General features: G+C 72.7%; 53 protein-coding genes, 1 pseudogene and 1 riboswitch (1 of these 55 cut by a window edge). Of the genes and pseudogenes, 34 read left to right on the top strand and 20 right to left on the bottom strand.

Annotated elements, in window-relative coordinates:
• On the top strand, nt 1-1,463 hold the 3' portion of the coding sequence (locus BUE44_RS16855) for a threonine/serine exporter family protein (RefSeq protein WP_073499138.1). It extends 91 nt beyond the left edge of the window; only the last 1,463 of its 1,554 coding nucleotides appear in the window; its start codon lies off the left edge, out of view; the stop codon is at nt 1,461-1,463.
• Between the two features lie 286 nt (nt 1,464-1,749).
• On the opposite strand, the gene dacB is transcribed toward BUE44_RS16855, so the two are convergent.
• The gene (dacB, locus tag BUE44_RS16850) at nt 1,750-3,132 is read right to left on the bottom strand and encodes a D-alanyl-D-alanine carboxypeptidase/D-alanyl-D-alanine endopeptidase (RefSeq protein ID WP_073499136.1); all 1,383 of its coding nucleotides are present in this window, start codon (nt 3,130-3,132) and stop codon (nt 1,750-1,752) included.
• Nucleotides 3,133-3,219: 87 nt separating this feature from the next.
• Between dacB and BUE44_RS16845 the strand changes: the two genes are divergently transcribed.
• The 6 genes from BUE44_RS16845 (at nt 3,220) to folE (ending at nt 10,040) form a co-directional block, all read left to right on the top strand.
• Nucleotides 3,220-3,714, top strand: coding sequence for an inorganic diphosphatase (locus BUE44_RS16845; protein ID WP_073499134.1), 495 nt, complete (start codon nt 3,220-3,222; stop codon nt 3,712-3,714).
• Nucleotides 3,715-3,840: 126 nt separating this feature from the next.
• Complete coding sequence (locus BUE44_RS16840; protein WP_073499132.1) at nt 3,841-5,019, top strand: zinc-dependent metalloprotease; 1,179 nt, start codon at nt 3,841-3,843, stop codon at nt 5,017-5,019.
• Between the two features lie 384 nt (nt 5,020-5,403).
• On the top strand, nt 5,404-6,399 hold the full coding sequence (gene tilS / locus BUE44_RS16835; RefSeq protein ID WP_073499130.1) for a tRNA lysidine(34) synthetase TilS: 996 nt from the start codon (nt 5,404-5,406) through the stop codon (nt 6,397-6,399).
• Nucleotides 6,400-6,442: 43 nt separating this feature from the next.
• Complete coding sequence (gene hpt / locus BUE44_RS16830; protein ID WP_322940214.1) at nt 6,443-6,997, top strand: hypoxanthine phosphoribosyltransferase; 555 nt, start codon at nt 6,443-6,445, stop codon at nt 6,995-6,997.
• A 265-nt stretch (nt 6,998-7,262) separates the two neighbouring features.
• Nucleotides 7,263-9,311: an ATP-dependent zinc metalloprotease FtsH gene (gene ftsH, locus BUE44_RS16825; protein ID WP_073499128.1), complete on the top strand. Its 2,049-nt coding sequence runs from the start codon at nt 7,263-7,265 to the stop codon at nt 9,309-9,311.
• Nucleotides 9,312-9,434: 123 nt separating this feature from the next.
• Nucleotides 9,435-10,040, top strand: a complete 606-nt coding sequence (gene folE / locus BUE44_RS16820; RefSeq protein WP_073499126.1) for a GTP cyclohydrolase I FolE — start codon at nt 9,435-9,437, stop codon at nt 10,038-10,040.
• Between the two features lie 13 nt (nt 10,041-10,053).
• Here folE and BUE44_RS16815 read toward each other — a convergent pair whose 3' ends face one another.
• On the bottom strand, nt 10,054-11,169 hold the full coding sequence (locus BUE44_RS16815; RefSeq protein WP_073499124.1) for an alpha/beta hydrolase: 1,116 nt from the start codon (nt 11,167-11,169) through the stop codon (nt 10,054-10,056).
• A 213-nt stretch (nt 11,170-11,382) separates the two neighbouring features.
• On the opposite strand from BUE44_RS16815, the gene BUE44_RS16810 reads away from it, so the two are divergent.
• From BUE44_RS16810 to BUE44_RS16770, 9 genes are all read left to right on the top strand, one after another.
• Complete coding sequence (locus BUE44_RS16810; RefSeq protein ID WP_073499121.1) at nt 11,383-13,251, top strand: phosphatidylglycerol lysyltransferase domain-containing protein; 1,869 nt, start codon at nt 11,383-11,385, stop codon at nt 13,249-13,251.
• Between the two features lie 23 nt (nt 13,252-13,274).
• Nucleotides 13,275-14,162 carry a dihydropteroate synthase gene (gene folP, locus BUE44_RS16805; RefSeq protein WP_073499119.1) on the top strand — a complete coding sequence of 296 codons (888 nt, stop codon included), beginning with the start codon at nt 13,275-13,277 and terminating at the stop codon, nt 14,160-14,162.
• On the top strand, nt 14,159-14,626 hold the full coding sequence (locus BUE44_RS16800; protein ID WP_073499117.1) for a nuclear transport factor 2 family protein: 468 nt from the start codon (nt 14,159-14,161) through the stop codon (nt 14,624-14,626). Before folP ends, BUE44_RS16800 begins: the two co-directional genes overlap by 4 nt.
• A 2-nt stretch (nt 14,627-14,628) precedes the next feature.
• Nucleotides 14,629-14,988 carry a dihydroneopterin aldolase gene (folB, locus tag BUE44_RS16795; protein WP_073499114.1) on the top strand — a complete coding sequence of 120 codons (360 nt, stop codon included), beginning with the start codon at nt 14,629-14,631 and terminating at the stop codon, nt 14,986-14,988.
• Entirely contained in the window at nt 14,985-15,596 is a 612-nt protein-coding gene (folK, locus tag BUE44_RS16790) for a 2-amino-4-hydroxy-6-hydroxymethyldihydropteridine diphosphokinase (protein WP_073499112.1), read from the top strand. The genes folB and folK overlap by 4 nt, the downstream gene beginning before the upstream one ends.
• Nucleotides 15,597-15,651: 55 nt before the next feature.
• Entirely contained in the window at nt 15,652-16,149 is a 498-nt protein-coding gene (locus BUE44_RS16785; protein ID WP_073499109.1) for a DUF3180 domain-containing protein, read from the top strand.
• Between the two features lie 200 nt (nt 16,150-16,349).
• Nucleotides 16,350-16,853 carry a cupin domain-containing protein gene (locus BUE44_RS16780; protein WP_073499107.1) on the top strand — a complete coding sequence of 168 codons (504 nt, stop codon included), beginning with the start codon at nt 16,350-16,352 and terminating at the stop codon, nt 16,851-16,853.
• Complete coding sequence (locus BUE44_RS16775; RefSeq protein WP_073499105.1) at nt 16,853-17,272, top strand: rhodanese-like domain-containing protein; 420 nt, start codon at nt 16,853-16,855, stop codon at nt 17,270-17,272. Before BUE44_RS16780 ends, BUE44_RS16775 begins: the two co-directional genes overlap by 1 nt.
• Before the next feature lie 343 nt (nt 17,273-17,615).
• The gene (locus BUE44_RS16770) at nt 17,616-18,575 is read left to right on the top strand and encodes a hypothetical protein (protein WP_073499103.1); all 960 of its coding nucleotides are present in this window, start codon (nt 17,616-17,618) and stop codon (nt 18,573-18,575) included.
• A gap of 30 nt (nt 18,576-18,605) precedes the next feature.
• Here the strand turns inward: BUE44_RS16770 and BUE44_RS16765 are convergent, their stop codons facing one another.
• Nucleotides 18,606-19,451, bottom strand: a complete 846-nt coding sequence (locus tag BUE44_RS16765; RefSeq protein WP_073499101.1) for a sigma-70 family RNA polymerase sigma factor — start codon at nt 19,449-19,451, stop codon at nt 18,606-18,608.
• 73 nt (nt 19,452-19,524) lie between these two features.
• The gene (locus BUE44_RS16760) at nt 19,525-20,667 is read right to left on the bottom strand and encodes an NADH-quinone oxidoreductase subunit D (RefSeq protein ID WP_073499099.1); all 1,143 of its coding nucleotides are present in this window, start codon (nt 20,665-20,667) and stop codon (nt 19,525-19,527) included.
• Between the two features lie 107 nt (nt 20,668-20,774).
• Here BUE44_RS16760 and BUE44_RS16755 point away from each other — a divergent pair, with 107 nt between their 5' ends.
• A complete protein-coding gene (locus tag BUE44_RS16755) occupies nt 20,775-21,749 on the top strand; it encodes an NAD-dependent epimerase/dehydratase family protein (RefSeq protein WP_073499097.1) in 975 nt (324 codons plus the stop codon).
• A 27-nt stretch (nt 21,750-21,776) separates the two neighbouring features.
• Here the strand turns inward: BUE44_RS16755 and BUE44_RS16750 are convergent, their stop codons facing one another.
• On the bottom strand, nt 21,777-22,010 hold the full coding sequence (locus BUE44_RS16750; protein WP_073499095.1) for a DUF3263 domain-containing protein: 234 nt from the start codon (nt 22,008-22,010) through the stop codon (nt 21,777-21,779).
• A gap of 7 nt (nt 22,011-22,017) precedes the next feature.
• Nucleotides 22,018-23,298, bottom strand: a complete 1,281-nt coding sequence (locus BUE44_RS16745) for an extracellular solute-binding protein (protein ID WP_200804442.1) — start codon at nt 23,296-23,298, stop codon at nt 22,018-22,020.
• Between the two features lie 202 nt (nt 23,299-23,500).
• On the opposite strand from BUE44_RS16745, the gene BUE44_RS16740 reads away from it, so the two are divergent.
• The 3 genes from BUE44_RS16740 to BUE44_RS16730 all read left to right on the top strand — a co-directional run bounded on the left by BUE44_RS16740 (nt 23,501) and on the right by BUE44_RS16730 (nt 26,826).
• On the top strand, nt 23,501-24,433 hold the full coding sequence (locus tag BUE44_RS16740; RefSeq protein ID WP_073499093.1) for an ROK family protein: 933 nt from the start codon (nt 23,501-23,503) through the stop codon (nt 24,431-24,433).
• The gene (gene nagA, locus BUE44_RS16735; protein ID WP_073499091.1) at nt 24,433-25,593 is read left to right on the top strand and encodes an N-acetylglucosamine-6-phosphate deacetylase; all 1,161 of its coding nucleotides are present in this window, start codon (nt 24,433-24,435) and stop codon (nt 25,591-25,593) included. The genes BUE44_RS16740 and nagA overlap by 1 nt, the downstream gene beginning before the upstream one ends.
• Before the next feature lie 297 nt (nt 25,594-25,890).
• The gene (locus BUE44_RS16730) at nt 25,891-26,826 is read left to right on the top strand and encodes a 1-phosphofructokinase family hexose kinase (protein ID WP_073499089.1); all 936 of its coding nucleotides are present in this window, start codon (nt 25,891-25,893) and stop codon (nt 26,824-26,826) included.
• Here the strand turns inward: BUE44_RS16730 and BUE44_RS16725 are convergent.
• Nucleotides 26,816-27,793, bottom strand: coding sequence for a carbohydrate-binding protein (locus BUE44_RS16725; protein WP_073499087.1), 978 nt, complete (start codon nt 27,791-27,793; stop codon nt 26,816-26,818). The two genes, BUE44_RS16730 and BUE44_RS16725, sit on opposite strands and share 11 nt — an antisense overlap.
• 167 nt (nt 27,794-27,960) lie before the next feature.
• On the opposite strand from BUE44_RS16725, the gene BUE44_RS16720 reads away from it, so the two are divergent.
• Both BUE44_RS16720 and otsB read left to right on the top strand, forming a co-directional pair.
• Nucleotides 27,961-28,905, top strand: a complete 945-nt coding sequence (locus tag BUE44_RS16720; RefSeq protein ID WP_073499430.1) for an SAM-dependent methyltransferase — start codon at nt 27,961-27,963, stop codon at nt 28,903-28,905.
• A 205-nt stretch (nt 28,906-29,110) separates the two neighbouring features.
• Nucleotides 29,111-29,977, top strand: a complete 867-nt coding sequence (otsB, locus tag BUE44_RS16715; protein WP_073499085.1) for a trehalose-phosphatase — start codon at nt 29,111-29,113, stop codon at nt 29,975-29,977.
• On the opposite strand, the gene BUE44_RS16710 is transcribed toward otsB, so the two are convergent.
• A complete protein-coding gene (locus BUE44_RS16710; RefSeq protein WP_073499083.1) occupies nt 29,974-31,398 on the bottom strand; it encodes an alpha,alpha-trehalose-phosphate synthase (UDP-forming) in 1,425 nt (474 codons plus the stop codon). The genes otsB and BUE44_RS16710 overlap by 4 nt on opposite strands.
• A 357-nt stretch (nt 31,399-31,755) precedes the next feature.
• Complete coding sequence (locus tag BUE44_RS16705) at nt 31,756-32,721, bottom strand: glucosyl-3-phosphoglycerate synthase (protein ID WP_073499081.1); 966 nt, start codon at nt 32,719-32,721, stop codon at nt 31,756-31,758.
• Nucleotides 32,722-32,835: 114 nt separating this feature from the next.
• Nucleotides 32,836-32,962, top strand: a riboswitch (SAM riboswitch).
• Here BUE44_RS16705 and thrC point away from each other — a divergent pair.
• From thrC to groL, 4 genes are all read left to right on the top strand, one after another.
• Nucleotides 32,956-34,293, top strand: coding sequence for a threonine synthase (gene thrC / locus BUE44_RS16700; protein ID WP_073499079.1), 1,338 nt, complete (start codon nt 32,956-32,958; stop codon nt 34,291-34,293). (Overlaps the previous riboswitch by 7 nt.)
• Nucleotides 34,290-34,565: a MoaD/ThiS family protein gene (locus BUE44_RS16695; protein WP_073499076.1), complete on the top strand. Its 276-nt coding sequence runs from the start codon at nt 34,290-34,292 to the stop codon at nt 34,563-34,565. The genes thrC and BUE44_RS16695 overlap by 4 nt, the downstream gene beginning before the upstream one ends.
• Before the next feature lie 445 nt (nt 34,566-35,010).
• Complete coding sequence (locus tag BUE44_RS16690) at nt 35,011-35,214, top strand: cold-shock protein (RefSeq protein WP_009339379.1); 204 nt, start codon at nt 35,011-35,013, stop codon at nt 35,212-35,214.
• 329 nt (nt 35,215-35,543) lie between these two features.
• Nucleotides 35,544-37,166, top strand: a complete 1,623-nt coding sequence (gene groL, locus BUE44_RS16685; protein ID WP_073499074.1) for a chaperonin GroEL — start codon at nt 35,544-35,546, stop codon at nt 37,164-37,166.
• 113 nt (nt 37,167-37,279) lie between these two features.
• Here the strand turns inward: groL and BUE44_RS16680 are convergent, their stop codons facing one another.
• The 3 genes from BUE44_RS16680 to BUE44_RS16670 all read right to left on the bottom strand — a co-directional run bounded on the left by BUE44_RS16680 (nt 37,280) and on the right by BUE44_RS16670 (nt 39,809).
• Nucleotides 37,280-37,648 (bottom strand): DUF6281 family protein, encoded by a 369-nt coding sequence (locus BUE44_RS16680; protein WP_143172519.1) that lies wholly within the window; start codon nt 37,646-37,648, stop codon nt 37,280-37,282.
• 111 nt (nt 37,649-37,759) lie between these two features.
• Nucleotides 37,760-38,689 carry an N-acetylmuramic acid 6-phosphate etherase gene (murQ, locus tag BUE44_RS16675; RefSeq protein WP_107415750.1) on the bottom strand — a complete coding sequence of 310 codons (930 nt, stop codon included), beginning with the start codon at nt 38,687-38,689 and terminating at the stop codon, nt 37,760-37,762.
• A 151-nt stretch (nt 38,690-38,840) separates the two neighbouring features.
• A complete protein-coding gene (locus BUE44_RS16670) occupies nt 38,841-39,809 on the bottom strand; it encodes a MurR/RpiR family transcriptional regulator (RefSeq protein WP_407640031.1) in 969 nt (322 codons plus the stop codon).
• Between the two features lie 181 nt (nt 39,810-39,990).
• Here BUE44_RS16670 and BUE44_RS16665 point away from each other — a divergent pair, with 181 nt between their 5' ends.
• The 3 genes from BUE44_RS16665 to uvrA all read left to right on the top strand — a co-directional run bounded on the left by BUE44_RS16665 (nt 39,991) and on the right by uvrA (nt 43,177).
• Nucleotides 39,991-40,347, top strand: coding sequence for a hypothetical protein (locus BUE44_RS16665; RefSeq protein ID WP_073499068.1), 357 nt, complete (start codon nt 39,991-39,993; stop codon nt 40,345-40,347).
• Nucleotides 40,344-40,619 carry a DUF4031 domain-containing protein gene (locus BUE44_RS16660; RefSeq protein WP_073499065.1) on the top strand — a complete coding sequence of 92 codons (276 nt, stop codon included), beginning with the start codon at nt 40,344-40,346 and terminating at the stop codon, nt 40,617-40,619. Before BUE44_RS16665 ends, BUE44_RS16660 begins: the two co-directional genes overlap by 4 nt.
• Nucleotides 40,620-40,708: 89 nt before the next feature.
• Nucleotides 40,709-43,177, top strand: a complete 2,469-nt coding sequence (gene uvrA, locus BUE44_RS16655) for an excinuclease ABC subunit UvrA (RefSeq protein WP_073499063.1) — start codon at nt 40,709-40,711, stop codon at nt 43,175-43,177.
• Nucleotides 43,178-43,352: 175 nt separating this feature from the next.
• Here the strand turns inward: uvrA and BUE44_RS16650 are convergent, their stop codons facing one another.
• Nucleotides 43,353-44,294, bottom strand: a complete 942-nt coding sequence (locus tag BUE44_RS16650) for an alpha/beta hydrolase (protein WP_073499061.1) — start codon at nt 44,292-44,294, stop codon at nt 43,353-43,355.
• Between the two features lie 95 nt (nt 44,295-44,389).
• On the opposite strand from BUE44_RS16650, the gene BUE44_RS16645 reads away from it, so the two are divergent.
• Nucleotides 44,390-44,977, top strand: a complete 588-nt coding sequence (locus BUE44_RS16645; RefSeq protein ID WP_073499059.1) for a TetR/AcrR family transcriptional regulator — start codon at nt 44,390-44,392, stop codon at nt 44,975-44,977.
• A 173-nt stretch (nt 44,978-45,150) separates the two neighbouring features.
• Here BUE44_RS16645 and BUE44_RS16640 read toward each other — a convergent pair whose 3' ends face one another.
• From BUE44_RS16640 to BUE44_RS16620, 5 genes are all read right to left on the bottom strand, one after another.
• A complete protein-coding gene (locus BUE44_RS16640) occupies nt 45,151-45,456 on the bottom strand; it encodes a Pepco domain-containing protein (RefSeq protein ID WP_073499057.1) in 306 nt (101 codons plus the stop codon).
• Nucleotides 45,457-45,597: 141 nt separating this feature from the next.
• The gene (locus BUE44_RS16635) at nt 45,598-46,278 is read right to left on the bottom strand and encodes an HD domain-containing protein (protein WP_073499055.1); all 681 of its coding nucleotides are present in this window, start codon (nt 46,276-46,278) and stop codon (nt 45,598-45,600) included.
• An 86-nt stretch (nt 46,279-46,364) separates the two neighbouring features.
• The gene (locus BUE44_RS16630) at nt 46,365-47,186 is read right to left on the bottom strand and encodes an ABC transporter permease (RefSeq protein WP_073499052.1); all 822 of its coding nucleotides are present in this window, start codon (nt 47,184-47,186) and stop codon (nt 46,365-46,367) included.
• On the bottom strand, nt 47,183-47,953 hold the full coding sequence (locus BUE44_RS16625; RefSeq protein ID WP_073499050.1) for an ABC transporter permease: 771 nt from the start codon (nt 47,951-47,953) through the stop codon (nt 47,183-47,185). Before BUE44_RS16625 ends, BUE44_RS16630 begins: the two co-directional genes overlap by 4 nt.
• 1 nt (nt 47,954) lies before the next feature.
• Nucleotides 47,955-48,911: an ABC transporter ATP-binding protein gene (locus BUE44_RS16620; RefSeq protein ID WP_079189809.1), complete on the bottom strand. Its 957-nt coding sequence runs from the start codon at nt 48,909-48,911 to the stop codon at nt 47,955-47,957.
• Nucleotides 48,912-49,280: 369 nt separating this feature from the next.
• Here BUE44_RS16620 and BUE44_RS16615 point away from each other — a divergent pair, with 369 nt between their 5' ends.
• Together BUE44_RS16615 and BUE44_RS16610 are read left to right on the top strand one after the other, a co-directional pair.
• Nucleotides 49,281-49,991 (top strand): copper homeostasis protein CutC, encoded by a 711-nt coding sequence (locus BUE44_RS16615; RefSeq protein WP_073499047.1) that lies wholly within the window; start codon nt 49,281-49,283, stop codon nt 49,989-49,991.
• Nucleotides 49,992-50,061: 70 nt separating this feature from the next.
• Entirely contained in the window at nt 50,062-50,769 is a 708-nt protein-coding gene (locus BUE44_RS16610) for a class I SAM-dependent DNA methyltransferase (protein ID WP_073499045.1), read from the top strand.
• 11 nt (nt 50,770-50,780) lie between these two features.
• Here BUE44_RS16610 and BUE44_RS16605 read toward each other — a convergent pair whose 3' ends face one another.
• Entirely contained in the window at nt 50,781-52,850 is a 2,070-nt protein-coding gene (locus tag BUE44_RS16605; protein ID WP_073499423.1) for a HelD family protein, read from the bottom strand.
• Between the two features lie 287 nt (nt 52,851-53,137).
• On the opposite strand from BUE44_RS16605, the gene BUE44_RS37905 reads away from it, so the two are divergent.
• Nucleotides 53,138-53,308 (top strand): hypothetical protein, encoded by a 171-nt coding sequence (locus BUE44_RS37905; RefSeq protein ID WP_200804441.1) that lies wholly within the window; start codon nt 53,138-53,140, stop codon nt 53,306-53,308.
• A 73-nt stretch (nt 53,309-53,381) separates the two neighbouring features.
• Here BUE44_RS37905 and BUE44_RS16600 read toward each other — a convergent pair whose 3' ends face one another.
• Entirely contained in the window at nt 53,382-55,034 is a 1,653-nt protein-coding gene (locus BUE44_RS16600) for a DNA repair helicase XPB (protein ID WP_073499043.1), read from the bottom strand.
• A 263-nt stretch (nt 55,035-55,297) separates the two neighbouring features.
• On the opposite strand from BUE44_RS16600, the pseudogene BUE44_RS39265 reads away from it, so the two are divergent.
• Nucleotides 55,298-55,873 (top strand): annotated as a pseudogene (locus tag BUE44_RS39265) (hypothetical protein); the annotation flags it as partial.

Genomic DNA, 55,873 nt, shown 5'->3' with positions numbered 1-55,873 from the left:
CGCCGGGCCCCGCGGCCGGGTCGGCCTTCACGCCGCCCGAGGGCATCCCGGTCATCACACTGCCGCCCGGCGACGCCCGCTGGCAGGACCGGATGCGCACCTTCGTCCGGCTGTCGGTGACCGAGCGGCCCGGGCCCGAGGTGGCCATGGCCGGCCCCGAAGGCGGGCACACCGTCTCGGTGCCCCGGGTGCTCGACCTGACCCTGCGGATCGGCGAGCTGCTGCTGGCCGGCGGCGAGGGCGCGGAGGACGTCGAGGCGGCGATGCTCGGCGTCGGCTACGCGTACGGCCTGGCCAGGGTGGAGCCCAATGTCACCTTCACCCTGCTGGGCATCTCCCACCAGCCCTCGCTGACCGACCCGCCGCTGACCATGACCCGCACGGTGCGGCGCCGTGGCACCGACTACACGCGGCTCGCCGCGGTCTACCGCCTCGTGGACGACATCACCGCCGGCGAGGTGACCCTGGAGGACGCCTACCGCCGCCTCGCCGACATCCGGCGCAACCGGCACCCCTACGGCAGCTGGCTGCTCACCGGCGCCGCCGGGCTGCTCGCCGGGGCGGCCAGCCTGCTGGTCGGCGGCAACCTGATCATCTTCCTGGCCGCGGGCCTCGCCGCGATGCTCGGCGACCGCCTCGCCTGGCTCCTGGCCGGGCGCGGAATCCCGGAGTTCTACCAGTTCGCGGGGGCCGCGATGCCCGCCGCCGCGATGGGCGTCCTGGTCGACCGCGCCCACTGGATCCCCGGCGCCGCGGGCGTCCAGTCCTCCGCCGTCATCACCGGCGGCCTCTTCGCCCTCCTCCCCGGCCGGGCCCTGGTCGCCGCCGTCCAGGACGGCCTGACCGGCTTCTACATCACCGCGTCGGCGCGGCTCCTCGAAGTGATCTACCTTGTCGTCGGCATCGTCATCGGCGTGACCCTGATCCTCTACGCGGGGGTCAAACTCGGCGCCGACCTCAATCCCGACCAGGCGATCCGGGCGTACGACCACCCGTGGGTGCAGCTGGTCGCCGCGATGGTCCTGACCCTGGCCTTCGCCGTGCTGCTCCAGTGCGAGCGGACGGTGCTCCTCCTCGCCACCCTCAACGGCGGCGTCGCCTGGACCGTCTTCGGCGTCCTGCACCAGCAGGCAGGCGGCAACCAGGTCGCCGCCACCGCGGCGGCCGCCGGCCTCGTGGGCCTCTTCGGCCAGCTCATGGCCCGCTACCGCTACGTGTCCGTCCTGCCGTACGTGACAGCGGCGATCGGCCCGCTGCTGCCCGGCTCCGCCACGTACTTCGGCCTGCTGGCCTTCACCCAGAACCACGCGTCCCAGGGCTTCACCCAACTCACCCGGGCCGCCGCCCTGGCCCTCGCCCTCGCCATCGGCGTCAACCTCGGCAACGAAATCGCCCGCCTCGCGCTCCCCACTCCCGGCCCGGCGACCCCTCGCCGCGCCGCCAAACGCACCCGCGGCTTCTAGGGCCTGCGCAGGACGGCGCCCCCAGGGGCGCGGGGAACTGCGCGCTCAGCCCACCACTGTCCGGCGGTCCGGGGCGGACCGAAGAGCCCCTTTCGGTCGGTGGCGACGTGCAGCCGGGTCGGCGGCTGGTCGCGCAGTTCCCCGCGCCCCTGTAGGGCGCCGTCTTGCGCAGGGGCCCGCCCCTAGGGGCGCGGGGAACTGCGCGCTCAGCCCACCACTGTCCGGCGGTCCGGGGCGGACCGAACGGCCCCTTCCGGCCGGTGGCGACGTGCAGCCAGCCGCAGGGTCAGGACGAGGACACGGCGGAGCCGAGCGCGTCGAGGGCGGACTGGGCCGCGGTGGCCGAGGGGGCGCCCTGGGTCATGAAGCAGAAGGCCAGCACCCGGCCGGAGGGGGTGACCGTCACCCCGGCGATCGTGTTCGTACCGGTCAGCGTGCCGGTTTTGGCCCGGACGACCCCGGCCCCGGGCGTCGCGGTGAAGCGGGCGGCGAGCGTGCCCGTGAAGGACGCTATGGGCAGGCCGGTGAGGACGGGCCGCAGCTCGGAGTGGGCGGGGGAGGCGGCGAGGGCCAGGATGCGGGTCAGCGTGGCCGGCGACAGCGCGTCGACGTGGTCGAGGCCGCTGCCGTCGGCGAAGACGGCGGAGGTGAGGGGGACGCCGTATCGCCGCAGGGCCGCCGCGACAGCCTTCGCGGAGCCCGCGAAACTGGCGGGGCGGCCCGTCGCCAGGGCGACCTGCCGGGCCAGCGCCTCGGCCAGGTCGTTGTCGGAGTCGGTGAGCATCCGCTCGACCAGCGCGCTGACCGGCGCGGACTGGTGCGCGGCCAGCTGCGTACCGCCGGCGCCGCGGGCGGCCGCGGGATGGCCGGTGACGGTGATGCCGTGGGAGCGCAGCAGCTTCGCGAAGGACGCGGCCGCGGAGAGAGCCGGGTCGGTGGTGCGGGTGGCGGGGCCGCTGGCACTGCCGTCGAGGCGGCCCTCGCGGACCATGAGCGCGGTGACGGGCGCGAGGTTCTCGTTGCGGCCGATGGGGTGGAGTACGGGCCCCGAGTAGAGCGACGTGTCGTAGCCGAGCCGTACGGACGTGGCGCCGCGGGCGCGCAGCGCGGCGGCGGTGTCGGCGGCGAGCCCGCCGAGTTCGAGGGTCGGGTCGCCGCCGCCGACGAGCACGATGCGGCCGGGGGTGGTCGTGACGACGCGGGTCGTCAGCGTGCGGCTGCCGCCGAGGGTGCCGAGTGCGGCGGTGGCGGTGGCGAGCTTGGTGGTGGACGCCGGGGTGGAGGCGGTGCCGGACCTGTGGTCGTAGAGCAGCCGGCCGGTGGCGACGTCGAGCACCGCCCCGGTGCGGGTCGTGCCGAGATCGGGGGAGGTCATGAGCGGGGCGAGCCTGGCCGCCAGGGCCTTCACGGCGGGCGGCCGCCCGGTGCCCGCGGCGGCGAGGACGGGCGCCGCGGAGGGCGCGGGCGGCACGGCGGCCGCGGCCGCCGCCACGGAGGGGCGTACGGCCGGCGGCGCGGCCGTACGGCTGTCCCTGGCGGCGGCGAGCGACCGCTCGGCCGTACGCTGGCCGCCGTCCCACGGCCCCGCCGCGGCGACGGCGCCGACGGCCACCACGGCGCCTATTGCCGCGGATATCGCCACGACCTGCACATTCCTGCCGTGCGGCACCCCCGACCAGCCCCTTTCGCGACCACCCACTTGCGTGGGAGACACTTAATCACCCGCAGTATGCGCTGATCATGGAGGAGTAGGGCCTTGGAGTTCGACGTCACGATCGAGATCCCGAAGGGTTCGCGGAACAAGTACGAGGTGGACCACGAGACCGGTCGTATCCGCCTGGACCGCCGGCTCTTCACCTCGACCAGCTATCCCGCCGACTACGGCTTCATCGAGAACAGCCTCGGCCAGGACGGCGACCCGCTGGACGCGCTGGTCATCCTGGACGAGCCGACCTTCCCCGGCTGCCTGATCACCTGCCGCGCCATCGGCATGTTCCGCATGACCGACGAGGCCGGCGGCGACGACAAGGTGCTGTGCGTGCCCGCGTCGGACCCGCGGGTGGAGCACCTGCGGGACATCCACCACGTCAGCGAGTTCGACCGGCTGGAGATCCAGCACTTCTTCGAGGTCTACAAGGACCTGGAGCCCGGCAAGTCCGTCGAGGGCGCCGACTGGGTCGGCCGCGCCGAGGCCGAGGCCGAGATCGAGGAGTCCTTCCGCCGGCTCAAGGAGCACGGACCGGGCCACTGACCGGCTGAGCGCACCGCGCACAGCGTCACGTACCGCCGAGGGGCGGGTCGGGGAATGTTCCCCGGCCCGCCTTTTCGCCTCCCGCGGCTTGCCCCAAAGCGCGGACCGGCAACGTACCGTGAAGGCATGACGAGCATCGGTGGAAGCGAGATGGTCGACTGGAACCTCGCCGTGGCGACAGCCCAGAGGCTGACGCGGCCGGGGCCTGAGGTGAGCCGGGACGAGGCGCGGGCGATCGTGGCCGAGCTGCGCGGGCACGCGCTGGACTCGGAGGCGCACGTGCGGGCCTTCACCCGGATGTTCGCGGACGGGGACGCGACCCCGCAGGGCACACCCGTGCTGATCGTGGACCGGGCGGGCTGGGTCAAGGCGAACGTGGCGGGCTTCCGCGAGGTCCTCAAGCCGCTGCTGGTCAAGATGGCGGCGCGCAGGCCCGGCGGCCCGGGCGGGGTGATGCTCGGCACGGTCGGCGGGAAGGTCACCGGCGTGGAGGTCGGGATGCTGCTGAGCTTCCTGTCCTCCCGGGTGCTCGGGCAGTACGAGACCTTCGCGCCGCCCAGCCGCGACATGCCGGCGGGGCCGGTCAAGCCGGGGCCCGGCGAGTCGCGGGCGGGCCGGCTGCTGCTGGTGGCGCCCAACATCGTGCAGGTCGAGCGGGAGCTGGACGTGGACCCGCACGACTTCCGGCTGTGGGTGTGCCTGCACGAGGAGACGCACCGCACGCAGTTCTCCGCGGTGCCGTGGCTGCGCGACCACATCGAGGGCGAGATCCAGTCGTTCCTCGGCGAGACCGACCTGGACGCCTCCACGGTCATCGAACGGGTCAGGCAGGCCGTGCAGTCCTTCAGCGGGAGCAAGGACGCGGCGGAGGGGGCCGAGGCGGCCGCCGACACGCCGGACGACGACGGGCGCAGCCTGGTCGACCTGGTCCAGACGCCCGCCCAGCGGGAGATCCTGGCCCGGCTGACCGGTGTGATGTCGCTGCTCGAAGGCCACGCCGACTACGTGATGGACGGTGTGGGGCCCCAGGTGGTGCCGAGCGTCGCGGAGATCCGGGAGAAGTTCAGCCGCCGCCGCGCCAGCGGTGCCGGGCGGCTGGACCAGGCGCTGCGCCGGATGCTGGGCCTGGACGCGAAGCTGCGGCAGTACCGCGACGGCGAGCGGTTCGTCCGGGCCGTGGTCGGCGAGGTCGGCATGGACGGCTTCAACAAGGTATGGACGTCGCCGAACACGCTGCCGACCAAGGCGGAGATCGGCAAACCGGCGGAGTGGGTGGCCCGCGTGCACGGTCGCACCGACGGCTGACGAGCGAGCGCCCGCAGTGGGCGGCCGAGGGACGAGGCCGTCCGCGGAGGGCGTGAGGAGGAAGCCGGAGCGATGGGGGTGCGGGGTGACGAGCGAGCGCCCGCAGTGGGCGGCCGAGGGACGAGGCCGTCCGCGGAGGGCGTGAGGAGGAAGCCGGAGCGATGGGGGGTGCGGCGTGAGGAGGGAGCCGGAGGGGTGAGGAGCGCGCGCTGACCCCCTTGGCGCCCCCCGGTTCACCCGTCCGAGGGACCGTAGACGCAGGGTAGGGCGTGCGATGCTCGGGTAATGCCCAGAGTTCTGTCACCATCTGGATACCCTGCGTCATCTCCTCTCGTCGATCCTGCTCTTCGCAGCCCTCACAGCCTCCTCAGGAGGGAACCGGACATGGGACCCCACCCCACGGTCGCGGCGATACGCCTGGCGGTCCGCCGCGTCCTGCACGACGTCCTCAGCTCGTCCGCCGACCCGCACCCCGTGGTGCTCGCCGCGTGCAGCGGCGGGGCCGACTCCATGGCGCTGGCCGCCGCCCTCGCCTTCGAAGGGCCGCGGCTGGGCGTGCGGTCCGGCGCGGTCACCGTCGACCACGGCCTGCAGGACGGCTCCGCCCTGCGCGCGCAGGAAGTGGCCGGCCGGCTGCGAGCCCTGGGTCTGGACCCGGTGGACGCGGTCGGCGTGACCGTCGGCCGCCAGGGCGGACCCGAGGCCGCGGCCCGCGACGCCCGCTACGCGGCGCTCGACGCCGCTGCCGACCGGCTCGGCGCGGCTGCCGTGCTGCTCGGCCACACCCGCGATGACCAGGCAGAAACGGTGCTGCTCGGGCTCGCCCGCGGCTCCGGTATCCGGTCGCTGTCCGGCATGGCCGCGGTCTCCGGGGCGGGCGGCCGCTACCGGCGGCCCTTCCTGCTGCTGGACCGCGACACCGTGCGGCAGGGCTGCCTGGCCCAGGGCATCACCGTGTGGGATGACCCGCACAACCACGACCCCGCCTACACCCGCTCCCGGGTCAGGCACGAGGCGCTGCCGGTCCTGGAGAAGTCCCTCGGCAAGGGCGTCGTCGAGGCGCTGGCCCGTACCGCCCAGCTGTCCAGGGACGACGCCGACGCGCTCGACCAGTGGGCGGCCGACGCCCAGGCCGACGCGGCGGGCGACGACGGCAGCCTGGACGTACGCCGGCTGGCCACGCTGCCCGCCGCGGTGCGCCGCCGGGTGCTGCGCAGAACGGCCATCGCCGCGGGCTCGCCGCCGGGCTTCCTGTTCGCCCGGCACATTGAGGAGGTGGACCGCCTGGTCACCGGCTGGCACGGGCAGAAGGCGCTCAACCTGCCGGGCGGCGTCGCCGTGCTGCGGGCCAATGGCAGACTGGTCTTCTCGCCGTCGTAGACGCGCCGACGTGGACCCGAGCAGCTGAGGGACGTACCAGGCAGTGAACGAGATCGACATGGGCACCGACCTGGAGAAAGTGCTCATCTCCAAGGCAGAGATCGACGCCAAGCTGGTGGAGCTGGCCGCGGAGATCGACCGGGACTACGCGGGCAAGGACCTGCTGATCGTGGGGGTGCTCAAGGGCGCCGTCATGGTCATGGCGGACCTGGCCCGCGCCCTGTCGAGCGAGGTCACCATGGACTGGATGGCGGTGTCCTCCTACGGGGCGGGCACCAAGTCCTCCGGGGTGGTGCGCATCCTCAAGGACCTGGACACCGACATCGCCGGCCGGGACGTCCTGGTCGTCGAGGACATCATCGACTCGGGTCTGACGCTGTCCTGGCTGATCAGCAACCTGGGCTCGCGCGGCCCCGCCTCCCTGGAGGTCTGCACGCTGCTGCGCAAGCCCGAGGCGGCCAAGGTGGAGATCGACGTGAAGTACACCGGCTTCGACATTCCCAACGAATTCGTCGTCGGCTACGGCCTGGACTATGCCGAGAAGTACCGGAATCTGCCCTTCGTCGGCACGCTCGCCCCGCACGTCTACGGCGGCTGACAGAGGGCCCACAGGCCGCTGACAGGCCGTCGGGAGGCGGTCGGGAGGCGGCACGGCCGCCGCCCGGGTGGCCTGGGGAACCGATGGCGCTTTCCCGGCGTTGGAGCAGGGGAAAGCGGGTTGGTTAACAGTCGGCGGCGCCCTCGGGTGACAATGCTGGGGTACCGTCCGAAGGTCGGGTCATTACAACACCGGATGCACACGTGCCGACAGGCGGCGGTGCCTCACTGTGGCAGGAGGGACGGGGCGGTTTCGCCCCGCATGGATGGACGTGAAGCGCTATTTCCGTGGGCCAGTGATGTGGATCGTGCTGGTTGTCCTCGCCGTGGTCGTGCTGATGCAGGTGGTCGGGTCCGGCGGCGGCTACAAGACGGTGGACACCGGCGCGGTACTGCACGCGATCGACACCAACCAGGCCAAATCAGCCGAGCTGACCACCGGGGACGACAACTCCATCAAGGTGCAGCTCAAAAACGGCGTGAAGATCGAAGGCAGCTCCAAGGTCAGGGCCAGCTACATCGGCGACCAGGGTGCCGCGATCGCCGCTGACCTGCAGCGGATCGTGGACGGCCAGGTCAAGGGAGTCCAGCTCCCCGACAAGTACACCGTCTCGCAGTCCAAGCAGAACGCCTTCCTCGGCATCCTGCTGTCGCTGCTGCCCTTCGTCCTCATCGTGGTGGTCTTCCTCTTCCTGATGAACCAGATGCAGGGCGGCGGTTCGCGCGTCATGCAGTTCGGGAAGTCCAAGGCCAAGCTGATCACCAAGGACACCCCCAAGACGACGTTCTCCGACGTCGCCGGTTGTGACGAGGCGGTGGAGGAGCTCCAGGAGATCAAGGAGTTCCTGCAGGAGCCCGCCAAGTTCCAGGCCGTCGGCGCCAAGATCCCCAAGGGCGTGCTGCTGTACGGCCGCCCTGGTACCGGCAAGACCCTGCTCGCGCGGGCCGTCGCCGGCGAGGCGGGCGTGCCGTTCTACTCGATCTCCGGTTCCGACTTCGTCGAGATGTTCGTCGGTGTCGGCGCCAGCCGGGTCCGCGACCTGTTCGAGCAGGCCAAGGCCAACGCGCCGGCGATCGTCTTCGTCGACGAGATCGACGCCGTCGGCCGGCACCGCGGCGCGGGCCTCGGCGGCGGGCACGACGAGCGGGAGCAGACGCTCAACCAGCTGCTGGTCGAGATGGACGGCTTCGACGTGAAGGGCGGCGTGATCCTCATCGCCGCCACCAACCGGCCCGACATCCTCGACCCGGCGCTGCTGCGCCCGGGCCGTTTCGACCGGCAGATCGCGGTCGACCCGCCGGACCTGCAGGGCCGCCTGGAGATCCTCACGGTGCACCAGAAGGGCAAGCCGATCGCGCCGGACGTCGACCTGATGGCCGTCGCCCGCCGCACCCCCGGCTTCACCGGTGCGGACCTGAGCAACGTGCTGAACGAAGCGGCGCTGCTCACCGCCCGCGGCGACAAGAAGCTGATCGACAACGGCACGCTGGACGAGGCCATCGACCGCGTCGTGGCCGGTCCGCAGAAGCGCACCCGCATCATGTCGGACAAGGAGAAGAAGATCACCGCGTACCACGAGGGCGGACACGCCCTGGTCGCGGCGGCCTCGCCGAACTCCGACCCGGTGCACAAGGTGACGATCCTGTCCCGCGGCCGTGCCCTGGGCTACACGATGGTGCTGCCCGACGAGGACAAGTACTCGACCACGCGCAACGAGATGCTGGACCAGCTCGCCTACATGATGGGCGGCCGGGCGGCGGAGGAACTGGTCTTCCACGACCCGACCACCGGCGCGTCCAACGACATCGAGAAGGCCACCACCACGGCCCGCGCGATGGTCACGCAGTACGGCATGACCGAGCGGCTGGGCGCGATCAAGTTCGGTTCCAGCGACTCCGAGCCCTTCCTCGGCCGTGAGATGGGTCACCAGCGCGACTACTCGGAAGAGGTCGCCGGGCTGGTGGACGAGGAGGTCAAGAAGCTGATCGAGACGGCGCACAACGAGGCCTGGGAGATCCTGGTCGAGAACCGCGACGTCCTGGACAACCTCGTGCTGGCGCTGCTGGAGCGGGAGACGCTGAACAAGCAGGAGATCGCCGAGATCTTCGCGCCGATCGTGAAGCGTCCGCCGCGTCCCGCCTGGACCGGCTCGGCCCGGCGCACGCCGTCGACCCGGCCCCCGGTGCTCTCGCCGAAGGAGCTGGCGCTGGCCAACGGCCAGCAGTCCAACGGCAACGGCCCGGCGGCCATCTCGACGACCAAGCCGCCGGTGGAGCCGGTCGACCTCCCCGAGGACGACAGGTCCGACAGCTGAGAAGCCGCAGGTCCGGGAACCTCCCGGAATGAAGGCCGCGGCCCCGGGGTTTTACCCTGGGGCCGCGGCCTTTTGTTCTCGCGGCACCCGGGCCGTCCGTACCAGCAGCAGGAACGAGGCACCATGACCGACCCCGTGACACTCGACGGCGAGGGCCGGATCTCCGAGTTCGACGAGAAGCGCGCCGCCGCCGCGGTACGCGAACTGCTGCTCGCCGTCGGTGAGGACCCCGACCGCGAGGGTCTGCGGGAGACCCCGAACCGGGTGGCGCGCGCCTACCGGGAGATCTTCTCCGGCCTGTGGCAGGAGCCGGAGGACGTGCTGACCACCACCTTCGACATCGGGCACGACGAGATGGTACTGGTCAAGGACATCGAGGTGATGTCCTCGTGCGAGCACCACCTGGTGCCCTTCGTCGGGGTCGCCCACGTCGGCTACATCCCCTCGCTGAGCGGCAAGATCACCGGCCTGTCGAAGCTGGCCCGGCTGGTCGACGTCTACGCCCGCCGCCCGCAGGTGCAGGAACGTCTCACCACCCAGATCGCCGATTCCCTGATGCGGATACTGGAGCCGCGCGGGGTGATCGTGGTCGTGGAGTGCGAGCACATGTGCATGACGATGCGAGGCGTCCGCAAGCCCGGCGCCAAGACGATCACCTCGGCGGTTCGCGGGCAGCTGCGCGACCCGGCCACCCGCTCCGAGGCGATGAGCCTGATCATCGGGCGCTGAGCGCCGCGCCTGTTCAGGGCGACAGGTGGGCGCTCAGCCAGTCGACGGCCGGCGGGATCTCCCGCGACCAGGTCGTGAAGTTGTGGCCGCCGCTGGGCAGGATGATCGACGAGATCCGGGTCGGCCCGCCCCCCAGGGTGACGAAGCGCACGGTCGCCCGGTAGTTGTGCTCGCCGTGCCGGCTGCTGGTGACCAGCAGGCTCACCGGCGGGTGCGGGAGGTGGCCGAGCCGCCACATCAGGTCGTTGGAGGCGCGGCGGGCGGGGCTGCCGCCGTAGAGGTCCCCGGTGGTGGCGTCCTTCGGGGCGCCGTAGTCCGCCGACAGACCCACCGCCGTGCTGTAGGCGCCAGGGTCGCGCAGGGCGAGCTTGAGGGCGCAGTAGCCGCCCGTGGAGTCGCCGATGATGCCCCAGCTCGCCGGGCCCGCGCCGAGGCGGTAGCGGGCCGCCAGTGACTTCCGCAGGTCGGCGGCGAAGAAGGTCTCGGTCTGCGGCCCGCCCGGCACGTCCGTGCACTCGGTGTCGCGCGGCGGCGCCACCGTGGGCCGCATCATGACCAGCACCATCGGCTGGGCGGTGCCCCGCCGCACCTGGCCCGCGGCGATCGCCGGGTATCTGAGCTTCTTGTACAGCGCCTCCGCGGTGCCCGGGTAGCCGGTGAGCACCACGACGGCGGGGAAACGCCGCTGCGGCTCCCGGAAGTATTCGGGCGGCAGGTAGACGTACGCCGTCGTCGTGATGCCCGACACGCCGCCGGTGACGGCGATCTTCTGGATCTGGCCGCCGAGCCGGGGCACCGCGCCGCCCTGCACGTTGGTGTGGATGGTGCTGAGCACCCGCAGCGCCGAGTCGGCCGGCGAGCCCCCCGCCGCGTGGTCCACCACGACGCCGGGCGTGGTGTCGCGGCCGAAGAGGTCGGCCCAGGAGGCGTAGAAGCCGAAGGAGTAGTTCGCCACCAGGCCCAGCGTCGCGATCAGCGCCAGCTGCGTGGCGAGCAGGACGCCGATCCGGCCCAGTACCGGCAGCGGACCGCGCCGGGCCAGTCGCGGCCACAGCCACACGGTGGCGGCGAACAGCGCCAGCGCGACCAGGGCGGCGGCGAACAGCACCTTCTTACTCGTAAGACCCATGTCGGCAGGTGTACTTTCTGCGTCGGCGTCCAGTTGCGCCGTCCGGGTAGGAACCCGGACGGCAGAGTTCGCGTCCTAGAGGGCGCAAAATTCTTCGTACTGGAGCAGATTGCGGGACAATCCCGTGATTTCCGGTGATGCTGTGGTTTGGGTGGCCAATGTCTGTGGTGGTAGAGGGCGATAGCCGGGTCCGGGTTCCGTCGGTGGTGGACGATGTCCGCTGACCGGCAATCGGCCCCGCGCCGGAACCGCTGGCCCGTGCGGTCCGCCGCCGTGCCGAAGATCATCGGCACCGCCGCGGCGGTGATCGGCCTGCTCGACGTGGTCTCGGCGGTCTTCCCCGCCTTCCGCAACGGGCGGATGCACCACATGGCCGCGGTCTTCCCCGGCACCGTCAGCTCGCTGGCCGCCGCGACCTCCGTGGTCACCGGCATCCTGCTGCTGATGCTGGCTCACGCGCTCAAAAGGGGGAAGCAGCGGGCCTGGTGGGCCACCGTGGCCCTGCTCCCGGTCGGCGCCGCCACCCAGCTGATCTACCGGCACTCCCTCTTCGGCGTCGGCGTGTCACTGGCGCTGCTGGCCGTACTGCTGGTGCACCGCCGGGAGTTCACGGCGCTGTCCGACCCGCGCACCCGCTGGGCGGCGCTGCTGAACTTCGTCGCGCTGAGCGCCGTCGCCTTCTCCCTCGGCCTGGTCATCACCAGCGCCCACCCCTCCTCCGAGCGCGGCAACCCGGGCTTCCTCGACCGCTGCGAGCACGTGCTGTTCGGCCTGTTCGGCGTCGAGGGGCCCGTCAACTACACCAGCGACCGGGTCAACGACGTGGTCGGCTACTCGCTCGGCGGCCTCGGCCTGCTCATCGCCATCTCCACCGTCTACCTCGCGCTGCGCCCCGCCCTCCCGGTCGCCGAGCTGAGCGAGGCCGACGAGGACCGGCTGCGCGCCCTGCTGGCCCGGCACGGCGCCCGCGACTCGCTCGGCCACTTCGCGCTGCGCCGCGACAAGTCCGTGGTCTTCTCCGCCAGCGGCAAGGCCGCGGTCTGCTACCGGGTGGTCTCCGGCGTGGCGCTGGCCGGCGGCGACCCGATCGGCGACGTCGAGGCGTGGCCCGGTGCCATCGAGCGGTTCATGGAGCTGGCCCGCGCCCACGCCTGGCTGCCTGCGGTCGTCGGGTGCAGCGAGACCGGCGGCGAGGTGTGGACCAGGGAGACCGGCCTGGACGCGCTGGAGCTGGGCGACGAGGCCATCGTCAACGCCGCGGACTTCACCCTCGAAGGCCGCGCCATGCGCAATGTGCGGCAGATGGTCAAGCGCATCGAACGGTCCGGCTATGTGTGCCGGGTCCGCAGGGTGCGGGACCTGACCGAGGGCGAGAAGCAGAAGGTGCGGCTGGCCGCCGACGCCTGGCGCGGCACCGACACCGAGCGCGGCTTCTCGATGGCGCTCGGCCGCTTCGGCGAGGACCTGGACGGCGACTGCGTCGTCGTCACCGCCCACAAGGACCGCGAGCCCGGCGCCCCGCACCCGGAGCTGGGCGACCTGCGGGCCGTACTGCACTTCGTGCCGTGGGGCGCCGACGGCATGTCGCTGGAGCTGATGCGGCGCGACCGCAGCGCCGACCCCGGGCTCAACGAGCTGCTGATCGTCGCCGCCCTCCAGCAGGCGCCCGCGCTCGGCGTGGTCCGCGTGTCGCTGAACTTCGCGATGTTCCGCTCCGCCCTGGCCCGCGGCGAGCGGATCGGCGCGGGACCGGTGCTGCGCGGATGGCGCGGCCTGCTGGTCTTCCTGTCCCGCTGGTTCCAGATCGAGTCGCTGTACAAATTCAACGCGAAATTCCAGCCCGACTGGGTGCCGCGCTTCCTGGTCTTCCCCAACTCCCGCGACCTGCCCAGGATCGGCTTCGCGATCATGCAGGCGGAGGGCTTCGTGACCCTGTCGCTGCCGCTGCCCGCCGCCGTGCAGCGCTTCCTGCCCGGCCGCGCCGACCGGCCCCCGCACCGGCACCGCACGGGGTACGCCGACGCGCCCGACAGTGCCGCCGCCTTGTCGCAGGACTCGGGCAAGCGGAGTGCGGTCGCCTGACCCGTACCGCCTACGCTGGGCGCATGAGTACCCAGCAGGGTCCGGCCGGACCCGTCGGACTGCCGCAGTGGGACCGCTGCGCGGTCATGGGCGTGGTGAACGTCACGCCGGACTCGTTCTCCGACGGGGGGCGGTGGTTCGATCCGGACGTCGCCGTCAAGCACGGCCTCGACCTGGTCGCGCAGGGCGCCGACCTGGTCGACGTCGGCGGCGAGTCCACCCGGCCGGGGGCCGCCAGGGTCGACGAGGCCGAGGAGCTGCGCCGGGTGCTGCCCGTGGTCCGCGAACTGGCGGCGGCCGGCGCGCTGGTCAGCGTCGACACGATGCGGGCCGCCGTCGCCGAGCGGGCCGTCGCCGCCGGCGCCCGGCTCGTCAACGACGTCAGCGGCGGTCTGGCCGACCCGGCGATGGTCCCGGTGGTCGCCGCGGCCGGCGTGCCCTTCGTGGTGATGCACTGGCGCGGCCAGAGCATCGACATGAACAACCGCGCCGTCTACGACGACGTGCTCGCCGAGGTCGTCCGCGAGCTGCGCACCAGCCTGGACCGGGCGGTCGCCGGCGGCGTCGACCCGGACCGTATCGTCCTCGACCCGGGCCTGGGCTTCGCCAAGGAGGCCGGCCACGACCTGGTCCTGCTCGCCCACCTGCGCGCCCTGCGCGCGCTCGGCCGCCCGCTGCTGGTGGCCGCCTCCCGCAAGCGCTTCCTCGGCCGCGTCCTGGCCGGCGCCGCCGGCGACCCGCCGCCGGCCCGCGAACGGGACGCGGCCACCGCCGCGGTCACCGCGATCGCCGCCCGCGAGGGCGCCTGGGCGGTCCGGGTGCACGAGGTGCACGCCAGCGCCGACGCCGTGCGGGTCGCGCGCGCCATCGAGACGGCCGCGCAGCAGCACCCGGCCGGGGAGGGCGCGTGACGCCGCGGACGGCCGAGGCGCGCGCCGTCGAGCGCGCCAACCAGGCCTTCTACGACGCCGTGGAGAATTCCGACCTCGACGCGCTGGAGTCGGTCGTCCTGGACGGCCCGCTCGCAGAGTCCGTGGCCGTGGTCCACCCCGGCTGGCCGGTGCTGCGCGGGCGCGGCGAGGTGATGCGCTCCTTCGCGCTGATCATGGCCAACACCGACTACATCCAGTTCTTCCTCACCGACGTCGAGGTCGGCGTCGACGGCGACGCCGCCGTCGTCACCTGCACCGAGAACATCCTCACCGGCGGCCCCGCCGAGGACGACGGCTCCGCCGGCTCCCTGGTCGGCGGCCTGGTGGTGGCCACCAACGTCTTCCGCCGCACCGCCGACGGCTGGCGGCTGTGGGTGCACCACGGCTCGCCCGTGCTGGCCGAGGACGACGACGAGACCGCAGAAGCAGAACACGAGGAGTGACGGTGGACCGAGTCGCCCTGCACGGCCTGAAGGTGCACGGAAACCACGGGGTCTTCCAGCACGAGCGGGAGAACGGCCAGGTCTTCGTGATCGACCTGGTGATGGGCCTGGACACCGCCCCCGCGGCGGCCGGTGACGACCTCGACAGGACCGTGCACTACGGTGTGGTCGCCGAAGAGGTCGCGGCCGTCGTCGCCGGCGAGCCCGTCGACCTCATCGAGACCCTTGCCCAGCGCATCGCCGACACGTGCCTGGGGCACGAGGCGGTGCGGGAGGTCGAGGTGACCGTGCACAAGCCCGACGCTCCCATCACCGTGCCCTTCGACGACGTGACCGTGACCATCACCCGGAGGCGCCCGTGACCGCCGACTGGCCGGAGCAGTCCCCGGACCCGACCGTGCAGCCCGTCCCCGCGTCCGTCGTCGCCGCGGTCGACGCGGCCGACAGCACGCTGCAGAATCCCCGGACCGCCGTCGTCGCCCTCGGCGGCAACCTCGGCAACCGCCTGGAGACCCTGCAGGGCGCCGTGGACGCGCTGGAGGACACCCCCGGCATCCGGGTGAAGGCCGTCTCGCCGGTGTACGAGACCGAGCCGTGGGGAGTCGAGCCCGGCACCCAGCCCGGCTACTTCAACGCGGTCGTCCTGCTCCGCACCACCCTGCCGCCCGTCTCGCTGCTGGAGCGCGCGCACGCCATCGAGGAGGCCTACCTGCGGGTGCGGGCCGAGCGCTGGGGCCCGCGCACCATCGACGTCGACATCGTCTCGTACCAGAACATCGTCTCCGACGACCCGGTCCTCACGCTGCCCCACCCCCGCGCCCACGAGCGCGCCTTCGTGCTCGTACCGTGGCACGACATCGACCCGGCCGCCGTCGTCCCCGGCCGCGGCCCGGTCGCGGAACTGCTCGCGGCCCTCGGCCGGCAGGGCGTCCAGCGCCGTGAGGACCTGGAACTACGGCTGCCCGAGTAATCGTTGCGACCGGTAGACAGCGACAACGCTTGAACGACGTGGAGGCGGGCACTCGGTGAGGACACTGCGGATCAGGACGCTGGCGGGGCTCTTCGCGATCGCGGTGGTGATCGCCTGGTCCGCCGCTCGCCTGTGGGACACGGTCGGCACCCTGCCCGGCGTCCCGGTGGCCGCGCCGATCGTCCTGGTCCTGATCGCCGTGGCCCTCTTCGCGACGGCCCTGTCGCTGCGCTCCCGGCTGCGCGCCCAGCGCGAGCGGCGCCCCGGCGCCAAGGGCGTCGACCCGCTGGCCGCCGCCCGAGCCGTCGTCTTCGCCCAGGCCAGCGCCCTGGTCGCGGCCCTCGTCGCGGGCATGTACGGCGGCGCGTGCCTGTACCTGATCATGTACAAGCTCGACATGGACCCCCGCCGCAGCCAGGCCGTCTACGCCGGACTGGCCTTCCTCGCCGGGATCGCCGTGGTGGCGGCGGCCGTATTCCTGGAGCGGATCTGCAAGCTCCCCGACGACGAGGACTCCCCGCCCGGCGTCCACGCCCACTCCCACCACCGCTAGGGCCGGCGCGGGGCCGAGTGGGTGCGGTGAGTTGACCCGCGAGGGAAGGTCGTGGTTCGCTCGGAGCGTGAACGTGATCGCGCCCCGGCTGCACCGGAGGGTCCATCTGGACCTGCTCCGGTACGCGGGCTGCGTGTGTACGGCCGCGCGCTGACGCGCGCCCCCGGCCCGCCGTTCACTTCTTCCCAGGGTGGTAACCCTTGCGTACGATCACCGCGCCCAGCGCGACAGAACTGCTGGACTTCGCCCGCCGCACCGCCGCCGACACCGCGCTGGTGCGCGACCTCCCGCTCGACCCCGAGGGCCGCACCTGGGTGCGGCTGGAAGGCCCCGGCGGGGCCGAGGCGTGGCTCATCGGGTGGCCGCCCGGCGCCGAGACCGGCTGGCACGACCACGGCGGCTCCTACGGGGTGTTCGTGACCGCCGCCGGTGAGCTGACCGAGCAGTCGCTCGCCGTGCCGCTGCCCTCGGAGGGCTGGCGCTCGCTGGAGCTGGCCGAGGGCCTGGACCGCGACCGGGTGCTGCCGGAGGGCCAGGGGCGGGCGTTCGGCCGGCACCACGTGCACCAGGTCGAGAACCGCTCGCAGACCACGCACGCCGTGTCCGTGCACGCCTACTACCCGCCGCTGCCGCTGATCCGCCGCTACAGCCGCAAGGGCAGCACCTTCCGCCTTGAGCTGGTCGAGCGCCCCGAGGAGTGGTGATGGCCCGCTCGATCGACGAGCACCTGGCCGCGCTGCGTACGACGTACCGCCGCCTCGACCCCGCGCAGGCGGCCGGGGCGGCCCGTCAGGGCGCGCTGCTGGTCGACATCCGCTACGCGGCCCTGCGCGACCGCGACGGCACGATCCCGGGCGCGGCGATCGTCGAGCGCAACGAGCTGGAGTGGCGGCTCGACCCGTCGGGGACGCACCGGCTGGCGGACGTGGAGTCGTACGACCTGCCGGTGGTGGTGATCTGCAACGAGGGCTACGCCTCCACCCTCGCCGCGGTGTCGCTGCACGCCCTGGGCCTGACCGGTGCCACGGACCTGGCCGGCGGCTTCCAGGCCTGGCGGGCGGCGGGGCTGCCGGTCACCCCGCCGGACGGCATACCGACGCGGCCGACACCCCCGATCGGGTGACACCGGGTCAGCCGGGGGGTGCCGGTCGATGCCGGTTTCCCCGAGCGTCACGAACCCGCACCGGAGAAGGGCCGGACCGACGGCTTAGGGCAGGCCCTACCCGAATTCGCCGCGGCGCATCCGGAGTTCCCGATCACCTTTCCGATCTTGGCGCGGCCCACTCCAAGATCGAATTGGCGGCCGGTGGCGAATGCCCCGACCGGCCATTCCCCGTGGTGCAAAACGGACACAACGGGCCATGGTGAATGCCCGCCGTATTCGTCCGCCATTAGTTACCGGAATCGGACAGAAAAAGTGTGACCCGCTGCCCCACGGGCGCGCCGCGCACGCTAAATTTCTGGCCATGCCCCGTGGACGTCACCGCCATTCCCAGCCACTGCACCGCTTGCTGCCACCGCTGACCGTCGTCGGCTGCGCCGCGGTGCTCGCCGCCGCATCACTGACGGTCGCGGATACGGGCGTGATACGGATTCTCACGGCGGCGACCGCGCTCACCGCGATAGCCGGCGCGGCACTCGCCCGCAACTGGGACCGCTCCGCCGGCCGCGAGGTGGCCGAACTCGAAGCCGCCCGGGTCCGCGAGGAATGGCGCACCGACGAGCGGGTCGCCGAGCTGGAGACCGACCTCGAGGAGTCGCGGGAGATCCGCGGCCGGCTGGAGAAGAAGCTCCGCGCCAAGCGCTCGGAACTGGCCAGGCTCCGCACCGAGCACGCCGACCTGCTGCGGCGCTACGCCACCGCCGAGGCCGAGCGGGCACGGGCCCTGGAGAAGAACCGCCAGCTGCGGGTGGGCGACGCCCCCCAGCAGTTCGCCCTCACCGCCGGCACCTCCGCGGTCGGCCCCGCCGCCTTCCTCAAAGCCGAGCAGGCACTGCGCGAGCTGTCCCGCAACGCGGCGAAGCAGCAGGCGGCCGCCACCGTCGACGCGGCCCGCCGCCGCGAGGCCGCGGCCCCCGAGGAGGAGCCCGCCGGGCGCCACACCGCGGAGTCCCACGCCCGCGCCACCTCCCGTGCGGGGCTGCCGGTGCGGGAGCACCGCCTCGTCCCCGCGGTGGCCGCGGCCGTCCTGCCCTACGCCCAGCCGTCCACCCCGCAGGGCCCCGGCGGTTCCTCGAACCGGGCGATCGGCGGCTTCGACTTCTTCGGCACGCAGAAGGCCCTGCCGCCGGCTCCCGCCTCCGACGTCCCGCCGGCGGAGTCGCCCGAGCACACCCAGGCCGAGGACGCGTCCGAGGTCATCGACCTCACGGCCCACGACGACACCGAGCAGCTGGACATGACGGGCCTGCGCGCCCAGGCCTGAGCCCGTCCGCCCGGCGCGCGATCCCGAGCCCTAGGGGAGGCGTTCCACCGCCAGGGTGGAGAGGGCCGCGGGTGAGGTGAGGATGTCGACCGTGCGGACGCGTCCCGCGGCGATCGTGAAGACCAGGACGCGGTGCGCGGGCGTGCCGGCCTCCGCGACGATGCCGACGGCGCCGTCGACGAGGGCCAGGTAGGCCTCGACGGCGGACGTCGCGAACGTGGCGGCATTGCGCGCGACTGCGGTCGCCCCCCGCGTCACCGGCACCCCGGCCGCGTCCGTGCGGACGACCGCGTCGGGGTCGAGGACGGCGACCAGCGCCTCGAAGTCCCCTTCCCGCGAGGCGGTGAGGAAGGCGCTGACGACCTGCCGCTGGAGGGCGAGATCCGGTTCCGCGGCGACGGGCGCGCCCTGCACGCGGCGCCGCGCGCGACTGGCCAGCTGCCGCGCGGCGGTCGGCGTACGGTCCACGATCGGCGCGATGTCGTCGAAGGGCACCGCGAACATGTCGTGCAGCACGAAGGCCAGCCGCTCCGCCGGGTCCAGCGTCTCCAGCACCACGAGCAGCGCGATGCCGACCGAGTCGGCGAGCATCGCCTCCTGCTCGGGGTCGGCGGCCCCCGGCTCGGGTACGGCCGCGAGCGGCTCCTCGCGCCGGGACCTGCGGGAGCGCAGCATGTCCAGGCAGACCCGCCCGACGACGGTGGTGAGCCACCCGGCGAGGTTCGCGACCTCGCCGCTGTCGGAGCGGCTGAGCCGCAGCCAGGCCTCCTGGACGGCGTCGTCCGCCTCCGTCGCCGAGCCCAGCATGCGGTAGGCCACCGCGCGCAGGTGGCTGCGGTTGGACTGGAATCGTTCGGCCAGGAGCTCGTCGTTCATCGGTCACATTCCTCCGTCGCGGTCCGTCGTCGCTCTGACGCGCCGGACACCGGCGATGTGACGAGCCGCCGGCCTACTTGTCGACGTCGCCGACGACGAAGAACATCGAGCCGAGGATGGCGACCATGTCCGCCACCAGGGTGCCGGGCAGCAGCACGGTCAGCGCCTGGATGTTGTTGAACGACGCCGAGCGCAGCTTGAGGCGGTGCGGGGTCTTCTCGCCCTTCGAGACCAGGTAGTAGCCGTTCAGGCCGAGCGGATTCTCCGTCCAGGCGTAGGTGTGGCCCTCCGGGGCCTTGAGCACCTTCGGCAGCCGCTGGTTGATCGGCCCCGGCGGCAGCTCCGCCAGCCGGTCCAGGCACGCGTCCGCGATGTCCAGGGCCACGTGGGTCTGTTCGAGCAGCACCTCGAAGCGGGCCAGGCAGTCGCCCTCGGTCCGCGTCACCACCCGCAGGGCGCCGCCCAGCTCCCCGTACGCCAGGTACGGCTCGTCCCTGCGCAGGTCGAAGTCCACGCCCGAGGCGCGGGCGATCGGCCCGCTCACCCCGAAGCCGTGCACGTCGCGCTGCGAGAGCACGCCGACGCCGCGGGTCCTGCCGCGGAAGATCTCGTTGCCCAGGACGAGGTCGTCGATACGCCCCATCTGCGCCCGCACCCTGGCCACCGTCGCCCGCGCCCGCCCGGTCCAGCCGTTCGGCAGGTCCTCCTTGAGGCCGCCCACCCGGTTGAACATGTAGTGCATCCGCCCGCCGGAGACCTCCTCCATCACCTGCTGCAGTTCCTCGCGCTCGGTGAAGGCGTAGAAGATCGGCGTGATCCCGCCCAGCTCCAGCGGATACGAGCCGAGGAACATCAGGTGGTTCAGCACCCGGTTCAGCTCGGCGAGCAGCGTCCGCGTCCACACGGCCCGCTCCGGCACCTCCATGCCGAGCATGCGCTCGACGGCGAGCACGACGCCGAGTTCGTTGGAGAAGGCGGAGAGCCAGTCGTGGCGGTTCGCCAGCATGATGATCTGGCGGTAGTCGCGCGCCTCGAACAGCTTCTCGGCGCCGCGGTGCATGTAGCCGATGATCGGCTCCGCGGACCGGATCCGCTCGCCGTCCAGCACCAGGCGCAGCCGCAGCACTCCGTGCGTGGAGGGGTGCTGGGGGCCGATGTTCAGCACCATGTCGGTGCCCTCGGCCGCGCCGCCGATGCCGATCGTGGTCTCCGTCATACGCCCATCCTCTCAGGAACCGCCCACCCGCCCGCGGGGGGCGGTGTTCGCGGAGGGCATGAGCCCCGTGGGGCCTGCGGACGGCACGGCGGGGGCATCGTGAGGGGATGAGATTGCTGATGCTGGGCGGGACGGGGTTTGTCGGGCGGGCCGTGGCAGAGGACGCGGTGCGGCGCGGATGGGAGGTGACCGTCTTCCACCGGGGGCGGGGCGGCGTGCCCGAGGGCGTGGCGCACGTCAGGCTGGGGGACCGCGAGGGGGACCTCGCGGAGCTGGCCGCGGGGGAGTGGGACGCCGTCGTCGACACCTGGTCGGCGGCGCCGGGCGCCGTTGCGGCGTCGGCCCGCGCCTTGCAGGGCCGGGTGGGGCGGTACGCGTACGTGTCCAGCCGGTCGGTCTACGCCTACCCCGCCCCCGCGGGGGCCGACGAGGACGCCCCCGTGGTCGAAGGCGGCGACGGGGACTACGCCCAGCACAAGCGCGGCGGCGAGCTGGCCGCGGTCGCGGCCTACGGTGACGCCGCGCTGCTGGTGCGGGCCGGGCTGATCCTCGGGCCGTACGAGGACGTCGGCCGCCTGCCGTGGTGGCTCCACCGGGTCGCCCGCGGCGGCCGCGTCCTCGCGCCGGGGCCGCGGGACCTGCCCCTGCAGTACATCGACGCGCGCGACCTCGCGGGGTGGACGCTGGACGCGGTGGCCGCGGGCCTCGGCGGGCCGTACAACCTGGTCAGTCCGCCGGGGCACACGACCATGGGGGCGCTGCTCGGCGCCTGCGCGGACGTCACCGGCGGGGACGCGGAATTCGTCTGGGCCGAACCCGAGGCCGTCGTCTCGGCCGGTGTCGAGCCGTGGACGGATCTCCCCGTCTGGCTGCCGCCGGGGGTCATGCACGACGCCATGCACTGCTCGAACGTCGGCAGGGCCGTCCGCGCCGGGCTGACGTGCCGTGACGTCACCGAGACCGTCGCCGACACCTGGTCCTGGCTCCGGTCCCTGCCGGGCCCGCCCCCGCAGCGCCCCGACCGGCCCGCCCTCGGCCTCGACCCCGCCGTCGAACGACGCGTCCTCGCGAGCCTGGCCTGACCCGGCCCGCGTGCGCCCGCTGATCCGTCAGCGCTGCCCGCGGCGCTGGTCGCGGGCAGCGCGCAGGCGGTTGATCGTGGTGGGCGCGTAGGCCAGTGCGCGCGGGTCGTCCAGCAGGGCGTTCAGGAACTGGAGGTAAGCCGTCGGCGATATGCCGAGGCGTTCGCGGACGGCGCGGTCGCGCGCACCGGGACCGGTCCACGACCTGGACGCGAAGTCCAGGATGTCCCGGTCCCGTTGCGACAGCTCGGGCTCGCTCACGAGAGGGCTAGTTCCCGCCCTGCGCCACGGCGAACCGCTGCAATGTGCCGAGCACCTGCGCGGGAGAGCCGTGGACGGCGGCGCCGATCGACTTCTTCACCTGGTCGCTGACCGCGCCCCAGGACGTCTTGTTGACCGGGTAGAAGGCCGCGTCGGGCAGCCGGTCGAGGAACTGGAGCATGTCCTTGTCCTTGGGGTTGCGCTCCATCGCCTGCGACGCGGTCGTGGTCACCGGCAGCAGACCGTACTGGTCCAGGAAGCGCAGCGAGTTCTCCGAACTGTAGACGTACCGCAGGAAGGCGCTGTCCGCCGCGAGGTGGTCGTCCTTCTGCTTGAAGGCCATCATCCAGTCGGCGACGCCGAGCGTGTCGGGCAGTGCGCCGTTCTGGCCGGGCAGCGCGGCGACGCCGACGTCGATGTGCGCGGCCTTCGCCTGGGCGAGCAGCGTGGGGTGGCCGTTGATCATGCCGGCGTTGCCGGCCAGGAAGTCGGTGAAGACGGTACGGCGGTTGGTCGTCGCGGGGTCGCCGGGGCCGGTGAGGCCCTTCGCGACGAGGTTGTCCTTCAGCCAGCTGAAGGCGGCGACGTTCTCGTTGGAGGAGAAGCTGTAGCCGTTGACCGCGTCGGTGTAGCCGCCGCCCGCGCCCAGCATCCACATCAGGGACTCGGCCTGCGCCTCCTCCGTACCGAGCGGCAGCCCGTAGGGCACCTTGACGCCGTTCTCCTTGAGCTTGGCCGCGTCGTGCGCGAGCTGCGCCCAGGTGGTCGGCGGGTGCTTGATGCCGGCGTCCTTGAACAGGGCCTTGTTGTAGAAGAAGAGCCGCGAGCTGGACGCCCACGGTATGCCGTACTGCACCCGGTTGACGGAACCGGCCTTGACCAGCGACGGGATGAAGTCGGCCTGCATGCTGACGGTGAAGATGTCGTCGGCGCTGTAGAGCAGGCCCTTGGCGGCGTAGTCGGCGTAGGAGCCGATCTGCGCGAGGTCCGGCGCCTTGCCCGCCTTGACCATCGCGCTGACCTTGTCGTCCACGTGGTCCCAGTCGACGACCTGGACGTCGACCGTGATGTCCGGGTTCTTCTGCTCGAAGGACTTGACGAGGTCGTTCCAGTACGCCGTCGAGCTGTTGCCCGTCTTCGGGTCGCCGTAGTCAGCGGCGACCAGGTGCAAGGTGACGTTCTTGCTGCCCGACGACGCCGCGCCGCAGCCGCTGAGGACGCTTGCGGCGAGTACCGCACCGAGTCCGGCCGCCATCAGGCTGACAAGTCTTCGTCGCTGCACGCTCATGCAGATTTACCGCCTTCGAGGATGGAATGTCCGCGGAAGCGCAGAGTCTTCCCCACAGGTTCACCCAAGGTCTACACCACCACCGGAATCGGTTGTTCAGCGGGTGGGGCCACCTTGTCGCGGCCGATGGTGTGCCGTGCCACCGATCTTCCTCGACGAGTGGACTAGACCTTTAGCGGGGTTACCCGCGAGACTGTCCCCCGTGAGACATGTCATCGCCCTTGATGTGGGCGGCACCGGGATGAAGGCAGCCCTGGTCGCAGCCGACGGCACCCTCCTGCACGAGGACCGCAGACCCACCGGCAGGGAGCGCGGCCCGGACGCCGTCGTGACCGCGATCCTGGACTTCGCCGCGGACCTGCGCGCCCACGGGATACGGGAGTACGGCGAGGCCGCCGCGGCCGCGGGCGTCGCCGTCCCGGGCATCGTCGACGACGTCAACGGCATCGCCGCCTACGCCGCCAACCTCGGCTGGAAGGACGTCCCGCTGCGGGCGCTGCTGTCCGAGCGGCTCGGCGGCGTCCCCGTCGCCCTGGGCCACGACGTACGCACCGGCGGCCTCGCCGAGGGCCGGATCGGCGCCGGGCGGGGCACCGACCGCTTCCTCTTCCTGGCGCTGGGCACCGGCATCGCCGGCGCCATCGGCATCGAGGGCCGCATCGAGGCCGGCGCGCACGGCTGCGCCGGCGAACTCGGCCACGTCGTCGTACGCCCCGGCGGCCCCGAGTGCGGCTGCGGGCAGCACGGCTGCATGGAAGTGCTGGCCTCCGCCGCCGCCGTCTCCCGCGCCTGGGCCGCGGCCTGCGGCGACCCCTCGGCCGACGCGGCGGACTGCGCCCGCGCCGTCGAGGCCGGCGACCCGCGCGCCATCGAGGTCTGGCGGGACGCGCTCGACGCGCTGGCCGCCGGCCTGGTCACCGGCATCACCCTGCTCGACCCCCGGCTGCTCATCATCGGCGGCGGCCTCGCGGAAGCCGGCGACACCCTCTTCGGCCCGCTGCGGGCGGCCGTCGAGGCGCGCGTGACCTTCCAGAAGCTCCCCCTCATCGTCCCCGCCGCCCTCGGCGACACCGCTGGATGCCTGGGCGCCGGCCTGCTCGCCTGGGATCTACTCTCCGTGGAGGTATCCGCCTGATGGCCCCCGTAACGACAACGCAGCGCACGGTCCTGGCGGGGGCCCGTGTGGTCCTGCCCTCGGGCGTGGTGGAAGGCGGCCGGGTCGCGGTCGAGGGCTCGCGTATCGCCGCGGAGACCGGGCCGCTGCCCGACGACGTGGTGGTCGACCTGTCCGCGGGCCACACCGTCGTCCCCGGCTTCGTCGACATCCACAACCACGGCGGCGGCGGCGCGTCCTTCACCTCCGGCACCGCCGAGGACGTCCTCACCGGCGTACGCACCCACCGCGAGCACGGCACGACCACCCTGGTCGCCTCCACGGTCACCGAGACGATGGACGCGCTGATCCGGCAGGCCGGCCTGCTCTCGGAACTCGTGGAGCAGGGCGAGATCGCCGGCATCCACTACGAGGGCCCGTTCATCTCCCCCTGCCGCAAAGGCGCCCACGACGAGGGCCTGCTGCGCCACCCCGACCCGGCCGACGTGCGCAAGCTCGTCGAAGCGGGGCGCGGTGCCACGAAGATGGTCACCCTCGCGGCCGAACTGCCCGGCGGCATCGACTCCGTACGCCTGCTCGCCGATTCCGGCGTGATCGCCGCGATCGGGCACACCGACGCCACGTACGAGCAGACGGTCGAGGCGATCGAGGCGGGGGCGACGGTCGCCACCCACCTCTTCAACGCCATGCCGCCGCTCGGCCACCGGGCCCCCGGGCCGATCGCGGCGCTCCTCGAAGACGAGCGGGTCACCGTCGAACTCATCAACGACGGCACCCACCTGCACCCTGCCGTGCTCGAACTCGCCTTCGGCACCGCCGGCGCCGCCCGCGTCGCCTTCATCACCGACGCGATGGACGCGGCCGGCTTCGGCGACGGCCTCTACGACCTCGGCCCCCTCAAGGTCGAGGTCCTCAAGGGCGTCGCCCGCCTCGTCGAGGGCGGCTCCATCGCCGGCTCCACCCTGACGATGGACACCGCCTTCAAACGCGCCGTCACCCTCGACGGCCTCTCCCTCCCCGACACCGTCCGCGCCGTCTCCACCAACCCCGCCCGCCTCATCGGCCTCGCCGACCGGATCGGCACGATCGAACCCGGCAAATCCGCGGACCTCGTCGTCCTGGACGAGGCGTATGACGTGGTGGGCGTGATGCGCCAAGGCGAGTGGCTGATCCGCCCCTGACGCCGCGCTTCCCCCCCACCCCCGGGGGCGCGGCCGGCGGTTGACGGGCTGCACGTCGTCACCGGCCGGGAGGGGTTGTTCGGTTCGCCCCGGACCACCGGCGGGTGGTGGGTTGCGCGCGCAGTTCCCCGCGCCCCTGGGGGGCGCCCTGGGGGGCGCGGGGAACTGCGCGGCCGGCCGTTGACGGGCTGCACGTCGTCGTCGGCCGGGAGGGGCTGCTCGGTTCGCCCCGGACCACCGGCGGGTGGTGGGCTGGGGCCGTCACCGGGGCAGGGGAAGGTGCGGGATGATCGGGGGGTGATCATCACTGTCACGCTCAACGTCGCGTTGGACGTCACCTACCACGTCCCCGCCCTGGTGCCACAGGCTTCGCACCGGGTGGTGGAAGCCGTCGAGCGCCCCGGCGGCAAGGGGCTCAACGTCGCCCGCGTGCTGGCCGCACTCGGCCACCCGGTCGCCGTGACCGGATTCGCCGGGGGCCCGGCGGGCGAAGAGGTGCGGCGGCAATTGGCCGCGGCCACCTACGCCGGCCGCCTCACGGACGCCCTCGTGCCGATAGCCGGGAAGACGCGCCGCACCGTCGGGGTGGTGGACGGGCGGGGGCGCGGGGCCACGCAGTTCAACGAGCCGGGCCCCACCGTCGGCGCGGGCGAGTGGCAGGCCCTGCTGACCGCGTACCGCGACATGCTGGCGGCCGGCGCCGACGCCGTGGCACTGTGCGGCAGCCTGCCGCCCGGCGTGCCGATCGGGGCGTATGCGGAGCTGATACGGGAGGCCCGCGCCGCGGGCGTATACGTGCTGCTGGACGCCGAGGGACCCGCACTGCGGCGCGGCCTGGCCGCGAGGCCCGACCTGCTCAAGCCGAACGCCGGCGAGCTCGCCGGCCTCACCGGCTTCGCCGAGCCCGAGCGGGCCGCGCGGGACGCCCGCAGGCGCGGGGCGCGGGCGGTGGCGGCGTCACTGGGCGCGGACGGCATGCTCGTCCTGGCCGGGGACGGCGGCTGGCGGGCCGCCCCGCCGGTCCGGCTGACCGGCAATCCCACCGGCGCCGGCGACTCCGCTGTCGCCGGCCTGCTGTCCGGCCTCGCCGAGGGCCTGCCCTGGCCGGCCAGGCTCGCCCGCGCGGTGGCCCTGTCGGCGGCGACCGTCCTGGCCCCGGCGGCGGGCGAGTACGACCCGGCCGCCTACGCCGACCTGCTGCCGCGCGTCGAGGTCGTGCCGGCTACTTCTTGACCTGACCCTGCTTGAGCCACACCTGGTCCAGGTTGACCCCGCCGGTGTCGCCCGGCTGGAAGGACAGCTGGAGGGTGTTGTCGCCCTTGGTGAGGTTGACGTAGGCGTAGGTCGTGTTGTCCCAGGCCTTCGACCAGTCGGTGTACGACCCGTAGTTCTTGAGCTTCACCGGGGACGTGCGCATCTTGCCGTCGACGGAGAGCGACAGCGTCGCGTCGGGGCCGGCGTTGCCGTAGCTGATGAAGAAGGTGTAGTCGCCGTCCTCCGGCACCGTCACCGTCCAGGTCGCGCTGGCGCCCGGCTGGCCCATGCCGTCGACGTACGTGCCGCCCGCGGCGTTCGCCCCCGGCCACTGGGTGCTCTTCGCGGCCGGTCCGGCCAGGGCGAAGGTCGAGGCGTCGACCTTGTCCGACGCGAACTGCGACGGCGACGCGGAGGGCGTCGGCTCCGTCGTGGGCGCGGAATTGGTGACCGCGGGCGTGGTCGGCTTGTTGTCGGCCGCCTTGTCGGGCTTGCCGTCGCCCTGGCTCATGGCGATGCCGATGCCGATGGCCACCGCGACCACCACCGCGACGGCCGCGATGAGCAGGCCCTTGCGGTTGGGCGCGTCGCCGCCGCCGTGGCCCGGCCCCGCGCCCCGGCGCCCGCCGCCCTCACCCGGCTGCTGCTGCGGCGGCGCGTACTGCCGCTGGCCGCCCTGGGGCTGCTGGCCCTGGTCGTAGCCGTACGACTGCTGCTGAGTCTGCTGCGTCTGCTGCGGGTAGCCGTAGCCGCCCTGCTGCTGAGTCTGCTGCTGGGGCGGGTAGCCGTACCCGCCGCCCTGCTGCTGCGGGCGCCGCTCGCCGACCCGCTGCACCTGGTTGTACGAGGCGCGTGGCGCCGCCGGCTGCTCGCCGCCGTCCTCGGCCCGGTAGAGGTACCCGAACGGGTCGTCGTTCTCCGGCGTGCCGTCCTGTCCGGCCGTCATCGCTGTCCACTCCCTCGTACTGCCTTGCCGCACATCCGCCACACTGTGGTATTCCGGAACCCTACCGGCCCCGGGCGGCACAGCGCCCAGCCCTAGGACGCAACTCCAGGTCAGGAAGGTTCCCTGTGACCAGCCCCACCCCGCAGTGGCTGCCGTGGCGGGCGGCGATGCAGCGGGCGCTCTACGGTCCCGACGGCTTCTTCCTGCGCGAGCGCCCCGCCGGGCACTTCCGCACGTCGGTGCACGTCTCGCCGCTCTACGCCCGGGCCGTGGCCGAGTTGCTGTGCCGCGTCGACACCGCCCTCGGCCACCCCGCGGAGCTGACCTTCACCGACATGGCCGCGGGGGGCGGAGAACTGTGCGCCGGCGTGATCACCGCGCTTCCGCCCGAGGTCGCCGCGCGCCTGCGCCCGTACGCCGTCGACCTCTCCCCGCGCCCGTCCGGGCTCGACCCCCGCATCACCTGGGCGGACGCGCCGCCCCGCAATGGACGGGGCCTGCTCTTCGCCAACGAATGGCTCGACAATGTGCCACTGGCTGTCGCCGAGGCGGACGAGGACGGTGCCGTCCGCTACGTCGAGGTCCGTCCCTCGGACGGGGCCGAGCGGCTCGGCGCGGAAGTGGACGGAGCCGACGCGGAATGGCTGCGCCGCTGGTGGCCTCCCCTCCTGCCCGGTTCACGGGCTGAGATCGGGCGGCCCCGGGACGAGGCGTGGGCCGCCGCCACCGGGTCGCTGGCCGCGGGGCTCGCGGTCGCCGTGGACTATTGCCACGTCCTGGCCGACCGGCCCCCCTACGGCACCCTCACCGGCTACCGCGCCGGGCGCCAGGTCCCTCCCGTCCCCGACGGCACCTGCGACCTGACGGCCCACGTCGCCGCCGACTCCCTCCCCGGCGCCACCCCGACCCCCCAACGCACCGCCCTCCTCGCCCTCGGCCTCCACGCTCCCCGCCCACCCCTCTCCCTCGCCACCACCGCCCCCGCGACCTACGTCCGCGCCCTCTCCACCGCCACCGAAGCCGCCACCCTGACCGCCCGCGGCGCCCTGGGCGACTTCACCTGGTCCACAACCCCCCTCACCCCCACCTGCACCAACCTCCTCCACCCCTGACCCGATCCCCCTGGGGGCGCGTGGGAGCACCCCAGGCGAAGCTCTGGGGGAGAACGAAGCGCGCAACCACGACGCACCCGCGCCCAAGCAACGCCCCGCAAGGGGCACCCCCCCCGGGCCGCGGCTCATCCGCGAGCTCCCCCCGCGCCGGGGGAAAACCGTGCGCCGGGCATGCGCCCGGAAGCACGGCGGTAAGGTCGGACCCATGGCTTCTGCGGAGATCCCGACGCCCACCACCCCCGAGGGCAAAGAAGGCCTTGCCGCCCTGCTGGCGCAGCCGCACCGCGCGGTGGTCGCGCTCGACTTCGACGGCACGCTGGCGCCGATCGTGGCCGATCCCGAGCAGGCCCGCGCCCACCCGGGCGCGGTCCCGGCGCTGGCGCGGCTCGCGCCGCACGTCGCGGCGGTGGCGGTCGTGACGGGCCGCCCGGCCGGCGTGGCGGTGCGATACGGCGGCTTCGCCGGTGTGGCGGCGCTCGACCACCTGGTCGTGCTGGGCCATTACGGCGCGGAGCGCTGGGACGCGCACACGGCGGAGATGCACAACGCCGGGGCCCACCCCGGCGTGACCGCGGTCCGCGCGGAGCTGCCCGGCTTCCTGGACCGCAACGGCGCCTGGCAGGGCACCTGGATCGAGGACAAGGGCGGCCGTGCGGTGGCCGTCCACACCCGCCGCACCGAGGACCCGGACGCCGCGTTCGAGGCGCTGCGCACCCCGCTGTCCGAACTGGCCGCGCACCACGGCCTGATGGTCGAGCCGGGCCGCTACGTCCTGGAGCTGCGGCCGCCGGGCGTGGACAAGGGCGTGGCACTGGCGGCGTATCTGCGCGAGGTGGACGCGGGCTGCGTCCTCTACGGCGGTGACGACCTGGGCGACCTCGCCGCCTTCGCGGCGGTGCACGAACTGCGCAAGGAGGGCCTGCCGGGCCTGCTGGTGGCCAGCGCGGGCGCCACCGACTCGCCCGAAGAGCTGATCTCGCAGGCCGACCTGGTCGTCCCGGGCCCGGCGGGCGTCGTGGCGCTGCTCGACGCCATCGCCGACGCGATCACCGCCGGCCCTGACAGGCCCTAGGCTTCCAGCGCGCCGAGCTGGTCGAGGAACCACTGCGTCGGCGGCAGGGCGGTGGCGGCCGCCGCGAGGCGCTTGGTGCGGTCGGCGCGTTCCGCGTCCGGGAGGGTGAGCGCGGTGTTCAGCGCCTCGGCCGTGGCGCTGACGTCGTAGGGGTTGACGACGATCGCGTCGTCGCCCAGCTCCTCGAAGGCACCCGCCTCGCGGGACAGCACCAGGGCGACGCCGTTGTCGGACACCACCGGCATCTCCTTGGCGACCAGGTTCATGCCGTCCCTGATGGGGTTGACCAGCGCCACGTCCGCGAGGCGGTACGCCGCGAGCGAGCGCGCGAAGTCGTCGTCGACCTTGAGCAGCACCGGCTGCCAGTCGGCGGTGCCGAACTCCGCGTTGATCTCCTCGGCGACCCGGGCGACCTCCTGCGTGTACTCGCGGTAGACCGCCAGATCCTGGCGCGAGGGATAGGCGAACGCCACGTGCACCACCCGGCTGCGCCAGCCGGGCCGGTCGGTGAGCAGCCTGCGGTACGCGTACAGGCCGCGCACGATGTTCTTCGACAGCTCGGTGCGGTCCACCCGGACGATCAGCCGCCGCCCCGGGCCGGTCTCGGCCCGTAGCGTGGCCATCTGCTCGGCCACGTCGTCGCGGTGCGCGCGCTCGCGCAGGAAGTCGGCGTCGGCGCCGAGGCCGTGCACGCCGAGCCTGGTCGTACGCCCGCGGTGCGTCACCTCACGCCCGTCCGCCGAGACGGTGGCGCCCAGCACGTCGGCGCAGCAGGCGGCGAAGGCGTCGGCCCAGCGCCGGGTCAGGAAGGCGGCCCGGTCCGCCCCGAGGATGCCCTCCAGGAGGGCGACCGCGATGTCGTCGGGCAGCAGCCGGAAATAGTCCGGCGGCGCCCACGGGGTGTGCGAGAAGTGGCCGATCCGCAGGTCGGGGCGGCGCTCCCGGAGCATCGCCGGAACCAGGGCGAGGTGGTAGTCCTGCACCAGCACGGAGGCGCCGGTCGCGGCCTCCTCGGCCAGGGCGTCGGCGAAGGCGGCGTTGTACGTCTCGTAGGCCGCCCACTCGGTGCGGAAGTCCTGGTCGAAGGCGGGTTCGAGCGGGGTCTGGTAGAGCATGTGGTGCACGAACCACAGCACGGAGTTGGCGATGTCGTTGTAGGCCGCGTGGAAGACGTCGGGATCGACGGCGATCATCCGCGAACCGGGCTCGGCGACCCCGCGCCGCACGGCCTCCCTGTCGCCCTCGGTGAGGGCGGCGCACACCCACAGCGACGCGCTGTCCGACTCGATGGCACTCAGCCCGGACACGACCCCGCCGCCCCCGCGTCTGCTGCGCAGCTCGCCGTCGTCCCCGACGCTGTAAGCCACCGGCCCGCGGTTGGACGCGACCAGAATCCGGGCAGCCCGCGAAGATCCGTCCATGCCCCGAACCTTGCCATTGTCTTCGGCTCTCAAACCTGCCCGGGTGCCCAGGCGGCCTTTTGGCTACAAAAGCCAGCGCCTCTCCCTTCCGCAGGGGGGCGCCCCGGGGGCGCGGGGGTCCCGCCACGACGGTCGCGTGGCGACGACGGCCAGGCCCCCACGACGGGCCGCACGTCGTCACCGTCCGAAAGGGGCTGTTCGATCCTCCCCCAGAGCTTCGCCTGGGAGGTGCCCCCACGCGCCCCCGGGGTGGTGGCGGTCGTCGCCACACGACGGCCGGTGGTGGGCTGAGCGCGCAGTTCCCCGCGCCCCTGGGGGCGCCCCCGGAGGGGGGCCCTGGCTCGCGGGGGTGCGGGGTCAGGCTGCGCGGTGGTGGAGGTATTCGGGGACGTCCAGCATCGGTGGACGTTCCTCCGTGTCGACCTCATGCGTCGAAGGCACGAAGCCGGACGACGCGCGGTCGTACTGGGTGAGCCGGGGCCGGACGAGGTGGCCGCGGGCCAGGCGCAGGTGGGCCGTGCGGTAGATGGCCGCGGCCATCCGGCCGAGCGCCTGGCCGGACTGGTGGCGGTGGTGGCGTACACCGACGTCCACCTGGCCGAGGGCGTCGAGGCCGACGAGGGCCAGGGAGTCGATGAGCATGCCCAGCTCGACGCCGTAGCCGACGGGGAAGGGGAGCCGTTCCAGCAGGGAGCGCCGGGCGGCGTACTCGCCGCCGAGGGGCTGGACGAAGCCGGCGAGCCGCGGCCAGTGGAGGTTGAGCAGGGGCCGGGCGACGAGTTCGGTGACGCGGCCGCCGCCGGCCGGTACGACGGTGCCGCCGGTCTCCAGCGGCCGGTCGTACATCGCCTTGACCAGTTGCACCGACGGCTCGGTGAGCAGCGGCCCGACGATCCCCGACACGAAGCGGGAGTCGAACTCCCGCAGGTCCGCGTCGATGAAGCAGATGATCTCCCCGCGGGTGACCAGCAGCGACCGCCACAGCACCTCGCCCTTGCCGGACACGGCCGGCACCCGCGGCAGGACGGCGTCCCGATCCACGACGGTCGCGCCGGCGTCCGCGGCGACGCGGGCGGTGGCGTCGCGGGAGCCGGAGTCGACCACGACGACCTCGTCCACCAGCGGCACGTCGGGGGTCATCAGGTCGCGGCGGATCGTGCCGACGATCTCGCCGACGGTGGCTTCCTCGTCGAGTGCGGGCAGGACCACGCTGATCGTGCCCGCGGGGCCGGCCGCGCGTTTGGCGGCGAGCAGCAGGTCCAGCGGCCGGTCGGCGGCCGACCAGGACCGGGTGGCGAGCCAGCGCTCCACCTCATCCAGCACGTGCGTGTCTCCCGTGTGATCCATCTCGCGGTTCGGACGACTGTCTCCACGGCCATCGTCGTCGGTTAGAGTCGTGACAACAAACGCCCGGGCCTGTGACGTCCGGTGCCATACCGCTCATCCAGAGGGGCAGAGGGAACGGCCCGTTGAAGCCCCGGCAACCCTCCCGCCGACCGCGAGGTCAGGTGGGGAAGGTGCCAATTCCGTCTTGTGGCGACGTCCGCCACGAGGAAGATGAGGAGAAAGGGCCTCGCCACCATGGCTGTGCAGACTGTCGCCGGCACCAGCACCACCACTCCCGCCTTCGCGGACAACCCCCACCAGAACTCCTTCGGGCCTGCCGTCGCGCTGTCGTGCCGCGAGTGCGGCACCCGCTACGCGCTGACCCCGGTGTTCGCCTGCCAGGAGTGTTTCGGGCCGCTGGAGGTGGCCTACGAGCTGCCGCTGGGCGACCCCGAGGACCTGCGCCGGCGGATCGAGGCCGGGCCCGCGAACATCTGGCGCTACGCCCCGCTGCTGCCGGTGCCCGCCGACGTCACCGCGAAGCAGAATCTCAACCCGGGCTGGACCAAGCTCGTCAAGGCCGACAACCTGGCGCGCGAGCTGGGCGTGACCGGCGGCCTGTACGTGAAGGACGACTCCGGCAACCCGACGCACTCCTTCAAGGACCGGGTCGTGGCGATCGCCCTGGAGGCGGCCCGCACCTTCGGCCTGACGACGCTGTCCTGCTCGTCGACCGGCAACCTGGCGGGCGCGGTCGGCGCCGCGGCGGCCAGGGCCGGCTTCCGCTCGTGCGTGTTCATCCCGCACGACCTGGAGCAGGGCAAGGTCGTGATGGCCGCGGTCTACGGCGGCGACCTGGTCGCGATCGAGGGCTCGTACGACGACGTGAACCGTTTCTGCTCGGAGCTGATCGGCGACCCGATCGGCGAGGGCTGGGGCTTCGTCAACGTCAACCTGCGGCCGTACTACGGCGAGGGTTCCAAGACGCTGGCGTACGAGATCGCCGAGCAGCTCGGCTGGCGGCTGCCGGACAACCTGGTCATCCCGATCGCGTCGGGCTCGCAGCTCACCAAGATCGACAAGGGCCTGCAGGAGCTGATCAAGCTCGGTCTGGTCGAGGACAAGCCGTACAAGATCTTCGGTGCGCAGGCCGAGGGCTGCTCGCCGGTCTCGGCGGCCTTCAAGGCCGGGCACGACGTGGTGCGCCCGGTGAAGCCGGACACCATCGCCAAGTCGCTTGCCATCGGCAACCCGGCGGACGGCCCGTACGTCCTGGACATCGCCCGGCGCACCGGCGGCGCGATCGAGGACGTGAACGACGAGCAGGTCGTGGACGCGATCAAGCTGCTGGCCCGCACCGAGGGGATCTTCGGTGAGACGGCGGGCGGGGTGACCGTGGGCGTGCTGAAGAAGCTCATCGAGACCGGGCAGCTCGACCCGGCCGCCGAGACGGTCGTGCTGAACACCGGCGACGGCCTCAAGACCCTGGACGCGGTGGCCCCGACCACCGGGCCGACCGCGACCATCCGCCCCACCGTTGCCGCGTTCCGAGAGGCTGGCCTCGCATGAGTGCTTCCGTACGTATCCCCACCATTCTCCGCACCTACACCGGCGGCCAGGCCGAGGTCCAGGCCGAGGGCGGGACGCTGGCCGCGGTGATCGAGTCGCTGGAAAAGAATCATGCGGGTATTTCCGCGCGGGTTCTCGACGACGCCGGAAAGCTCCGCCGTTTCGTGAACGTCTATGTCAACGACGACGATGTCCGCTTTTCCGAGGGTCTTGCCACGGTGGTCCCCGACGGTGCCAGCGTGTCGATCATTCCCGCGGTCGCGGGTGGTTGAGCCGGCACCGGTTCCGGTCTGACGGGAATCCGCCGACCCCCTGACGTTTGACCCGCGCCCCACCCGGGAACTGTTTCTGTCCCCGGGTGGGGCGCCCGCATGTGGGCCGGTAGTTGTGCCGGGATAGAGTTGCCAGAGGCAAGTGGCACTCCTGAGACGCGCTGTGCAGTCGTTGCGGCGATTTATCGCCAAAGTCACCAGCGATTGGTCCGATAGGACCTTTATGTCCGGTCCGAGTTGCCCCGCATTATCATTTTTTCCCGGTGTATTTCCGATCGGTCGCGCCCAGAATTCTCGTCCAATTGACCTGTTGCAGACGGCATCCGTGCAGATACATTCAGCCGCGGTCGACGCGTTCCGGCGCACACCTCCCACGGGGGGTGAGGTCTGACCCGGGCCCGCGGAGCGCGGGGCCGCGATAGGGCCAGTAATAGGGGAGTTAGGAATGGCTCAGGGCACCGTCAAGTGGTTCAACGCGGAGAAGGGCTACGGCTTCATCGCGGTCGACGGTGGTGCGGATGTCTTCGTCCACTACAGCGCGATACAGATGGACGGATACCGCACCCTCGAAGAAGGCCAGCGAGTCGAGTTCGAGATCTCGCAGGGTCAGAAGGGGCCGCAGGCGGACATGGTCCGACTGGCCGGCTGATCGGCTCGGGCGCGTTCGGCCACCGACGCGACGCCACCAAGTAGGGCCACCCCCGCCAGGGGTGGCCCTTCGCCGTTGGGGACGCTCTCCGGGGGCCGCGGGTCCGCCTCCACCACGCCCGGGGCGCTTGCACTCGCAGGGGGAGAGTGCTAATCATTGGCATTAGCACTCTCCGAGTGAGAGTGCCACTTGGACCGGGTCGGTGAGGCTCGATCGGGCGTCGGGAAGGAACCGGCGACCGGGGAGCCGTCCGTCGCGGGCGCCACACGGTCCGATCCACCGCCCCCCGCCTTGGTGGGGGAACCCCCAGTCCGCGGAGGACACTTCACATGGCTAAGATCATCGCGTTCGATGAGGAGGCGCGGCGCGGCCTTGAGCGCGGGATGAACCAGCTCGCCGACGCCGTTAAGGTCACCCTCGGTCCCAAGGGCCGGAACGTCGTCCTTGAGAAGAAGTGGGGCGCCCCCACGATCACCAACGATGGTGTGTCCATCGCCAAGGAGATCGAGCTGGAGGACCCGTTCGAGAAGATCGGCGCCGAGCTGGTCAAGGAAGTCGCGAAGAAGACCGACGACGTCGCCGGTGACGGCACGACGACCGCGACCGTCCTGGCCCAGGCCCTGGTCCGGGAAGGCCTGCGCAACGTAGCCGCCGGCGCCAACCCGATGGCCCTCAAGCGCGGCATCGAGCGTGCCGTCGAGGCCGTCTCCGCCGCCCTGCTGGAGCAGGCCAAGGACGTGGAGACCAAGGAGCAGATCGCTTCGACCGCCTCCATCTCCGCCGCTGACACCCAGATCGGCGAGCTGATCGCCGAGGCGATGGACAAGGTCGGCAAGGAAGGCGTCATCACCGTCGAGGAGTCGCAGACCTTCGGGCTCGAGCTCGAGCTCACCGAGGGCATGCGCTTCGACAAGGGCTTCATCTCGGCGTACTTCGCCACCGACCTGGAGCGTATGGAGGCGTCGCTCGACGACCCGTACATCCTGATCGTCAACTCCAAGGTCTCCGCGGTGAAGGACCTGCTCCCGCTGCTGGAGAAGGTCATGCAGTCCGGCAAGCCGCTGCTGATCATCGCCGAGGACGTCGAGGGCGAGGCCCTGTCGACCCTGGTCGTCAACAAGATCCGCGGCACCTTCAAGTCCGTCGCCGTCAAGGCGCCCGGCTTCGGTGACCGCCGCAAGGCCATGCTCGGCGACATCGCCATCCTCACCGGTGGCACCGTCATCTCCGAGGAGGTCGGCCTCAAGCTGGAGAACGCCGGGCTCGACCTGCTCGGCCGCGCCCGCAAGGTCGTCATCACCAAGGACGAGACGACCATCGTGGACGGCGCCGGCGAGTCCGACCAGGTCGCGGGCCGGGTCAACCAGATCCGTGCCGAGATCGAGAACAGCGACTCGGACTACGACCGCGAGAAGCTCCAGGAGCGCCTGGCGAAGCTGGCCGGCGGCGTGGCCGTCATCAAGGCCGGTGCCGCCACCGAGGTCGAGCTCAAGGAGCGCAAGCACCGCATCGAGGACGCGGTGCGCAACGCGAAGGCGGCCGTCGAGGAGGGCATCGTCGCCGGTGGTGGCGTGGCCCTGCTGCAGGCCACCGCGGTGTTCGAGAAGCTGGAGCTGGAAGGCGACGAGGCGACCGGCGCCAACGCCGTGAAGCTCGCGCTGGAGGCCCCGCTCAAGCAGATCGCCGTCAACGGTGGTCTCGAGGGCGGCGTCATCGTCGAGAAGGTGCGCAACCTGCCCATCGGCCACGGCCTGAACGCCGCGACCGGCGAGTACGTCGACATGATCGCCGAGGGCATCATCGACCCGGCGAAGGTCACCCGCTCGGCGCTGCAGAACGCGGCGTCCATCGCCGCGCTCTTCCTCACCACCGAGGCCGTCATCGCGGACAAGCCCGAGAAGGCCTCCGCGGCCGCCCCGGGCGGCATGCCCGGCGGTGACATGGACTTCTGATCCCCCGGGATCACCGTCCAGCACGCGAAGCGGCGCCCCCTTCCCCGTACGCACGGGAAGGGGGCGCCGCTGTGTCGTAACGCCGTACGGGCCGGGTCGTAGGGCCGTTCGGCTCAGCTGCTGGGCATGGCCAGGGGTGCGGGCACGTGGGCGGGGTCGGTGACGGCGATGACGTCGTCCTGGGTGATCACGGCGAGCGTCGGGTCGACCCCGGCGACCCGGTAGACGCCGACGGGCTGCCGCGGCTCGGCGCCGCCGCCGTCCTGGCAGCCGTCGAAGTAGCCCTGCCCGACCGGGTCGCCCTGGTGTGGTACGACCTTGGCCGACTCCTGGCCCGGCGCCATCACGTACAGCCTGCCGTCGTAGTGCAGTTGCCATGCGCAGTCCCGGCCCCCGGCCCCGGTCCCGCCTGCCGCGTCCGAGCAGCCGCCCAGCGCCAGCAGCGCGGCCGCCACCAGCACCGCTCGCCGTCTTCCGTTCACAGGTCCCCCCTCGTTCGGTGTGCGCCTTGGACGCACGACCGCCGAGTGGGGTTCCGTACGGGCGTACAGGCGTACAGGCGTACAGGCGTACAGGCGCGGGTACGGGCGCGGTCAGCCGCCCGCCGACTCCAGGGCCTCGCGCAGGTGGCCGCCGGACTCGGTCAGCAGCCGGGCCGCGGTCGGGGCGTCGACCTTGGCCAGCAGGGTGAGGATGGCCGGTTTGACCTCGCCGTCGGTGGCGGACAGCGCCCGCTCGATCGCCGTGTCGTCCGCGCCGGTGGCCAGCGACACGATCCGCCGGGAGCGGGCCCGCAACTTCTCGTTGGACGCGCGCACGTCGACCATCAGGTTCCCGTAGGTCTTGCCGAGCCGGATCATGGTGATGGTCGAGAGCATGTTGAGCACCAGCTTCTGCGCGGTGCCCGACTTCAGCCGGGTGGACCCGACGACCAGCTCGGGACCGACCACGACCTCGATGCCGTGGTCCGCGGCGGCGGCCAGCGGCGAGTCGGCGTTGCAGGACAGCCCCACGGTCAGCGCCCCGAGCGCGCGGGCGTGCTCGACCGCGCCGACGGCGTACGGCGTACGCCCGGAGGCCGAGACGCCGACAACGGTGTCGGCGGCGGTCAGCCCGAGCGCGTCCAGGTCCTCCGCGGCCAGCTCCTTGCTGTCCTCGGCGCCCTCGATGGAGGTGACCATGGCGGTCGGGCCGCCCGCGATGAGACCGACGACCTCGCGTCCGGGTGTGGTGTTGAAGGTCGGCGGGCACTCGCTGGCGTCCAGTACGCCGAGCCTGCCCGCCGTGCCGGCGCCCGCGTAGACGAGCCGCCCGCCGCGGGCCATCCGGTCGGCGATGCCGTCGATCGCCGCGGCGATGCTGGGCAGTTGGGCGGCGACGGCGGCCGGCACGGTGGCGTCCTCGCCGTTCATCGTGCGGGCGATGTCCAGGGTGGCCATCCGGTCGATCTCGGCTAGCTCGGGTCGAAAGGCCTCCGTGGTCAGCGTGTCCAGCTCGCGGCGCAGCTCGGTGTACTGGGGCATGTGCGGCTCGTTCATCCTTCTCGCAGTGGTCAGGTGCGGGCGTGGGGGGATGCGCGGCCGGCGTCCAGGTGGCCGCGGAGCAAACAGGTTCGGCGGGGCGAAGGGGGTCGGCGGAGCAAAATGGGTTCAGCGCATTATTTCAGTGCATTGTTCAGCTACGGGCGGCCCGCGGCCTGTGGCGATGCGCCAGCGCCTCGTACGATGCGGCCAGCGCGGGCGCCGCCGACTCGTATGTCCGCTGCGCGACCCCCACGAACAGACAGTCCACCAGCAGGAGTTGGCTGGTCCTGCTGGACATCGCGGCCGGCCGCAGCTCGCTCTCGCGCGAGCTCGACGTGGTCAGCACGATGTCGGCCCACTGGGTGACGGGGCCGTCGGGCCGGCCGGTGAGGGCGATGGTCGTCGCCCCCTGGTCGAAGGCGGCCCGCAGTGGCTCGATCACGTCGTGCGTGCCCCCGGAATGCGTGATCGCGACCGCCACGTCACCGGGCCGCAGCTGCACGGCGTTGGTCACCGCCAGGTGCGGGTCGGCGTGCGCGTGCGCGATCAGCCCGATCCGCAGCAGCTTCTGCGCCAGGTCCTGACCCACCAGCCCTGACGCGGCGATCCCGTAGATGTCCGTACGTCGCGCGGCGGCCAACGCGGCAACTGCCGCCTCCAGTTGGGCCATGTCCAGTTGCGCGGCGGTGTCGGCGAGGGTCTGCTGCTCCTCCAGGGCCAGCTTGGCGACGACGTCGGCGAGCGGGTCGTCCACCGCGATGTCCGCGGTCACCGCGGGCGGTGCGCCGGCCGCCTGCTGGGCGGCCAGCGCGGCCAGCGCCAGCCGCAGGTCGCGGTATCCGGGATAGCCCAGCAGCCGGGCCGTACGCACCACGGTGGCCTCACTGGTGCCGGTGCGTATCGCGAGCGCGGTGACGGTCTGCTGGGCGCAGCCGGCCGGGTCGCCCGCGACGGCTTCCGCGACCCGCTGCATCGAGCGGGTCATGGACGGTGCCAGCGTACGGACCTTGGCGGCCAGGGCTCCCGGGTCGGGGGGTGAGGCGGGTATGACGGGCGCGTCCGCGGCGCCGCGCGGGGGACGGACGCTCGGGGGGAAATTTTCCTTCACGCTGTGAGTCACCCCATGAAAGGTATTTTCACGCATCGTCCGACGTCAAGCGACTTTCCGCCACGCTGCGGTTTCCGGCGGCGCGTGGCGGCTGCTCGGCTGCTCCGTCCGCCGATCTTCCGCCGGCTCTTCCCCCGGCTGGTCCTTCGGCTCGTCCGGAGGTTCCGTTCACTCTCCTGGGACAATGGTTCCCATGGACCACCACCCCGCAGAGGCGGTGCTGCACAGCGCCCGCGCCCTCGTACTGGCCGACCTCACCGCCCGCGACGTCGCGGGCCCCGCCGTCGTCTCCCTCGTGGAGGACGCCGTCGCCGAACGCCGCTGGTGGCTCGACCAGTGGCCCGACGGCGCCGCCTTCGTCCCCGGCCTGGTCGCCCAGGACGTCCAGGACGCCCTCCTCGAGACGTACGGCCGCTGGCCCCTGTGCCCGCACTGCGAGGACGCGCACGCCCTCGCCGTCGAACCCGAACTCGGCGCCGACCCCCACTGGGTCTGCGAGGCCCGCGCCGAGGTCATCGCCCCCGTGGGTGCGCTGGGCGCGTCCCGATGACCGTCTACGTCGACCCCTCGACCTGGCCGGGCCACGGCCGCCTGTGGTCCCACCTGGTCAGCGACACCTCCTACGCCGAGCTGCACGACTTCGCCGTCCGGCTGGGGGCTCCGCGCCGCGCTTTCGAGCGCGACCACTACGACATCCCGGCCGAGCGCTACGCCGACGCCGTCCGGCTGGGCGCCGTGCCCGTGGGCAGCAAGGAACTGGTCCACCGCCTCACGACCGCGGGCCTGCGCCGCCGCAAACCGCCCCGCGACCGCACGCCCTGACCCGGCCTGTCCCGCGCCCTCGCCCTGCGGCGGGGCCCGGTGACGGCGCCCGTCGCGCGGTTCCCGGCGCGATCAGGTAGTCAGGAACGGTGAACAAGGAAGCGACCGACCCCTTCGTGCACGTCCGGGGCGCCAGTGAGAACAACCTGCGGAACATCGACGTCGACCTTCCGCGGGACGCGATGGTCGCCTTCACCGGCGTCTCCGGCTCCGGCAAGTCCTCGCTCGCGTTCGGCACGCTCTACGCGGAGGCACAGCGGCGCTACTTCGAGTCCGTGGCACCGTATGCCCGACGGCTGCTGCAACAGGTCGGCGCACCACACGTGCAGGAGATCACCGGACTGCCACCCGCCGTGGCCCTCCAGCAGCGACGCGGGTCGCCCAGCTCGCGCTCGACGGTCGGCACCATCACCACGCTGTCCAATCTGCTGCGCATGCTCTACTCCCGCGCCGGCACCTATCCGCCCGGGGCCGCACGGCTGGACGCCGAGGCGTTCTCACCCAACACCGCGGCCGGCGCCTGCCCCGAGTGCCACGGACTGGGCGTCGTGCACGACGTCGCCGAGGACCTGCTCGTCCCTGACCCCTCGCTGAGCATCCGCGAGGGGGCGATCGCCGCCTGGCCGGGCGCCTGGCAGGGCGCCAACCTGCGCAGCGTCGTGAACGGCCTGGGCATCGACATCGACCGGCCGTGGCGCAGGCTCAGGAAGAAGGACCGGGACTGGCTGCTGTACACCGACGAGCAGCCCTCCGTCTACATCGAGCCGGAGGAGGACCGCGTCGACTACGGCTACCAGGGCAAGTTCTGGAGCGCCCGCAAGCACGTCATGCACGTCCTCGCCGACTCCAAGAGCGAGAAGATGCGCGAACGGGCGCTCCGGTTCGTCAGGAGCGTGCCCTGCCCCGAGTGCCACGGCAGTGGGCTGCGGCCCGAGGCGCTCGCCGTGACCTTCGCCGGACGCACCATCGCCGAGATCAACGCGATGCCGCTCACCGAGGTCGTGGCGCTGCTGCGGCCCGTCGCGGGGCGGTCCGAGGCCGACGCCACCACGTCGACCGCCCGATCCGGCGAGACGACCGAGGTCGCGGTCCGGATCTGCGGCGACCTGGTCGCGCGGATCGACGTCCTGCTCGACCTGGGCCTGGGATATCTCAGCCTCGGGCGCCGCTCGACGACCCTGTCACCCGGCGAGGCGCAGCGCCTGCGGATCGCCACCCAGCTGCGCTCGGGGCTGTTCGGCGTCGTCTACGTCCTCGACGAACCCTCCGCCGGCCTGCACCCCGCTGACGCGGAGCCGCTGCTCGACGTGCTGGACCGCCTCAAGGCGGCGGGCAACTCGTTGTTCGTCGTCGAGCACGACATGGACGTCGTACGGCGGGCGGACTGGGTGGTCGACATCGGCCCCGGCGCGGGCGAGGGCGGCGGACGCGTGCTGTACAGCGGCCCGGTCGCCGGTCTCGAGCGGGTCGGGGAGTCGGCCACGAGCCAGTACCTCTTCGGGCGCGCCCGGCCGCTCGACCACCGCCCGCGCACACCGCACGGCTGGCTGCGCCTGCGCGGCGTCTCCCGCCACAATCTGCACGACGTGTCCGTCGACGTGCCGCTGTGCGTACTGACGGCGGTGACGGGCGTGTCCGGTTCCGGAAAGTCGACGCTGGTGACGCAGGTGCTCGCCGAGGTCGTCCGCGGCCACCTCGGGCTCGTACCCGAGGAACCCGGCGAGGCGCGGCTGGAGGTCGACGTCCAGGAGGCGTCTGGGGTCGAGTCGTTCGACCGGCTGGTCCTGGTCGACCAACGGCCCATCGGCCGGACCCCCCGGTCCAACCTGGCCACGTACACGGGCATGTTCGACGCGGTGCGCAAGCTGTACGCGGCGACGGACGAGGCCAGGGCGCGCGGCTACGCGGCCGGACGGTTCTCCTTCAACGTGCCCGAAGGGCGCTGCGAGACCTGCCAGGGCGAAGGGTTCGTCGCGGTGGAACTGCTGTTCCTGCCCGGCACCTACGCGCCGTGCCCTACCTGCCATGGCGCCCGGTACAACGCCGAGACGCTGGACGTCACCTACCGCGGCAAGAACATCGCGGACGTGCTGGCGCTGTCCGTCGACGCCGCCGCCGAGTTCCTGTCGGCCGTCCCGGCCGCCTCGCGCAGCCTGGAGACGCTGCGCGAGGTCGGACTGGGCTACCTGCGGCTGGGCCAGCCCGCGACGGAACTCAGCGGTGGTGAGGCGCAACGCATCAAACTGGCCACCGAACTCCAGCGAGCCCGCCGCGGGCACGCCCTCTACCTCCTCGACGAGCCGACGGCGGGGCTGCACCCCTCCGACATCGCCCTGCTGCTGCGCCAGCTGCACCGGCTCGTCGACGCCGGCAACACGGTCGTCCTCGTCGAGCACGACCTGGACACGATCGCCTCCGCCGACTGGATCATCGACCTCGGCCCGGGCGGCGGCGACGCGGGCGGCCGAGTAGTCGCATCGGGCCCGCCCACCGAACTGGCCAAGGCCCGCGGCAGCGCCACCGCCCCCTACCTCGCGGCCCGCCTCGCGAACACCTGACGCTGCCGCGAGCTCAGCCCCCCACCGCCCGGTGGTCCGGGGCGGACCGGGCGGCCCCTTCGGGTCGGTGGCGACCCGCGCCCCTGCGGGCTCGGCCCTGCGACGGAGGGTGCCCCCAGGGGCGCGAGGCTGCGGCTGGCGCCGCGTGGGCGCGCTCAGCCCGGGCCGGGGCAGGTCATGCGCTGAAGGAGGCGCGGAGAAATCCGAGGATTTCCGCGTAGGCGGGCTGGGCCTGCGGCGCCAGCCCCGGCACGCTGAGGAAGGCGTGACCCGCCCCCGGGTGTTCGGTGAGCCGCGCCGGGGTTCCGGCCGTGCGCAGGCGTTCGGCGTAGGCCCGGCCCTGGTCGGCCAGCGGGTCGTGCGTCGGCACCACGACGAGCGCGGGGGCCAGCCCGGACACGTCGTCCGCGTGGAGCGGCGAGAGCGTACGGGGGTCGGCCCCTCGCGGCACGGCGAGCCGCTGGAAGAGCCGCAGCTGCGGCACGCCGAGGGTCGGCGTGAGCGCGTACTCGTCGGCCGAACCGTAGCCGAGCATCGCCCCGGTCACGTCGACCGCGGGATTGACCAGCACCTGCGCCCGCAGGCCGAGCCCGGCCTCCCGCGCCCGGATGGCGGCGAGCGCGCAGACCAACGCGCCGCAGCTCTCGCCGAAGACGGCCGTACGCGCCGGGTCGACACCCCACCGCGCGGCGTGCCGCACCACATGGTCGAGCACGTCCCAGCCGTCGTCGACGGCGTTCGCCAGCGGGTGGTCCTCGTCGAGCAACCGGTGCTCGACCGAGACGACGACGGCCGGGAGGTGGGCGGCGAGCCGGCTGTTGACCCAGTCGCTCTGGACCGCCGTACCGACGAAGCCGCCGCCGTGCACGTGCACGACGAGGGGCAGGGCGGCCCCCGCCGTCGCCGACCGGTGCACCCGCACCGGCAGTTCGCGGCCGGGCAGCGCCACCGTCCGCCACTCGACGGTGGCACCGGGGTCCGGCTCACCCCGGATCGCCAGCACCGCGTCGGAGGCGCGGAAGCGGTTCTCCGCGGTGCGGTACGTGATCAGTTCCTCGCCGGCGATCGTGGCCCAGTCCGGCTCCGGCGGCCGTTGCGCGATGGTGCCCTCGCTCATGACGTCTCCTCTTCCGCGACCCGCGGTATCGAAACCTGCAGTATCGAAACCTACAGTATCGGAACCCGAGGTATCGAAACAGGTATCGTGTGTCCATGCCCCCGCCCACCCCCGGCAGGCCTCCCGGCCGCCCGCGCGCCGGCGTCACCGCCCCGGTCTTCGCCGCCACCCTGAGCACGGTCCAGGAGCTGGGTTACGCCCGCGCCACCGTCGAACGCATCGCCGCCGCGGCCGGCGTCGCGAAGTCCACGGTCTACCGCCGGTGGCCGTCCAAGGGCGACCTGATCGTCGACTGCCTCCTCGACGCCCTCGGCCCGGCGCCCCTGAAGGGCGCCACCCGGGCCGAGATCATGGCCTCGACCATCCGCTGGGTCGCCGCGAAGATCAGCGAGCCGGGGGTGGGCGACGCCTTCGCCGGCGTCTTCAGCGACGCCGTGAGCGACCCGGCCCTGCGCGCCGTCCTGGCCACCCGCTTCCAGGACCCCTACCGCCTGGCCGTCCAGGAGGCACTCGGCGAGCCGGAGGACCGCGTCCTGTTCTTCATCGACCTCATCGTGGGCACGCTGCTCCACCGCCTGGGCATGACGGGCAGGCCCATGGCCGCCGCCGACGTCACCACCCTGATCGCCATGGTGGTCCCGCACTTCCCCGAGGGCGGCGTCAACGGGCAGGCGCGGGCGTGAACCAGGTCTCCGCCTCGTGGCGCAGGCCGAGCGCGGTGGCGGCGTGGTTCGAAGCGTAGACGTACGCCACCTTGCGCCGCAGTGCCGCCGCGATCCGCTGCCTGCATCGCCGGATCGTCGTACGCGCTCGCGCCGGTCAGCAGCGCCCTGTACGCCACGCCCGCCGCCGCCGGCTACGGGCGCCGGAAGGTCAGCGTCAGCCCCCGGGTGCCCTGCACCTGTCCGGTGCCGATCAGCTGCACGCCCCCGCTCGCCGTCACCTGGAAGGACAGCTGCGCCTCGGCGAGCGGCAGGGTGCCGTTGCGCGCGGCCACGTCCCTGAAGACCTCCTGCAAGGCGTCCACGGTCGCCGCCAGATTCCGCCGCAGCGGCCCCAGCGGTACGGCACGCAGCACCGGGTCACCGCCGAGCAGCCCCATCGAGTCCGGGTCCTCGTCGTCCGCCTCCACCCAGAACGGCAACGTCTCGGTCTCGTCCACGCACTCGCCCCCAAGTCCCGCCACCGGTCGGTCGATTCGGTGGCCCAACTCTAGGCGGACAGCGGGCGCCGGCGCGGCGCTTCGCCGTCCGGGGTGCCCGGACTCGCGAAGGGGAACGGCACGGACAGCCGCGCCGCCGGCTCACGCCTCCAGCAGCTCCAGCTCCGTCGTGAGGTTGCGGCGGGCCGTGCGCTCCCAGTGGTCCTGGCCGTACGGGGTGCGGAAGAGGTGGGGGAGGTCGAGGAGTTGGCGCAGGACGGCCGCGCGGCCCGAGCGGAAGTCGGCGTCCGGGACGAAGGCGTACTCGTCGCGGACGGCGGCGGCGTAGGCGGCGTAGGAGGCCGGGTCGCCCGCGAGGACGGCGAGGTCGGCGTCGCAGAGGACCTCGCCGTCGGCGTCGCCGGGGGCGGGGTCGTGTATGACGGTGAGCAGGACCAGGCGGACGACCTCGGACGTACGGTCGGCGTCGACGCCCGCCTCGGCCAGGGCGCGGCGGGCGAGGTCGGCGCTGCGCTGCTCGTTCTCGCTGCGGTCGGGACGGTAGACAGCGTCGTGGAACCAGGCGGCCAGGGCGACCGTGTCGGGGTCGTGCGCGTAGGCGGCCAGCTCGGTGGTGCGGGTCAGGACCTCGGACAGGTGGTCCAGCGTGTGGTATCGGCGCTGCGGTTCACCCCAGCGGTCCAGCAGCTCGCGGCCGTACGGCGCCGGGTCGGGGGCGTCCTCCTGGGCTGCTGCGGTGCTCTGGCAGCGGCGCAGCAGCTCGTTCCACTCGGCGAGCAGTGCCTCGTAGCGGGGGTGGGCGGCGGCCCTGGTGTGCGGCATGCGGGCCATTGTGGCGGAATCGTGAACGCGTTTTCCGTGCGGGGTGGGTGTTCGTCCCGTCACCCTCGGTGAATATGGCTCTGGTGTCACGGTACGAGGGTGCGTTCCAGCCGGTGCAGCGCCAGCGCCATGGACAGCGCCCCGAAGACCAAAAGGTAGAGCGCGGCGAGGCCCACCCCGGCGTTCATGACGCCGAGCGACGGCTCCCTGACCAACTCGATGCTCTGGTAGAGGGGAAGGCACTCGACGGCGATCTGCACCGGGCGGGCGTAGACGCCCAGCGGGTAGAAGGTCGTGGCGAACAGGAACATCGGCAGCATCACCAGCTGGACGAGCTGGAAGTCCTGCCAGCTGCGGATGTAGGTGACGACCGCCAGGCCGGCGGCGGCGAAGGCGAAGGCGATCAGCAACGAGCCGGGCAGGATGAGCACCGCCCAGGGCGAGTGCAGCAGGCCGAAGGCGGCGACGGCCGCGCCGAAGACGACGGTGACGGCGGTGCCCCGCAGCAGCGCCCACGCGACCTCGCCGAGCGCCACATCGCGGATGCGCAGCGGCGTGGCGAGGATCGAGTCGTAGGTGTGCAGCATCTTGAGCTTGCCGTAGATGTTGAACGTCGTCTCGTTCATGGCGCCGTTCATCGCGGCGGTCGCCAGCAGCGCGGGCGCGACGAAGTCGACGTAGCCGACGGACGGGTCGCCGCCGCCCAGACCCGGGACATGGCCGACGAGGGCTCCGATGCCGACGCCCATGGACAGCAGGTAGAGGACGGGTTCGAAGACCTCGGCCAGCAGCAGATACCAGGTGTGGCGGTAGATGACGAGGTTGCGTTCGACCAGGGCGGCGGGGCCCGCCACGGCCGGGGATCTCCACAACGCGCGCAGCACGGTGGTCCTTTCGGCTCGGCTCATCGGTTCAGCCGGCGGGTGTACGACCGGCGGGCCGCCCAGACGCCGGCGGCGGTCAGGGCGAGGAGATAGCCCACGTGCACGGCGGTGGCGCCGGGGTGCGAGCCGCCCAGGCCGGCGCCGCGGGTGAGGGCGACCCCCTGGTAGAGCGGGGTGCAGGTGGCCACCGACCGCAGCCAGTGGGGGAGTTGGCTGATCGGGAAGAAGGTGCCCGAGAACATGTAGAGCGGCATCACGACGAAGCGGTAGAGCCCGTTGAGGCGGCTCTGGCGGTCGACGCCCACCGCCCAGCCCATCAGCGGCGCCGCGAAGGCCATCCCGGTGAGCAGGACGGGCCCGGCGGCCAGCAGCGCCCTCGCCGGGCCGACCACGCCGAAGGCGACGACCACCGCGAGGAAGAGCAGGCCGCTGAGCAGCACCCGGAAGGCCACGAAGAGCAGGTGGCCGCCCAGGATGTCGACGGGTCGCATCGGAGTGGCCGCGGCGGCCGGGTAGTTGCCGCCGGAGCGGGCCGACTGGAAGACGGGGAAGGTGGCTTCGATGACGCCGGTCTGCATCGCGGCGGCGGCGAGCAGGCCCGGCGCGAGGAAGTCGAGGTAGGGCGTCCCGGTGAGGTGTCCGCTGTGGTTGGCGTCCACCAGCTTGCCCAGGCCCGCGCCCATGGCGGCCAGGAAGAGCAGCGGGTTCGCGACGCTGATCACGACGGTGCCGCGCCAGACGCGGCGGTAGCGGTCCATCCAGTAGCAGAACTCACGCAGTGCGGGTGCCATGTCAGTCCACCAGCGTCCGGCCGGTGAGGGTGAGGAAGACGTCTTCGAGGCCGGACCGCCTGACGAGCGCGGTCAGCGGCTCGACTCCGGTGCGGTGCACGGCCTTCAGCGCGTCCTCGCCGTCGTCGGCGTAGACCAGCAGGCGGTCGGGGAGCTTCTCCTGGCGATCGCCGAGGTGCCGGATCTTCCCGGCGGCCGCCTCCTGGTCGTCGAAGCGCAGCTCCAGGACCTCGCGGGTGCAGTGCCCGGCTATCAGGCCCCGCGGGGTGCCCTGCGCGACGATCCGGCCGTGGTCCATGACCACGAGCCGGTCGCACAACTGCTCGGCCTCGTCCATGTAGTGCGTCGTCAGCAGCAGCGTCACCCCCTCCTGCTTGAGCCGGAACAACCGCTCCCACAGCAGGTGCCGTGCCTGCGGGTCGAGCCCGGTCGTCGGCTCGTCCAGCAGCAGGATGTCCGGCCGGTTGACGAGCGACCGTGCGATCGTCAGCCGCCGCCGCATGCCTCCCGACAGCGCCTCCACCTGCTCGTCCGCCTTGTCCACGAGGCGCGCGAAGTCCAGCAACTGGGTCGCGCGCTCCCGTATTTCGGCCCGGGGAAGGCCGAAGTAGCGCCCGTAGACGAGCAGGTTCTCCCGGACGGTCAGCTCGGTGTCGAGCGTGTCGTCCTGCGGGACGCTGCCGAGCCGGGCGCGTATCGCGGGCCCGTGCGTTTTCGGGTCCATCCCGAGGACCCGCAGTGTCCCGCCCGAGACGGGACTGACCGCGGCGACCATCCGCATGGTGGTCGACTTCCCGGCCCCGTTCGGCCCCAGGAAGCCGAAGGCCTCTCCCCGGTGCACCCGGAAGTCGATCCCGGCGACGGCTTCCGTCGCCTCGCCGCCACCCCTCGGCGTATGCACCTTCCGCAACCCGACCGCTTCGATCAACACCCCCGCGCCGGCGCTCTCGTCGCCCACTGCGCACCCCTCCCGCCGTCCGACCGCCCCCGTTCGTTCGGCGGCCGCGTCATCCCACCAGAGGTGGGTCGCAAATTTCAATAGATTTCCCTGCAAGAAGCGAACCCCGCTGGGCAACCTTTATGCAGCGGCTCAGCGGAACCCGCCCCTTCGCCGAGCCGAAGCCGGGCCGGACCGTCGCCGAGGCCTGAGTCGCCGCGGGCGGTGGGCGAACGGTCGGCCGCCGCCGTCAGAAAGGGGCGGTTCGGTCGGAACCGGAATCAACGGGCGGTGGGGGGACGCCGAGGCCGGCTCCGGTGGAACGGGACCGTCCAGGACATCGGTACCCGGGGGTCGCGTGGTGCGTGGGCATGTGGCAGGCTTGGTCATATGTCTAGACCAATCTTCGAGGTGATCGCCCTCGGCGCGGACGATGCCGTAGCGGCCCAGGCCGGCGGCGCCGATCGCCTCGAACTGGTCACCGATATGGCCGCGGACGGCCTCACCCCCTCCCGCGCGACCTTCGGCGCGATCCGCGCCGCCGTCGACATCCCCCTGCGCGTCATGCTGCGGCTCTCCGACGGCTTCACCACGGGCGGCGCCCGCCAGCTCGACGCGCTCTGCGAGGTCGCGCAGGGCCTGCGCGCCGAGGGCGCCGAGGAATTCGTCCTCGGCTTCCTCGACGCCCGCGGCGGCGCGGACCTGGACGCCGTGCACGCGCTCGTCGACGTACTCGACGGTTGCCGGTGGACCTTCCACCGGGCGATCGACCGGGCCGCCGACCGCGACGCCGTACGCCTCCAACTCGCGGGCCTCCCCGGCCTCGACACCTACCTGACCGCGGGCTCCGCGGACGGCGTCGGCGCCGGCCTGCCCGTCCTGTGCGCCGAAGCCGCCCGCGGCGGCGAACCCGGCTACGAGCCCCGCCTCCTCGTCGGCGGCGGCCTCCTCCTCGCCCACGTCCCCGAACTGCGCGCCGCCGGCCTCGACGCCTTCCACGTCGGCGGCGCGGTCCGCGCCGGCGGCTGGGCGGGCCCGGTGGACATCACCGCGGTCCGCACCTGGCGCGACGTCCTTGACACCTCCGTCGCGGTGGGCTGACCACTCGTCGCGGTGGCCGAGCCACCGACCGGGCGGCGCCTGCCGAGCGGCGCCGCCCTATGGTTTGCGGATGCGCGCACAACACATCGACCGTCCCGCGGACCTCGACACCGTCCGCGAGTCCTATGACCGGGTGGCGGACACCTACGCCGACATGGTGCAGACGACAGGCATGGGCGACATCCGCCGCCACCCCTGGCTCAAGGCGTCGATCGACGCCTTCGCCGACACGGTGGGCGACCTCGGCCCCGTCCTCGACGTCGGCTGCGGGCCGGGCACGGTCACCGCCTACCTCGACGAGCGCGGGCTCGACGTGTCCGGCGTCGACCTCTCGTCCCGCATGATCGAGAACGCCCGCCGCCTCCACCCGCAGTGCCGCTTCGCCGTCTCCTCCGCCACCGACCTCGTACTCGAGGAGGCTTCCCTGGGCGGCGTCCTCGGCTGGTGGTCGCTGTTCAACCTCCCCCGCGAGGTCCTGCCGCAGGTGCTCGCCCTGTTCGCGCGTGCCCTCAAGCCCGGCGGCCACTTCATCACCGGGACGCACGTCGGCGACGAGGACGCGCTGCGCACCGAGGCGTACGGGGGAGTGCCCGTCCGCTGGACCACCCACAAGTGGCGCCCGGAACAGCTCGTGGCCCTGATCGAGCAGGCCGGCCTGCACCCGGTCGCCGAACTGCGACTCCCCGCCGACCAGTGGAGCGGCCCCGGCGTGGTCATCATGGCCAAGCGGCCCGCCACCAGCGGCGCGTCGGCGCTCCCGCCCCAGCCAACCCGCTAGGTGCTGTGCTCTCAGTCCACCAGCGCCGCGGGCAGCGGCTGGGCATGGAGGACGAACAGGCCGGAGACCGCCCGGGTCAGGGCGACGTAGAGGCGGCGCAGGCCTGTACGGCGGTCCGGCTCGGACGCCACGATGGTGGCGGGCTCGTCCAGGACCACATAGTCGTATTCGAGGCCCTTGGCCAGGGACGCGGGGACCAGCGTCAGGCGGGCGGACGCGGAGGTCTCCGCGCCCGGGGCGAGGTAGCGCAGGCCGGCCTCGGTCAAGGCGTCGCCGAGTGCCTCGATGCGGGGGTCGGCGGCGATCAGGCCGATGGAACCCTCGTGGCGCAGGGCGTCGCGGCAGGCCGCCACCACCGAGGCGTCCAGGTCGGCCGCGGCGACGGACCGGACCGCGAAGTCGCCGCCCGCCTCCCGGACGGAGGTGGCGGGGGCCAGGTCGGGGGCGATCTCGGGGAGCAGGCGGGAGGCGTAGGAGATGACCTCGCGCGGGACGCGGAAGCCGCGCGTCAACTCCTCGATGCGGGCGTCGGGTTTGCCCAGATGGCGGAGGGCCTCGGACCAACTGGGCGTCGCCCACGGGGTGGTGCCCTGGGCGATGTCGCCGAGGACGGTGGCCGAGCCGGTGGAGCAGCGGCGGCCGACGGCCCGGTACTGCATCGGCGAGAGGTCCTGCGCCTCGTCGAGGACGACATGGCCCAGCGAAGCGGTGCGCTGCACCAAGTCGCGGGCCTCGTCGATCAGTACGGCGTCCGCGGCGGACCACTTCGCCGCCGCGAGCCCGCGCGGGGGCTTCTCCCACAGGACGGCCTTCTGCTCGTCCGCGTCGAGCAGGCCGTCGGCCGAGGCGGCGAGGAATTCCGCGTCGGACAGCAGCCGCAGCACCAGCTTCGCCGGATCGACCGGCGGCCAGCACGCCTTGACCGCGGCTTTGACGGCCGCATTGCGGGCGACCGCGTCCTGCACGCGGTCGTCCGGCGCTTCGCCCGCCCGCTCCATCTGGACCAGCACCGCGTGGGCAATCCGCTGCGGCAGGGCGTCGTGCGCGGCGCCGTAGCGGATGTCCCGGTCGGCCAACTCGCTGACGATCGACTCCAGTTCGTAGGCCGGGACCCGCCAGCGCCGCGACCCGCGGATCACCATCACCGGCTCGGTGGGCATCCGGATACCGGAACGCACCGCCCGCCGCAGCACCTCCGCCATCCGGGCGTCGCCCTTGACGCGGGCGGTCTCCGCCGAGTCGGTGCCGCTCAGCGGGACATGGGCGACGAGGTCGTCCACCGTGGCCTGCTTGACCTGGAGTTCGCCGAGGGCGGGCAGCACCTGCTCGATGTACTGGAGGAAGGACGCGTTCGGCCCGATCACCAGCGTGCCCGTACGGGCGAGGCGCTCGCGGTGCGCGTACAGCAGATAGGCCACCCGGTGCAGGCCCACCGCCGTCTTCCCGGTGCCCGGCGCACCCTGCACGCACACCGTGCCGGTGACCCCGGCACGTACGATCTCGTCCTGCTCGGGCTGGATCGTCGCCACGATGTCGCGCATCGGGCCGACGCGGGGCCGTTCGATCTCGGTCTGGAGCAGCTTGCTCGTGGTGTCGGACTCCGCCGGGTCCGACAGGTGCTCGTCCTCGTATGCGGTCAACTCGCCGCCCGTGTAGCCGAACCGGCGCCGCAGCCGGACGTCCATCGGCTCGACGCGCGAGGCGCGGTAGAACGGCTGCGAGACCGGCGCCCGCCAGTCGACCACCATGGGGTCGCCCTCGGCGTCGTGCACATGGCGGCGCCCGATGTAGAAGCTCTCCCCCTCCGCGCCCTCGGTCAGCTCCACGCCGGGCGCGTGGCCGTAGTCCAGGCGGCCGAAGAAGAGCGGGGTGTGGGCGAGGTCGGCGAGCGCCTTGATACGGACCTCGATCTCGCCGGCGAGGATCCTGGCATTCACCCAGTTGCCCGTGACGTCCCGAATGTCGAGCGCCTCGACGTCCTCCCGCATGGCCCGCAGCGCGGACCGGGACGACGACAGGTGGTCGCGCTCCCGCTGGAGGGGATCGGGGGTGTGGTCCTGGATCGGGGCGTGCGAGGGCACGGCTCTGCCTCCGGTGGTCTGCGCGTGCGTGGCGGGGCCGGCCGGTTTCCGTCCGGCCGGCGGCACTCCCGTCCGGGAGGCGTCCGGGAGGCGGCAAGACGGGTGATCTTACGCTCCGGGCGCACGGGGCGCTAACGGTTATCCGGCCGACCTGGTCGTGCGGGGTCTCGGGGTGACCCTGATACCGGGGTCGGGGTCGGAGGTCCGACCACGGGCTGAGCGCGGGGAAACAGGAATCAGCCCTCAGCCCGATGTAGGCCGAATGCCGGATTTCGTACCGTGGAGACATGGCCTCCACGATCTCGCCACCAGGTCCGGCCGCTCATGGTGCCACCGTGTTCGGCACCCGTCCCGACCACCCCCGCCACCGGCTCGGCAGCGCCCTGCGCGCGGTCCGCGTCTTCGCCGTCACCGCGGTGGAGGTGGTGCTGCTCGGCAATGAGAGCAACCGCTACTGACCGCGGACGGCCGCCGTAGGCCGCTGCGGGCCACCTCCGGCCACCTCCGGCCGCCGTGTGGGGAACAGCCCGGTCAGACGTCCTCGCCCGCGCCCGTCAGGAGGTCGTCCGCGTCCACGATCCGGTACGCGTAGCCCTGCTCCGCCAGGAAGCGCTGGCGGTGGGCGGCGAAGTCCTGGTCGATGGTGTCGCGGGCGACAACCGAGTAGAAGCGCGCCTCGTGGCCGTCCGCCTTCGGTCGCAGCACCCGGCCGAGCCGCTGCGCCTCCTCCTGCCGGGAGCCGAACGTGCCCGACACCTGGATCGCGACCGTCGCCTCGGGCAGGTCGATCGAGAAGTTGGCCACCTTCGACACCACGAGCACCGACAACTCGCCCTGCCGGAAGGCCTCGAAGAGCTTCTCGCGCTGCGAGTTCGGCGTCTCGCCCTTGATCACCGGGGCGTTCAGATGCTCGCCCAGCTCGTCGAGCTGGTCGATGTACTGCCCGATGACGAGCGTCTGCTCCCCCGCGTGCTTGGCCACCAGCGCCTCGGTGACCTTTCGCTTGGTCGCCGTCGTCGCACAGTAGCGGTACTTGTCCTCGGTCTCGGCGGTCGCGTACGCCAGCCGCTCGGAGTCCGTGAGGTTGACCCGGACCTCGACGCAGTCGGCCGGCGCGATGTAGCCCTGCGCCTCGATCTCCTTCCAGGGCGCGTCGAAGCGCTTCGGGCCGATCAGCGAGAAGACGTCCGACTCCCGGCCGTCCTCGCGTACGAGCGTCGCGGTCAGCCCGAGGCGGCGGCGGGCCTGGAGGTCCGCGGTGAACTTGAAGACCGGCGCGGGCAGCAGGTGCACCTCGTCGTAGACGATCAGACCCCAGTCGCGGGAGTCGAACAGCTCCAGGTGCGGGTAGACACCCTTCCGCCGGGTGGTCAGCACCTGGTAGGTGGCGATGGTGACCGGGCGGATCTCCTTGCGCGTACCGCTGTACTCGCCGATCTCCTCCTCGGTGAGCGAGGTCCGCTTGACCAGCTCGTGCTTCCACTGCCGCGCCGAGACCGTGTTCGTGACCAGGATCAGCGTCGTCGCCTTCGCCTCGGCCATCGCACCCGCGCCGACCAGCGTCTTCCCCGCGCCGCACGGCAGCACGACCACGCCCGAGCCCCCGTGCCAGAAGCCCTCCACCGCCTGCTTCTGATACGGCCGCAGCGCCCAGCCGTCCTCGGCCAGCTCGATCGGATGCGCCTCACCGTCCACGTACCCGGCGAAGTCCTCCGCGGGCCAGCCCAGCTTGAGCAGCACCTGCTTGATCTGCCCGCGCTCGGAGGGGTGCACGGCGACCGTGTCCTGGTCGATCCGCGCCCCGACCAGCGGCTGCACCCGCTTCGAGCGCAGGATCTCCTCCAGCACCGGCCGGTCGGTCGTGGTCAGCACCAGCCCGTGCGCCGGATCCTTGCTCAGCCGCAGCCGCCCGTAGCGGTCCATCGTCTCGGCGACGTCGACGAGCAGCGCGTGCGGCACGGGATAGCGGCTGTACTCGACGAGCGCGTCCACCACCTGCTCCGCGTCGTGCCCCGCCGCTCGGGCGTTCCACAGCCCGAGCGGTGTGAGGCGGTAGGTGTGGATGTGCTCGGGCGCCCGCTCCAGCTCGGCGAAGGGGGCGATGGCGCGGCGGCAGGCGTCGGCCTGCTCGTGGTCGACCTCGAGGAGGAGGGTCTTGTCGCTCTGGACGATCAGGCAGGACACGCGGTTACCTCCGGCGGGCCGGGTGTGGGCGAACGGACCAGTCTACCGCCCCGCGACGGTGTGCCGGAGGGGCCGCTTCGGGGGCCTTGTGGGGCAGGGGTCCCGGGGCGGTGGTCCTCCGCTCGGGCCGCGGCGGCTTCCGGGGCGCCGGGGGTCCCGGGGTGGATCCCCGGTCGGCGCGCGGGACGCCATTCGTGCGAATCTACGGGGTGCTTAACCGTGGCTTACGCGGCTAATAGTCCTATTTGATGTTTTCTGCCCCCATGGATCACCAGCAGACGCAACCCCCCGCAGAGCAGCGCCGCCGGGGGACGTTCCGCGCCGTCGCGGCCTCCTCGGCTGTCGTCGTCGCGGGAGTCATCGCCGCGGCCGGCCTGCTGCTCCCCTCCTCCGCCAGTGCCTCCGGCGGTGGAACGGCGGGCGACGAGTGGGCGTCCTCCGGCTACGGGAGCTCCCAGCCCTCCGGCTGGCCCAGCCAGCCCGACTCGTCATGGCCCAGCAGCGGCCCTGACACGTCCTGGCCGGACCAGACGACCAGCTGCCCGCCCACCACCCCGCCCACCACCACGCCCACCACCACGCCGACGTACAACCACCCGGGCCACCACCACCCGCCGGGCCACCACCACCCGTCCCACTACCCGTCCCACCATCCCTCGCACTACCCGTCGCACCACCCGAGTCACCATCCTTCGCACCACCCGTCCCACCATCCCTCGCACCACCCGTCCCACCACCCGTCCCACCATCCGTCGCACCACCCGTCCCACCACCCGTCGCACCCGCCGACGACGACGCCGCCGACCACGCCGCCCACGACGCCCCCGACCACACCCCCA

The sequence above is a fragment of the Actinacidiphila paucisporea genome (assembly GCF_900142575.1).
GTDB lineage: Bacteria > Actinomycetota > Actinomycetes > Streptomycetales > Streptomycetaceae > Actinacidiphila > Actinacidiphila paucisporea.
Note: the sequence above shows the minus strand (reverse complement) of the source record. Positions and strands in the feature narration are given on the sequence as shown.

What these genes read in the sequence shown, in the direction of transcription:
- BUE44_RS16840 (WP_073499132.1), top strand. Translation starts at nt 3,841, where the DNA reads ATGACGAGCATCGGTGGAAGCGAGATGGTCGACTGGAACCTCGCCGTG.
- tilS (WP_073499130.1), top strand. Translation starts at nt 5,404, where the DNA reads ATGGGACCCCACCCCACGGTCGCGGCGATACGCCTGGCGGTCCGCCGC.
- ftsH (WP_073499128.1), top strand. Translation starts at nt 7,263, where the DNA reads ATGGACGTGAAGCGCTATTTCCGTGGGCCAGTGATGTGGATCGTGCTG.
- folE (WP_073499126.1), top strand. Translation starts at nt 9,435, where the DNA reads ATGACCGACCCCGTGACACTCGACGGCGAGGGCCGGATCTCCGAGTTC.
- BUE44_RS16815 (WP_073499124.1), bottom strand. Translation starts at nt 11,169, where the DNA reads ATGGGTCTTACGAGTAAGAAGGTGCTGTTCGCCGCCGCCCTGGTCGCG.
- BUE44_RS16810 (WP_073499121.1), top strand. Translation starts at nt 11,383, where the DNA reads ATGTCCGCTGACCGGCAATCGGCCCCGCGCCGGAACCGCTGGCCCGTG.
- folP (WP_073499119.1), top strand. Translation starts at nt 13,275, where the DNA reads ATGAGTACCCAGCAGGGTCCGGCCGGACCCGTCGGACTGCCGCAGTGG.
- BUE44_RS16775 (WP_073499105.1), top strand. Translation starts at nt 16,853, where the DNA reads ATGGCCCGCTCGATCGACGAGCACCTGGCCGCGCTGCGTACGACGTAC.
- BUE44_RS16770 (WP_073499103.1), top strand. Translation starts at nt 17,616, where the DNA reads ATGCCCCGTGGACGTCACCGCCATTCCCAGCCACTGCACCGCTTGCTG.
- BUE44_RS16765 (WP_073499101.1), bottom strand. Translation starts at nt 19,451, where the DNA reads ATGAACGACGAGCTCCTGGCCGAACGATTCCAGTCCAACCGCAGCCAC.
- BUE44_RS16760 (WP_073499099.1), bottom strand. Translation starts at nt 20,667, where the DNA reads ATGACGGAGACCACGATCGGCATCGGCGGCGCGGCCGAGGGCACCGAC.
- BUE44_RS16755 (WP_073499097.1), top strand. Translation starts at nt 20,775, where the DNA reads ATGAGATTGCTGATGCTGGGCGGGACGGGGTTTGTCGGGCGGGCCGTG.
- BUE44_RS16745 (WP_200804442.1), bottom strand. Translation starts at nt 23,298, where the DNA reads ATGAGCGTGCAGCGACGAAGACTTGTCAGCCTGATGGCGGCCGGACTC.
- nagA (WP_073499091.1), top strand. Translation starts at nt 24,433, where the DNA reads ATGGCCCCCGTAACGACAACGCAGCGCACGGTCCTGGCGGGGGCCCGT.
- BUE44_RS16725 (WP_073499087.1), bottom strand. Translation starts at nt 27,793, where the DNA reads ATGACGGCCGGACAGGACGGCACGCCGGAGAACGACGACCCGTTCGGG.
- BUE44_RS16720 (WP_073499430.1), top strand. Translation starts at nt 27,961, where the DNA reads ATGCAGCGGGCGCTCTACGGTCCCGACGGCTTCTTCCTGCGCGAGCGC.
- otsB (WP_073499085.1), top strand. Translation starts at nt 29,111, where the DNA reads ATGGCTTCTGCGGAGATCCCGACGCCCACCACCCCCGAGGGCAAAGAA.
- BUE44_RS16710 (WP_073499083.1), bottom strand. Translation starts at nt 31,398, where the DNA reads ATGGACGGATCTTCGCGGGCTGCCCGGATTCTGGTCGCGTCCAACCGC.
- thrC (WP_073499079.1), top strand. Translation starts at nt 32,956, where the DNA reads ATGAGGAGAAAGGGCCTCGCCACCATGGCTGTGCAGACTGTCGCCGGC.
- BUE44_RS16695 (WP_073499076.1), top strand. Translation starts at nt 34,290, where the DNA reads ATGAGTGCTTCCGTACGTATCCCCACCATTCTCCGCACCTACACCGGC.
- BUE44_RS16690 (WP_009339379.1), top strand. Translation starts at nt 35,011, where the DNA reads ATGGCTCAGGGCACCGTCAAGTGGTTCAACGCGGAGAAGGGCTACGGC.
- groL (WP_073499074.1), top strand. Translation starts at nt 35,544, where the DNA reads ATGGCTAAGATCATCGCGTTCGATGAGGAGGCGCGGCGCGGCCTTGAG.
- murQ (WP_107415750.1), bottom strand. Translation starts at nt 38,689, where the DNA reads ATGCCCCAGTACACCGAGCTGCGCCGCGAGCTGGACACGCTGACCACG.
- BUE44_RS16665 (WP_073499068.1), top strand. Translation starts at nt 39,991, where the DNA reads ATGGACCACCACCCCGCAGAGGCGGTGCTGCACAGCGCCCGCGCCCTC.
- BUE44_RS16660 (WP_073499065.1), top strand. Translation starts at nt 40,344, where the DNA reads ATGACCGTCTACGTCGACCCCTCGACCTGGCCGGGCCACGGCCGCCTG.
- BUE44_RS16650 (WP_073499061.1), bottom strand. Translation starts at nt 44,294, where the DNA reads ATGAGCGAGGGCACCATCGCGCAACGGCCGCCGGAGCCGGACTGGGCC.
- BUE44_RS16645 (WP_073499059.1), top strand. Translation starts at nt 44,390, where the DNA reads ATGCCCCCGCCCACCCCCGGCAGGCCTCCCGGCCGCCCGCGCGCCGGC.
- BUE44_RS16635 (WP_073499055.1), bottom strand. Translation starts at nt 46,278, where the DNA reads ATGCCGCACACCAGGGCCGCCGCCCACCCCCGCTACGAGGCACTGCTC.
- BUE44_RS16630 (WP_073499052.1), bottom strand. Translation starts at nt 47,186, where the DNA reads ATGAGCCGAGCCGAAAGGACCACCGTGCTGCGCGCGTTGTGGAGATCC.
- BUE44_RS16625 (WP_073499050.1), bottom strand. Translation starts at nt 47,953, where the DNA reads ATGGCACCCGCACTGCGTGAGTTCTGCTACTGGATGGACCGCTACCGC.
- BUE44_RS16615 (WP_073499047.1), top strand. Translation starts at nt 49,281, where the DNA reads ATGTCTAGACCAATCTTCGAGGTGATCGCCCTCGGCGCGGACGATGCC.
- BUE44_RS16610 (WP_073499045.1), top strand. Translation starts at nt 50,062, where the DNA reads ATGCGCGCACAACACATCGACCGTCCCGCGGACCTCGACACCGTCCGC.
- BUE44_RS37905 (WP_200804441.1), top strand. Translation starts at nt 53,138, where the DNA reads ATGGCCTCCACGATCTCGCCACCAGGTCCGGCCGCTCATGGTGCCACC.